Origin of the sequence: Aeromonas sp. FDAARGOS 1410 (assembly GCF_019048745.1) — a bacterium.
Lineage (GTDB): Bacteria > Pseudomonadota > Gammaproteobacteria > Enterobacterales > Aeromonadaceae > Aeromonas > Aeromonas jandaei.
This window is the reverse complement of the sequence record NZ_CP077401.1, coordinates 407,501-465,171: the sequence shown is the minus strand read 5'-3', so window position 1 is coordinate 465,171 and position 57,671 is coordinate 407,501. Positions and strand designations below refer to the sequence as shown.

48 protein-coding genes (1 of these 48 cut by a window edge) are annotated in these 57,671 nt (G+C 59.1%); 20 read left to right on the top strand and 28 right to left on the bottom strand.

The genetic code is table 11. From position 1 onward, the window contains the following. Together prlC and I6L40_RS02150 are read left to right on the top strand one after the other, a co-directional pair. Positions 1-1,863, top strand: the 3' portion of a protein-coding gene (gene prlC, locus I6L40_RS02155; RefSeq protein WP_071914747.1) for an oligopeptidase A. 180 nt of this gene lie to the left of the window's left edge; the window shows 1,863 of its 2,043 coding nt (coding positions 181-2,043); its start codon lies beyond the left edge, outside the window; its stop codon occupies positions 1,861-1,863. Between the two features lie 205 nt (positions 1,864-2,068). Beyond that, entirely contained in the window at positions 2,069-4,618 is a 2,550-nt protein-coding gene (locus I6L40_RS02150) for a bifunctional diguanylate cyclase/phosphodiesterase (protein ID WP_041210578.1), read from the top strand. A gap of 3 nt (positions 4,619-4,621) precedes the next feature. Here I6L40_RS02150 and I6L40_RS02145 read toward each other — a convergent pair whose 3' ends face one another. Beyond that, a complete protein-coding gene (locus tag I6L40_RS02145; RefSeq protein ID WP_216994923.1) occupies positions 4,622-5,362 on the bottom strand; it encodes an ABC transporter substrate-binding protein in 741 nt (246 codons plus the stop codon). A gap of 76 nt (positions 5,363-5,438) precedes the next feature. On the opposite strand from I6L40_RS02145, the gene I6L40_RS02140 reads away from it, so the two are divergent. Next, positions 5,439-6,185: a class I SAM-dependent methyltransferase gene (locus tag I6L40_RS02140; protein ID WP_071914743.1), complete on the top strand. Its 747-nt coding sequence runs from the start codon at positions 5,439-5,441 to the stop codon at positions 6,183-6,185. A gap of 70 nt (positions 6,186-6,255) precedes the next feature. On the opposite strand, the gene I6L40_RS02135 is transcribed toward I6L40_RS02140, so the two are convergent. The 3 genes from I6L40_RS02135 to rhlB are packed head-to-tail and all read right to left on the bottom strand — an operon-like array spanning position 6,256 to position 9,342. Continuing rightward, positions 6,256-6,525, bottom strand: coding sequence for a Rho-binding antiterminator (locus I6L40_RS02135; RefSeq protein ID WP_071914741.1), 270 nt, complete (start codon positions 6,523-6,525; stop codon positions 6,256-6,258). A 27-nt stretch (positions 6,526-6,552) separates the two neighbouring features. Next, a complete protein-coding gene (gene gppA / locus I6L40_RS02130) occupies positions 6,553-8,043 on the bottom strand; it encodes a guanosine-5'-triphosphate,3'-diphosphate diphosphatase (RefSeq protein WP_071914739.1) in 1,491 nt (496 codons plus the stop codon). Between the two features lie 12 nt (positions 8,044-8,055). Next, the gene (gene rhlB / locus I6L40_RS02125; RefSeq protein WP_120415937.1) at positions 8,056-9,342 is read right to left on the bottom strand and encodes an ATP-dependent RNA helicase RhlB; all 1,287 of its coding nucleotides are present in this window, start codon (positions 9,340-9,342) and stop codon (positions 8,056-8,058) included. A gap of 113 nt (positions 9,343-9,455) precedes the next feature. Here rhlB and trxA point away from each other — a divergent pair, with 113 nt between their 5' ends. From trxA to I6L40_RS02095, 6 genes are all read left to right on the top strand, one after another. After that, positions 9,456-9,782 carry a thioredoxin TrxA gene (gene trxA / locus I6L40_RS02120; RefSeq protein ID WP_005339416.1) on the top strand — a complete coding sequence of 109 codons (327 nt, stop codon included), beginning with the start codon at positions 9,456-9,458 and terminating at the stop codon, positions 9,780-9,782. 200 nt (positions 9,783-9,982) lie between these two features. Then, positions 9,983-11,248 carry a transcription termination factor Rho gene (rho, locus tag I6L40_RS02115; protein ID WP_005339417.1) on the top strand — a complete coding sequence of 422 codons (1,266 nt, stop codon included), beginning with the start codon at positions 9,983-9,985 and terminating at the stop codon, positions 11,246-11,248. Between the two features lie 108 nt (positions 11,249-11,356). Continuing rightward, complete coding sequence (locus I6L40_RS02110) at positions 11,357-12,355, top strand: hypothetical protein (protein ID WP_216994922.1); 999 nt, start codon at positions 11,357-11,359, stop codon at positions 12,353-12,355. 33 nt (positions 12,356-12,388) lie between these two features. Then, entirely contained in the window at positions 12,389-13,858 is a 1,470-nt protein-coding gene (ubiD, locus tag I6L40_RS02105) for a 4-hydroxy-3-polyprenylbenzoate decarboxylase (RefSeq protein WP_042032750.1), read from the top strand. Positions 13,859-14,004: 146 nt separating this feature from the next. Further along, positions 14,005-14,703 carry an NAD(P)H-flavin reductase gene (fre, locus tag I6L40_RS02100; protein WP_041210586.1) on the top strand — a complete coding sequence of 233 codons (699 nt, stop codon included), beginning with the start codon at positions 14,005-14,007 and terminating at the stop codon, positions 14,701-14,703. A 214-nt stretch (positions 14,704-14,917) separates the two neighbouring features. After that, positions 14,918-15,931 carry a sensor domain-containing diguanylate cyclase gene (locus tag I6L40_RS02095; protein ID WP_216994921.1) on the top strand — a complete coding sequence of 338 codons (1,014 nt, stop codon included), beginning with the start codon at positions 14,918-14,920 and terminating at the stop codon, positions 15,929-15,931. A 51-nt stretch (positions 15,932-15,982) separates the two neighbouring features. Here the strand turns inward: I6L40_RS02095 and I6L40_RS02090 are convergent, their stop codons facing one another. Further along, positions 15,983-16,240 (bottom strand): accessory factor UbiK family protein, encoded by a 258-nt coding sequence (locus I6L40_RS02090; protein WP_033112871.1) that lies wholly within the window; start codon positions 16,238-16,240, stop codon positions 15,983-15,985. A gap of 297 nt (positions 16,241-16,537) precedes the next feature. Between I6L40_RS02090 and I6L40_RS02085 the strand changes: the two genes are divergently transcribed. Next, positions 16,538-18,976, top strand: coding sequence for a VolA/Pla-1 family phospholipase (locus I6L40_RS02085; protein ID WP_216994920.1), 2,439 nt, complete (start codon positions 16,538-16,540; stop codon positions 18,974-18,976). A gap of 65 nt (positions 18,977-19,041) precedes the next feature. Here I6L40_RS02085 and glpG read toward each other — a convergent pair whose 3' ends face one another. From glpG to I6L40_RS02050, 7 genes are all read right to left on the bottom strand, one after another. Beyond that, a complete protein-coding gene (gene glpG, locus I6L40_RS02080) occupies positions 19,042-19,875 on the bottom strand; it encodes a rhomboid family intramembrane serine protease GlpG (protein WP_071914732.1) in 834 nt (277 codons plus the stop codon). Beyond that, positions 19,872-20,195, bottom strand: coding sequence for a thiosulfate sulfurtransferase GlpE (gene glpE / locus I6L40_RS02075; RefSeq protein ID WP_043850512.1), 324 nt, complete (start codon positions 20,193-20,195; stop codon positions 19,872-19,874). The genes glpG and glpE overlap by 4 nt, the downstream gene beginning before the upstream one ends. 122 nt (positions 20,196-20,317) lie before the next feature. Then, positions 20,318-21,019, bottom strand: a complete 702-nt coding sequence (locus I6L40_RS02070) for an ABC transporter ATP-binding protein (RefSeq protein ID WP_071914731.1) — start codon at positions 21,017-21,019, stop codon at positions 20,318-20,320. A 10-nt stretch (positions 21,020-21,029) separates the two neighbouring features. After that, the gene (gene livG / locus I6L40_RS02065; protein WP_041210591.1) at positions 21,030-21,803 is read right to left on the bottom strand and encodes a high-affinity branched-chain amino acid ABC transporter ATP-binding protein LivG; all 774 of its coding nucleotides are present in this window, start codon (positions 21,801-21,803) and stop codon (positions 21,030-21,032) included. Further along, entirely contained in the window at positions 21,800-23,068 is a 1,269-nt protein-coding gene (locus I6L40_RS02060) for a high-affinity branched-chain amino acid ABC transporter permease LivM (RefSeq protein ID WP_033112866.1), read from the bottom strand. Before I6L40_RS02060 ends, livG begins: the two co-directional genes overlap by 4 nt. Then, positions 23,068-23,994 (bottom strand): high-affinity branched-chain amino acid ABC transporter permease LivH, encoded by a 927-nt coding sequence (gene livH, locus I6L40_RS02055; RefSeq protein ID WP_033112865.1) that lies wholly within the window; start codon positions 23,992-23,994, stop codon positions 23,068-23,070. Before livH ends, I6L40_RS02060 begins: the two co-directional genes overlap by 1 nt. Before the next feature lie 66 nt (positions 23,995-24,060). Next, on the bottom strand, positions 24,061-25,182 hold the full coding sequence (locus tag I6L40_RS02050) for a branched-chain amino acid ABC transporter substrate-binding protein (protein ID WP_071914729.1): 1,122 nt from the start codon (positions 25,180-25,182) through the stop codon (positions 24,061-24,063). 434 nt (positions 25,183-25,616) lie between these two features. On the opposite strand from I6L40_RS02050, the gene I6L40_RS02045 reads away from it, so the two are divergent. Continuing rightward, positions 25,617-26,621 carry a substrate-binding domain-containing protein gene (locus I6L40_RS02045; RefSeq protein WP_033112863.1) on the top strand — a complete coding sequence of 335 codons (1,005 nt, stop codon included), beginning with the start codon at positions 25,617-25,619 and terminating at the stop codon, positions 26,619-26,621. 62 nt (positions 26,622-26,683) lie between these two features. Here the strand turns inward: I6L40_RS02045 and I6L40_RS02040 are convergent, their stop codons facing one another. Further along, positions 26,684-28,009 (bottom strand): 6-phospho-alpha-glucosidase, encoded by a 1,326-nt coding sequence (locus tag I6L40_RS02040; protein WP_216994919.1) that lies wholly within the window; start codon positions 28,007-28,009, stop codon positions 26,684-26,686. Then, a complete protein-coding gene (locus I6L40_RS02035) occupies positions 28,006-29,595 on the bottom strand; it encodes an alpha-glucoside-specific PTS transporter subunit IIBC (protein ID WP_071914725.1) in 1,590 nt (529 codons plus the stop codon). Before I6L40_RS02035 ends, I6L40_RS02040 begins: the two co-directional genes overlap by 4 nt. A 282-nt stretch (positions 29,596-29,877) precedes the next feature. Here I6L40_RS02035 and I6L40_RS02030 point away from each other — a divergent pair, with 282 nt between their 5' ends. Continuing rightward, on the top strand, positions 29,878-30,582 hold the full coding sequence (locus I6L40_RS02030; RefSeq protein ID WP_005357335.1) for a GntR family transcriptional regulator: 705 nt from the start codon (positions 29,878-29,880) through the stop codon (positions 30,580-30,582). Between the two features lie 168 nt (positions 30,583-30,750). Here the strand turns inward: I6L40_RS02030 and I6L40_RS02025 are convergent, their stop codons facing one another. Beyond that, positions 30,751-31,155 carry a g-type lysozyme inhibitor gene (locus I6L40_RS02025; RefSeq protein WP_216994918.1) on the bottom strand — a complete coding sequence of 135 codons (405 nt, stop codon included), beginning with the start codon at positions 31,153-31,155 and terminating at the stop codon, positions 30,751-30,753. Positions 31,156-31,476: 321 nt separating this feature from the next. Here I6L40_RS02025 and I6L40_RS02020 point away from each other — a divergent pair, with 321 nt between their 5' ends. Continuing rightward, entirely contained in the window at positions 31,477-33,516 is a 2,040-nt protein-coding gene (locus I6L40_RS02020; RefSeq protein WP_216994917.1) for a bacteriohemerythrin, read from the top strand. A gap of 89 nt (positions 33,517-33,605) precedes the next feature. Here I6L40_RS02020 and I6L40_RS02015 read toward each other — a convergent pair whose 3' ends face one another. The 4 genes from I6L40_RS02015 to glyQ all read right to left on the bottom strand — a co-directional run bounded on the left by I6L40_RS02015 (position 33,606) and on the right by glyQ (position 39,139). Next, on the bottom strand, positions 33,606-34,370 hold the full coding sequence (locus I6L40_RS02015) for an EAL domain-containing protein (RefSeq protein ID WP_216994916.1): 765 nt from the start codon (positions 34,368-34,370) through the stop codon (positions 33,606-33,608). Positions 34,371-34,909: 539 nt separating this feature from the next. After that, complete coding sequence (locus I6L40_RS02010; protein WP_216994915.1) at positions 34,910-36,019, bottom strand: GTP pyrophosphokinase family protein; 1,110 nt, start codon at positions 36,017-36,019, stop codon at positions 34,910-34,912. Between the two features lie 105 nt (positions 36,020-36,124). Then, positions 36,125-38,206, bottom strand: a complete 2,082-nt coding sequence (gene glyS, locus I6L40_RS02005) for a glycine--tRNA ligase subunit beta (RefSeq protein WP_216994914.1) — start codon at positions 38,204-38,206, stop codon at positions 36,125-36,127. Between the two features lie 9 nt (positions 38,207-38,215). After that, positions 38,216-39,139, bottom strand: a complete 924-nt coding sequence (gene glyQ, locus I6L40_RS02000; protein WP_005339464.1) for a glycine--tRNA ligase subunit alpha — start codon at positions 39,137-39,139, stop codon at positions 38,216-38,218. A gap of 222 nt (positions 39,140-39,361) precedes the next feature. Here glyQ and I6L40_RS01995 point away from each other — a divergent pair, with 222 nt between their 5' ends. Beyond that, entirely contained in the window at positions 39,362-39,949 is a 588-nt protein-coding gene (locus I6L40_RS01995; RefSeq protein WP_071914716.1) for a DNA-3-methyladenine glycosylase I, read from the top strand. An 81-nt stretch (positions 39,950-40,030) separates the two neighbouring features. On the opposite strand, the gene I6L40_RS01990 is transcribed toward I6L40_RS01995, so the two are convergent. Further along, positions 40,031-42,067, bottom strand: a complete 2,037-nt coding sequence (locus I6L40_RS01990) for a bacteriohemerythrin (RefSeq protein WP_216994913.1) — start codon at positions 42,065-42,067, stop codon at positions 40,031-40,033. A 252-nt stretch (positions 42,068-42,319) separates the two neighbouring features. Between I6L40_RS01990 and I6L40_RS01985 the strand changes: the two genes are divergently transcribed. Then, positions 42,320-42,976 (top strand): OmpA family lipoprotein, encoded by a 657-nt coding sequence (locus tag I6L40_RS01985; protein ID WP_216994912.1) that lies wholly within the window; start codon positions 42,320-42,322, stop codon positions 42,974-42,976. A gap of 130 nt (positions 42,977-43,106) precedes the next feature. Here I6L40_RS01985 and I6L40_RS01980 read toward each other — a convergent pair whose 3' ends face one another. Together I6L40_RS01980 and tusA are read right to left on the bottom strand one after the other, a co-directional pair. Beyond that, the gene (locus I6L40_RS01980; protein ID WP_033112855.1) at positions 43,107-43,454 is read right to left on the bottom strand and encodes a RidA family protein; all 348 of its coding nucleotides are present in this window, start codon (positions 43,452-43,454) and stop codon (positions 43,107-43,109) included. A gap of 22 nt (positions 43,455-43,476) precedes the next feature. Further along, positions 43,477-43,722: a sulfurtransferase TusA gene (gene tusA, locus I6L40_RS01975; protein ID WP_005342448.1), complete on the bottom strand. Its 246-nt coding sequence runs from the start codon at positions 43,720-43,722 to the stop codon at positions 43,477-43,479. A gap of 169 nt (positions 43,723-43,891) precedes the next feature. Between tusA and I6L40_RS01970 the strand changes: the two genes are divergently transcribed. After that, on the top strand, positions 43,892-44,083 hold the full coding sequence (locus tag I6L40_RS01970; protein ID WP_005339471.1) for a hypothetical protein: 192 nt from the start codon (positions 43,892-43,894) through the stop codon (positions 44,081-44,083). 73 nt (positions 44,084-44,156) lie between these two features. Here the strand turns inward: I6L40_RS01970 and I6L40_RS01965 are convergent, their stop codons facing one another. The 6 genes from I6L40_RS01965 to I6L40_RS01940 form a co-directional block, all read right to left on the bottom strand. Then, complete coding sequence (locus I6L40_RS01965; RefSeq protein ID WP_216994911.1) at positions 44,157-45,395, bottom strand: ABC transporter substrate-binding protein; 1,239 nt, start codon at positions 45,393-45,395, stop codon at positions 44,157-44,159. A gap of 7 nt (positions 45,396-45,402) precedes the next feature. Next, the gene (locus tag I6L40_RS01960; RefSeq protein WP_041210601.1) at positions 45,403-46,845 is read right to left on the bottom strand and encodes an ATP-binding protein; all 1,443 of its coding nucleotides are present in this window, start codon (positions 46,843-46,845) and stop codon (positions 45,403-45,405) included. Beyond that, entirely contained in the window at positions 46,842-47,564 is a 723-nt protein-coding gene (locus I6L40_RS01955) for a response regulator (protein WP_033112852.1), read from the bottom strand. Before I6L40_RS01955 ends, I6L40_RS01960 begins: the two co-directional genes overlap by 4 nt. A 265-nt stretch (positions 47,565-47,829) precedes the next feature. Continuing rightward, complete coding sequence (fadA, locus tag I6L40_RS01950; protein ID WP_201915687.1) at positions 47,830-49,014, bottom strand: acetyl-CoA C-acyltransferase FadA; 1,185 nt, start codon at positions 49,012-49,014, stop codon at positions 47,830-47,832. Further along, a complete protein-coding gene (gene fadB, locus I6L40_RS01945) occupies positions 49,015-51,162 on the bottom strand; it encodes a fatty acid oxidation complex subunit alpha FadB (protein WP_216994910.1) in 2,148 nt (715 codons plus the stop codon). A 204-nt stretch (positions 51,163-51,366) separates the two neighbouring features. Continuing rightward, on the bottom strand, positions 51,367-53,304 hold the full coding sequence (locus I6L40_RS01940; RefSeq protein WP_216994909.1) for an acetoacetate--CoA ligase: 1,938 nt from the start codon (positions 53,302-53,304) through the stop codon (positions 51,367-51,369). Positions 53,305-53,495: 191 nt separating this feature from the next. On the opposite strand from I6L40_RS01940, the gene pepQ reads away from it, so the two are divergent. From pepQ to hemG, 4 genes are read left to right on the top strand one after another with little or no spacing between them, the layout of a single operon-like run. Beyond that, positions 53,496-54,818, top strand: coding sequence for a Xaa-Pro dipeptidase (pepQ, locus tag I6L40_RS01935; RefSeq protein WP_216994908.1), 1,323 nt, complete (start codon positions 53,496-53,498; stop codon positions 54,816-54,818). Further along, a complete protein-coding gene (locus I6L40_RS01930; protein ID WP_071914702.1) occupies positions 54,818-55,435 on the top strand; it encodes an IMPACT family protein in 618 nt (205 codons plus the stop codon). The genes pepQ and I6L40_RS01930 overlap by 1 nt, the downstream gene beginning before the upstream one ends. A 38-nt stretch (positions 55,436-55,473) precedes the next feature. Beyond that, positions 55,474-56,931 (top strand): TrkH family potassium uptake protein, encoded by a 1,458-nt coding sequence (locus tag I6L40_RS01925; RefSeq protein ID WP_071914700.1) that lies wholly within the window; start codon positions 55,474-55,476, stop codon positions 56,929-56,931. A 7-nt stretch (positions 56,932-56,938) separates the two neighbouring features. Beyond that, positions 56,939-57,463 (top strand): menaquinone-dependent protoporphyrinogen IX dehydrogenase, encoded by a 525-nt coding sequence (hemG, locus tag I6L40_RS01920; RefSeq protein WP_071914698.1) that lies wholly within the window; start codon positions 56,939-56,941, stop codon positions 57,461-57,463. Positions 57,464-57,671: the final 208 nt, after the last annotated feature.

Genomic DNA, 57,671 nt, shown 5'->3' with positions numbered 1-57,671 from the left:
GACCGTCTGGCGCGGATCTGGTCACCGGTCAGCCACCTCAACTCCGTGCTCAACAGCGAACCACTGCGCGCGGCCCACGATGCCTGTCTGCCGCTGCTCTCCGAATTCCAGACCTATGTCGGTCAACATGAAGGGCTCTATCAAGCCTATCTGGCGCTCTCCGAGAGCGATGATTTCCCGCGGCTTGGCGGCGCCCAGCGCAAGGAGATCCAGAACACCCTGCGCGATTTCCGTCTCTCCGGTATCGGTCTGCCTGCCGAGGCGCAGCAGCGCTACGGCGAAATTCAGGCTCGCCTCTCCGAGCTGGCTTCCCGCTTCAGCAACAACGTGCTGGATGCGACCCAAGGCTGGCACAAGCTGGTGGCCGATGAAGCCGAGCTGGCCGGTCTGCCGGAGAGCGTGCTGGCGGCGGCTCGCCAGATGGCCGAACTCAAGGGCAAGGAGGGGTGGCTGTTCACGCTGGATATTCCCTCTTACCTGCCGGTGATGATGTATGCCGACAACCGCGAACTGCGGGCCGAGATGTATGAAGCCTTCACCACTCGCGCTTCCGATCAGGGGCCCAATGCTGGCAAGTGGGACAACTCCGCCATCATGACCGAGCTGCTCACCCTGCGCAGCGAGCTCGCCAGGTTGCTGGGCTTTGCCAACTATGCCGAGCTGTCGCTGGCGACCAAGATGGCTGACAAGACCAGTCAGGTGGTGGATTTCCTCACCGATCTGGCGGCCAAATCCCTGCCGCAAGGTAAAGCCGAGCTGGAAGAGATCCGCGCCTTCGCCGCCGAACAACACGGCCAGAGCGAGCTGGCGGCCTGGGATATTGCCTACTACGCCGAGAAGCTCAAGCAGCACAAATTCTCCATCTCCGACGAGCAGCTGCGCCCCTACTTCCCTGCCAACAAGGTGGTGAAAGGGTTGTTCGAAGTGGTCAAGCGGGTGTTCGGCATGAAGGTGCGCGAGCGCCTCGGCATCGACACCTGGCATCCGGATGTGCGCTTCTACGACATCTTCGATAGCGAGGATGAGCTGCGCGGCAGCTTCTATCTCGACCTCTACGCTCGCGAGCACAAGCGGGGCGGAGCCTGGATGGATGTGTGTCTGGGTCGTCGCTACCGTCAGGATGGGTCGCTGCAAAAGCCGGTCGCCTACCTGACCTGCAACTTCAACGGCCCGGTAGATGGCAAGCCTGCGCTCTTCACCCATGACGAAGTGGTCACCCTGTTCCACGAATTTGGTCACGGCATTCACCATATGCTGACTCGGATCGATGTGGCTGGCGTGGCCGGTATCAACGGCGTGGCCTGGGATGCGGTGGAGCTGCCGAGCCAGTTCCTCGAGAACTGGTGCTGGGAGTCGGAGGCGCTGGCCTTTATCTCCGGCCATTACGAGACTGGCGAGCCGCTGCCTGCCGATCTGCTGGAGAAGATGCTGACCGCCCGTAACTTCCAGGCGGCGATGCAGATGCTGCGCCAGCTGGAGTTCGCTCTGTTCGACTTCCGTCTGCATCAGGAGTTTGACTCGGCCAAACCGGATCAGATCCCGGCGCTGCTGGGCGAGGTGCGCAGTCAGGTAGCCGTGATGACGCCGCCAGCATTCAACCGCTTCCAGCACAGCTTCTCCCACATCTTTGCCGGCGGTTATGCGGCGGGCTACTACAGCTACAAGTGGGCGGAAGTGCTCTCTGCCGATGCCTTCTCCCGCTTTGAGGAGGAGGGGATCTTCAACCCGGCGACCGGCCAATCCTTCCTGCAGAACATTCTGGAGAAAGGGGGCTCGAAGGAGCCGATGGAGCTGTTCCGTGCCTTCCGCGGCCGGGAGCCAAAGGTCGATGCGCTGCTGCGCCATAGCGGGATTGCTGCATAACCTTTATCCCCGCCGTAGCGGTGAGCTTCAAGCAGATACGCTTTTGCGGCATAGTGGGATCAAGGCGTGATTTTTGCCATAAAAAGGGACCTTTTGGTCCCTTTTCTCATGCCTTTTTAATATCTTGCTGAATGCATGTTTGCACTGCCCGCGCCTCTTAAGTAGAGTCGTGTTCTACATCTTCAAGGAGAGAAAGCCCCTTGCCATGAGGCGAGCACTCGATTCCGTCTATCAAATCATCTCCAGTCTGGCTCATTCGAGTGGTCAGGGATATTTCGATACCTTTGTGAGTGAAATCGCCGCGGTTGTGATGGCTGATGTCGTCCTGATCACAACATGGGAACCAAACGCTGCCCAATTCAGGGCGCAGGCCGCTTATCCTTCCTGCCTTGAACCCGAATCCCTGCAACTGCCGCTAACCGGCTCGCCCGATGCCATCACCTGGCATGAGGGGGAAGCCTGGTTCAGCGACCGTTTGCTCCAGCTCTTCCCCCATGTGCCCCTTGCGCAGGAGTGGCAGCCGCAGGCTTATGCCGGCATTGTGCTCAAGAACGCCGATGGCGAACCCATCGGTATCTGCAGCCTGCTCTATCGCCAGCCACAGGCCAACATGGGCAAGGTAATGGGGTTGCTCAAGCTGCTGGGGCCGCTGGCTGGCCGCGAGCTGGCCCTCCTGCTGCAGCGCGCGCAGCAGCCGCTGCCCGATTCGCCTCATATGCTGCAGAGCATGCTCTCCCATGCGCCGGTCGGGATCGGCAAGCTGGACCTTGCCGGCCGCATCCTCTGGGCCAACCCGGCCATCGAGAAGATGCTGGGATACCCGCTCGACGAGCTGCTCCATCGCACCATCTCCGACATCAACCATCCCGAAGACTGGATGCGCAGCGCTGAATACTACGAGCAGCTCTATCGTGGCGAGCGCAGCAGCTTCACTCAGGAGAAGCGCTACTTCTGCAAGGGCGGGGAAGTGCTGTGGGGGCGGGTAACGGTGACCCTTATTCGCGATGCTCTGCAGCAGCCGGATTATCTGATGGTGCTGCTGGAGAATATCGATCCCCTCAAGCGCCACGCTGAGCAGCTCAAGCTATCCCACCGGGTCTATGACAACCTCTCCGAGGCGATCCTGGTGTGTGATGACGACAGTCGCATCATCTCGGTCAACCCGGCGTTCGAGCAGATCACCGGCTACAGCAGCGAGGAGGTGTGTGGCCAGCGCCCCAGCATCCTCAAGTCCGGTCTGCACGATCAGACCTTCTATGCCGACATGTACCACGCGCTGGAGCGGGTGGGGGTGTGGCGTGGTGAGGTGTGGAACAAGCGCAAGAACGGCAAGCTCTATCCACAGCAGCTGATGATCAGCACCCTGCGCGAAGGGGGCAAGATCCAGCAATATATCGCCATTTTCAGCGATCTTTCCCAGACCAAGCTCGCCGAACAGAAGATCGCGGCACAGGCCAACTATGACAACCTCACCAGCCTGCCCAACCGCTGGCTGTTTGGCCGCTGTCTCGGTCGTTTCTGCGAGCGGGGCGAACGCTTCGCCCTGATGGTGCTCGACCTCAACAACTTCAAGGCGGTCAACAACAGCATGGATCACCATGCCGGTGACGCCCTGCTGCGGGAGGTGTCGGATCGATTGGTGAGCCGGGTGCGCACCGAGGATCTGGTGGCCCGCATCGGTGGTGACGAGTTCGCCTTTCTGGTGCCGGGCATAGTGACCCGCCGTCAGGCAGAGGTGTTTGCCAAGCAGGTGATCGGCAGCTTTGCCCGCCCCTTCATGCTGGCGAACCAGCACCTCTACGTGACGGCAACCGTGGGGATGACCCTCTGTCCCATCGATGGCAGTGAGAGCGACGAGCTGCTGCGCAACGCCGAGCAGGCGCTGTTTGCTGCCAAACGGCAGGGACGCCTGATCGGCACCTACTGCTCCTCCATGCGAGAAGAGGTGCGCCAGCGTCACCAGATGCAGCAGGATCTGGCGGAGGCGATCAAGCAGGAGCAGCTGACCATGGCCTACCAGCCCATCTGGGACAACCGCAGTGGGCGGGTGGCCAAGCTGGAGGCGCTGGTACGCTGGTATCACCCCCAGTGGGGACAGGTTTCACCGGCCGAGTTCATCCCACTGGCGGAGGAGGCGGGGCTGATCCAGGGGCTGGGTTCATTGGTGCTGTGGCAGTCGTGCCGGGATCTGGCGCGTTTGCAGCGCTCCGGTTTTCCGGATCTACAGATGTCGATCAACCGCTCCACCATGGAGTTCCAGACTATAGATCCGGAAGCGAGCGAGTGGCTCAAGGTTATCCACCATTTTGAGCTCGATCCTGCCGACATCGTCATCGAAATTACCGAATCTCTGCTGATGGAGAGCAGCGATCAGCATAGGGTGCGGATCGATGCCCTGCGCGAGGCGGGCTGCAAGCTGGCCATCGATGACTTCGGTACCGGCTACTCGGCGCTCAACTATCTGCGCACATTCCCGGTTGATCTGGTCAAGATCGACCGATCTTTCGTGCGTCATATCCCCTTCAACGAGCAGGATCGGATGCTGCTGGACGGCATCATCAACATAGTGCACAACCTCGGGATGCAGGTGGTGATCGAAGGGGTGGAGACTCGCGAGCAGCTCAACTTCCTCTGCCAGAAGGGGTGTGCCTTTACTCAGGGTTATCTGCTCAGTCGTCCACTCGCCTACGACGATCTCACCGAATACTTGCAGCTCAACGACAAGAACATGTTTTTGCAGGCTCGTTCCAGCTGACCGTCACTGCGCCGGTTTCAATTTCTCCTGCTTGCCCCGCAGCGTCCGGTAATCCTCCCCGAGATAGCGCAGATAGATGCGATCCAGCACGCCCTCGTCCAGCATCTGCCGCAGCGCCTTGTTGTAGGCGGGCAGCAGCTCTGCTCTCTGTTTGCCAAAGCAGAGATAGAGCGGGGTTGAATCGATAAAGGGGGTGAGGGCGCGGATCTTGACGTCCTGCTCCTTGGAGAGGATGGGGGCCGAGAAGTAATCCAGCACTATCATGTCGACCCGGCTCTTCTCCAGCATCAGCAGCAACTGTTTGTCGGAGTGGGCCTTGATGGGTTCCCAGCCGGTGAAGTTCTTGATTTTGTCCGTGTAGTCATAGCCCCTGACCATCCCCACTTTCAGTCCCTTGGCCATCTCCCACGAGAAAGTCTGCAGCGGGCTGTCGGTGCGTACATAGGCGGCCAGCGGGTAGAAGGCGGTGGCAAGGTCAGAGTGGTAGCAGCCGGGCAGGGGAGCGTTGTCGAGAATACCGTCCGCCAGCTCGGTGTTGACGTACTGTTCGCAGCGTCCCCACGGCAGTTCGAGCAGGGTGAGGCTCATGCCGAGGCGGTGCGCCACCTCCTGATGGATCTCGACCGATATCCCCTCTTTCAGGTTGCCCTGTTCGGCATAGGAGAAGGGGGGCCAGTCCACGCCACAGACCTTGAGATGGGGGCTGCTCTGGGCGGCGAGCAGCAAGGCGATGAGCAGGTTCATGGGGTTTCCTCCCTACAGCGACGCGAAGGGGCTGTGGTACACTCGGTTCACTGAACTTAGAACGCATCCAGAGACCATGCAAATCCTCCTCGAAGACCCCGCCAAGGCCGCGCTGGCAGACGCGCTGGCCAGCCAGCTTGCCCAGATAGATCTTCCCCAGTTTGCCTTGGTATTTACCCCGGAGCGGCTGGAGCTGCGCAAGCTGGATGAGCCCAAGCTGGGGGCTGTCTACGTGGATTTCGTCGAAGGGGCCGTCGCTCATCGCCGCAAGTTTGGCGGCGGTCGCGGTCAGTCCATTGCCAAGGCGGTGGGGCTCAAGTCGGGGGCGACACCGACCGTGGTCGATGCCACGGCCGGGCTGGGGCGCGATGCCTTCGTGCTCGCCTCCCTCGGCTGCCGGGTGACCATGATTGAGCGCAGCCCCGTGGTGGCCGCCCTGCTGCAGGATGGTCTGGCACGCGCCGCAGAAGATCTCGAGATCGGCCCATGGGTACGCGAGCGGATGCAGCTGCTGCATGGCCCTGCGGTGGATACCCTGCTGGGGCTGACCGAACGGCCCGAGGTGATCTACCTCGACCCCATGTTCCCGCACAAGCAGAAGTCGGCGCTGGTGAAAAAAGAGATGCGAGTGTTCCAGTCGCTGGTGGGGCCGGATCTTGACGCCGATGCCCTGCTGCCAGCAGCGATCCAGATGGCAGAGAAGCGGGTGGTGGTGAAGCGCCCCGACTATGCTGGCTGGCTCAACGAACAGAAGCCGAGCATGGCCATCGAAACCAAGAGCAACCGCTTCGATGTCTACGTTATGGCGGCACTGGCGAGTTAAGCGGCGACTGGCATATCGTCCGGGCGACCAAAAAAGAGGGCCAACCTGATCGGGTTGGCCCTCTTGCTATTTATTGGCTGTCTGACTGGGCTGGTGGGGCGAAGCGGATCAGCTTCTCCTCTCCCTGCCAGCTGAATCTCATGGTCGCCAGATCTGCCAGACTGAGCTGCTCGCCGCTGTGCAGCTGGAGATACTCCACCCCATCGCGGGCCTCTATGGTACGGATCCGAGCCGCCCACTGACGTCCGTCCCGACTGGTCAGCTCGACCGGCAACTGCCAGCTCGCGGCAATCTCCAGCCAGTCGTAGAGGTCACAGCTGATGGGTTGGTAATCCGGCATGGTCTGCTCCTTGAGAAGGCAGAGGGATCAGGCTTCCTGCAAACGGGTCGGCCAGCCCATCTTCTGCTGGCGCTCCACTTCAAAGCGCAGTTCGCTGGCGCGCAGGTAGTGCTCTTCGAGCCACCCTTTGGGCAGGGTCAGGGTGAGCGCATCCTCGTTCGCTTCCAGCGTGAAGCCGGGCACGGTTCCCTGGGTACGGCGCATGCAGAGGATCAGCGCGATACGCAGGATGCGGGCCAGCCGGATCGCCTGACGAGCGGTGACCGCCCCCTGCTTCTCCAGCGGTTCCAGCTTGAATTCATCCCGTTGGTTGAACAGCAGGGCCGACAGCAGCTTCTTCTGCGCAGGGGTAAAGCCCGGCATATCGATGTTGTCGATGATGTAGGCGGCGTGTTGCGGCGCCTTCTTGTACTCGATACAGAGACCGATTTCGTGCAGCAGTGCTGCGTAGCGCAGGATCGGGCGACCATAGCGCTTGGAGAGCCGCCAGGCCGGCTGCAACTGGGTGAACGCCTCGATGGCGGTATCACGCACCCGCTCGGCGTGCTCCTTGTCCAGCTGGTAGCGGTTGATCAGGCTGTCGGCGGTGCGGTCACGGGCATCGCAGTCGTGATTGTTGCCGAGCAGGCCGTAGATCAAGCCTTCGCGCAGGGCACCACCCGCCAACGTCATGCTCTCGATATCGAGGGTTTCAAAGATGGCGATCAGGATGGCGAGGCCGGAGGGGAACACGGTCAGCCGTTCGGCCGCCAGCCCTTCCAGTTGCAGCTGGTCGAGCTTGCCGCAGGCGATGGCCTGACCCATCAGCTCCTGCAGTTTCGGCAGGGTGACCCGCTCGCTCTTCCCCTGCGCCAGCATGATCTCCTGCAGCGCCTGTACCGTACCGGAGGCACCGACGCAGGTGCGCCAGCCAAGGGCACGGTAATCATCCGCCACCTTCTCCAGCACCGCCTTCGCAGCGGCAATCGCCTGCTCGAAACGGGCTTCGGAGAGCTCGCCATCACCGAAGTGATTGTTGAGCCAGGTGACGCAGCCCATGTGCAGGCTGTTGAGCAGTTTCGCTTCGCTATGCTCGCCGATCACCAGCTCTGTACTGGCACCGCCAATGTCGATAACCAGTCGGTTGCCTTCACCGGCAGAGGTCCAGGAGACCCCTTCATAGATGGTCTTGGCCTCTTCCTCGCCCGAGATGATCTCGATGCTGTGGTTGAGCACCCGTTCCGCTTCGCTGATGAACTCGTCGACGTTGGTAGCCAGCCGCAAGGTGGCGGTACCCACGACCCGGATGTTGTCAGCCGGGATGTCCTGCAGCTGTTCGGCGAACAGGCGCAGACAGTCCCAGCCCCGCTCCATGGCGACACGGCTGAGACGGAAGTCGGCATCAAGCCCGGCGGCGAGGCGAACCTTGCGTTTGACCTTGGCAACGGTGCGCAGGGCACCGGCGACCTCGCGCACCACCAGCATGTGAAAGCTGTTGGAGCCGAGGTCGATGGCGGCATAGAGAGGCGAGTTGTGCAACGGGCCTATCCTTTAGCTTTTGCGCGGCGGACGACGGCGGTTGTTGCTGTTGCCACCCTGGCGATCCCGCATGTTGCGGTTCACCGGCTGGCGGTTGCGGAACACCCGTTTCGGCGCGGTGACATCATCCAGCAGTGCTTCGCGATCATACTTGCTGACCGGGATCGGGTGGTGGATGTACTCCTCGATGGCTGGCAGGTTGAAGGCATAGTCTTCACAGGCCAGGCTGATGGAGTGACCGCTCTTGCCGGCACGGCCGGTACGACCGATACGGTGAACATAGTCCTCGGCGTCGTCGGGCAAGTCATAGTTGAATACGTGGGTCACGTCGGGGATGTGCAGACCACGGGCGGCCACGTCGGTGGCGACCAGAATGTCCAGCGAACCCTTGGTGAACTCTTCCAGGATCTTCATCCGCTTCTTCTGCGGCACGTCGCCGGTCAGCAGACCAACACGGTGGCCGTCGTTCTCCAGCCAGGCATGAACGTCTTCACAGACATGCTTGGTGTTGGCGAAGACGATGGCTTTCTCCGGCCACTCCTCTTCCATCAGGGAGAGCAGCAGCAACATCTTGTCTTCGTTGGAGGGGTAGAACAGCTCCTCCTTGATCCGCACGCCGGTCATCTGCTCCGGCTCTACCTGCACATGTTCCGGGTGGTTCATGTGTTCGTAGGCCAGCTCCTGCACGCGCAGGGAGAGGGTGGCGGAGAACAGCATGCTCAGACGCTCGGTCGCGGGCGGCATGCGGCGGAACAGGAAGCGGATGTCCTTGATGAAGCCCAGATCGAACATGCGATCCGCTTCGTCCAGTACCACGACCTGAATGTTGCTCAGGTCGATCACCTTGGACTTGAAGTAGTCGATGATGCGGCCAGTGGTGCCGATCAGGATGTCGACGCCCTGCTCCAGTACGGCCAGCTGCTTGTCGTAACCTTCGCCACCGTAGGCGAGGCCGAGTTTCAGGCCGGTAGATGCGGCGATGCTGTCGGCATCGTTATAGATCTGTACTGCCAGCTCCCGGGTGGGTGCCATGATGATGGCTCTGGGTTGATTTACCAGACGGGGTTTGGTCAGTGGGTGGGTAAGAAGATAGTTGAAGGTGGCGGCCAGAAAGGCGATGGTTTTGCCGGTGCCTGTCTGTGCTTGCCCGGCGAGGTCATGGCCCTCTACCAGCAGTGGCAGGGACAGTGCCTGGATGGGCGTACAATAGTGAAATCCCTTTGCTTCCAGACCAGCCAGAACTTCGGGTTCGAGGCCCATTTGGGCGAATTTGTCGGTCGTTAAGTGTGTTTTGCTCATGGCGGTAGGTTATCAGGTTAGGCTTGCAATAATAAACAGGATCATTTCAAATAGGGCAACTATTGCCTTTATTGACGTGTCAATAAAGCCTTATTTACTGACTGGAGTTGGAGATGAGTGACAAGATTGTTCAGCTGAGCGATGCCAGCTTCGAGGCAGATGTAATCAAAGCCGATGGCGCCGTTCTGGTCGACTTCTGGGCCGAGTGGTGTGGTCCGTGCAAGATGATTGCCCCGATCCTGGAAGAAGTTGCCCAAGAGTACGAAGGTCGCGTGACCGTAGCCAAACTGAACATCGACCATAACTCTGATACTCCGCCCAAGTACGGCATTCGTGGTATCCCGACCCTCTTGCTGTTCAAGAATGGCGAAGTGGCAGCGACCAAGGTCGGTGCACTGTCCAAGACTCAGCTGAAAGAGTTCCTGGACGGCAACCTGTAATAATCGAAGAGGAGCGCATTGCAATAATGCGCTCCTTCTGTTTTATCACCTAGACGCTCATCCCGATTGGTGCTAGTTTATCGCTCGTTTGCTAACCTTTTTGCCTGACTCCATTGCTAGCCTGGCAAGTCAAATCCGATCAGCATCAATCCAGCAGACTGTCTCCTCATTTCAATCCTTGCTTACAGACTTTCACCACTATGAATCTGACTGAATTAAAGAACACTCCTGTGTCTGAGCTGGTCAAGCTCGGCGAATCCATGGGGTTGGAAAATCTGGCTCGGGCGCACAAGAAAGACATTATTTTCGCGATCCTCAAGGCGCACGCCAAGGGTGGCGAGGATATCTTTGGCGACGGTGTGCTGGAAATCCTGACCGACGGTTTCGGGTTCCTGCGCAGTGCTGACGGTTCTTACCTGGCGGGCCCGGACGATATCTACGTCTCCCCGAGCCAGATCCGCCGCTTCAACCTGCGTACCGGCGATACCATCTCCGGCAAGATCCGGCCGCCGAAAGAGGGCGAACGCTACTTCGCGCTGCTCAAGGTCAACGAGGTCAACTACGACCGTCCGGAAAACTCCCGCAACAAGATCCTGTTTGAAAACCTCACTCCGCTGCACGCCAACGAGCGTCTGCGCATGGAGCGTGGCAACGGTTCTACCGAAGACATCACTGCTCGCGTACTGGATCTGGCCTCCCCGATCGGTAAAGGTCAGCGTGGCCTCATCGTCGCACCGCCCAAGGCCGGTAAGACCATGCTGCTGCAGAATATCGCCCAGAGCATCGCCTACAACCATCCCGACTGTGAACTGATCGTTCTGCTGATCGACGAGCGTCCGGAAGAAGTGACCGAGATGCAGCGCATGGTTAAAGGTGAAGTGATCGCTTCCACCTTCGACGAGCCGGCTTCCCGTCACGTTCAGGTTGCCGAAATGGTAATCGAGAAGGCCAAGCGTCTGGTTGAGCACAAGAAAGACGTAGTGATCCTGCTGGACTCCATCACCCGTCTGGCTCGCGCCTACAACACCGTTATCCCGTCATCCGGCAAGGTACTGACCGGTGGTGTGGACGCCAACGCCCTGCACCGTCCCAAGCGTTTCTTCGGCGCCGCGCGTAATGTTGAAGAGGGCGGCAGCCTGACCATCATCGCCACCGCGCTGATCGATACCGGCTCCAAGATGGATGAGGTTATCTACGAAGAGTTCAAGGGTACCGGCAACATGGAACTGCACCTCTCGCGCAAGATTGCCGAGAAGCGCGTCTACCCGGCTATCGACATCACCCGTTCTGGTACTCGTAAAGAAGAGCTGCTCACCTCAGGTGACGAGCTGCAGAAGATGTGGATCCTGCGCAAGATTGTCCACCCGATGGGCGAGATTGACGGTATCGAATTCCTCATCGACAAACTGGCGATGACCAAGACCAACGACGAGTTCTTCGACGCCATGCGGCGCCAGCAGAAGTAAGTCAGGTCAGAAAATGACAAAACCGCGGCCAGGGTCGCGGTTTTTGTTTATCTAAATTTCGGCCGACTGGGTACTATGAAGCTTCGATGTCACAAGGATAGAGACGTCATGAAACCCGTTTACTGGTTACTGCCGGGATTGCTGTTCGGTATCCCGGCCTTTGCGCAGAGCGTGCCAGAGCCTCCTTCGGTGGCGGCTGCCGAGCTGGGCACCGATTTGCGCTATCTGTCGAATTGCCTGCAACAGGGGCAGTTTGCCGCTGTCGATTCCCTGCTGGCGACCCAGAGCCGCGAGCAGCGCGAGTATCTGCTGCTGCAACTGTTGCGCAATATCAACGTGACCCGGCCGGCATCACCCGAACTGCACGCTTGGGTGGCAGCCCAGGCAGACAAGGCCCCCCGGTGGCTGGTCGAGCAGCGGGTGGACGGCTTTCTGGTACAGCAACCCGCCTACGATTTTGCCGCTCAGGCCCGGCTGCTGCTGGGTCAGTGGCAGCAACTGGCGTGGCAGGCTGATTATCGCCAGCAACTGGAGCAGGGCACCTTCGGTTTCAAGTCGATCTACTACCGCAGCAACCCCGAGCTGGCTCGTCAGCAACAAGCGCTGCTGCAGGCCCTCGAGCAGCTGCCGGTTTCCCTGTTGCAGCGCGAGAGCCGGACGCTGGCTGCCCAGAACATCTATCTGCCTGACAACCGTCTACTGAGCTACCTGTTGCAGCGTACCGGCGAGCCGGCACTCTACAGCCGCCTCTGGCGCCAACCGGTGGATCAGGATGCTCTGGCTGCGCTGGCCACCATCAACCGCTTTCATCAGGGTAATGAGGCCAGCGAGTTGCTGATTGCCGCGAGCACCAATCCCCATCTGAAAGAGCCGGCCCTGCGCCAGCTGAGCGCGCTTTCCCCCCTGCCGCAACAGGCAAGAAGCTACCTGCTTGGTGAGCTGGCCAACCGGCAGTATGGATCTCTGGTAGCCGATTTGTTGATGGAGGTGGATGAGCCATTGCTGCTGTCGGCGCTGGCCAAACGCCTTGGTCAGCATGATCAGAATCCCATGACTCCGACTCTCTTCCCCGATTCGGGTACACCGGAGAGGCGGCCAGGGTTATAATGCCTCACCTCCTGAATCTGGTTGGGAACCTGCATGAAATACAAGGACTTGCGTGATTTCGTCGCGCAGCTGGAACAGAACGGACAACTCAAGCGGATTACCCGCGAGATAGACCCCTATCTGGAGATGACCGAAATCAGCGATCGCACCCTGCGTGCGGGCGGCCCGGCTCTGCTGTTTGAAAATCCCAAAGGCTACACCATGCCGGTGTTGACCAACCTGTTTGGTACCCCGGATCGGGTCGCCATGGGGATGGGCCAGCCCGATGTGAGCGCCCTGCGTCAGGTCGGGGTATGGCTCTCCTATCTGAAGGAGCCGGAACCGCCCCGTGGCTTCAAGGAGTTGATGGAGAAGCTGCCGATCTTCAAGCAGGTGCTCAACATGCCGACCAAGCGGCTCTCTTCCGCCCCCTGCCAGCAGGTGGTGCAGGAGGGGGATGCGGTCGATCTCGACCAGATCCCGATCCAGCACTGTTGGCCGGGCGATGTGGCGCCGCTGGTCACCTGGGGTCTCACCATCACCCGCGGCCCCTACAAGAAGCGGCAGAACCTCGGCATCTACCGCCAGCAGAAGATCGCCAAGAACAAGCTGATCATGCGCTGGCTGGATCATCGCGGCGGAGCCATCGATTTTCGCGAGTGGCAGGAGGCCCATCCGGGCGAACGCTTCCCGGTGGTTGTGGCGCTTGGTGCCGATCCCGCGACCATTCTCGGTGCCGTGACGCCGGTGCCGGATACCCTCTCCGAATACGCCTTTGCCGGTCTGCTGCGCGGCAGCCGTACCGAGGTAGTAAAAGCCATCAGCTGCGATCTGGAGGTGCCCGCCAGCGCCGAGATCGTGCTGGAAGGCTATCTGGAGCCGGGCGAGATGGCGCCGGAAGGCCCTTATGGCGACCACACCGGCTACTACAACGAGGTGGACGAATTCCCGGTCTTTACCATCACCCACATGACGATGCGCAAGGATGCCATCTATCACAGCACTTACACCGGCCGTCCGCCCGATGAGCCAGCGGTGCTGGGTCTGGCGCTGAACGAGGTGTTCGTGCCGCTGCTGCAGAAGCAGTTCCCCGAGATCGTCGACTTCTATCTGCCGCCGGAGGGGTGCTCCTACCGGATGGCGGTGGTTACCATCAAGAAGCGTTACCCGGGCCACGCCAAGCGGGTGATGCTGGGGGTCTGGTCTTTCCTGCGCCAGTTCATGTATACCAAGTTCGTGGTGGTGTGTGATGACGACGTCAACGCCCGCGACTGGAAGGATGTGATCTGGGCCATTACCACCCGGATGGACCCGGCCCGTGATACCACCCTGATCGAACACACCCCGATCGACTATCTGGACTTCGCCTCGCCCATCTCGGGCCTTGGCTCCAAGATGGGGCTGGATGCCACCAACAAGTGGCCGGGGGAGACCAACCGCGAGTGGGGTCAGCCCATCGTGCAGGATGAGACGGTGAAGCAGAAGATCGATGCCATCTGGGATGAGTTGAATATCCTCGGTTGAGGCGAAAATGGCCCGTTTGCTGCAAAAATGGATGAGATCCGCAGCGATTTGGGTATCCTCGACGAATGGGGCCAGCAGTGCTGGTCATCACCTGACAGTGAAACAATGAGCGAAGCGGGTCGAGCGAACCCGCCACAAGGACAAGAATGCAACGTATCAAATGCCGCGTAGAGGAACTGCGCGAATATGTCGACACCATCTGGCATGTGGCCCTGACGCCGCAGCAAGAGGTCAGCTTCAAGCCGGGCCAGTATCTGCTGGTGGTGATGAGCGATTCGGACAAGCGTCCCTTCTCCATCGCCAACTCGCCGACCCGCCCGGGCGTGCTGGAGCTGCAAATCGGCGCGACTCCCGAAAACGCCTATGCCGGTCAGGTGCTGGCCCGCATGCGCGAACAGGGGGAGATCGAGGTCGAGCTGCCCGCCGGCAAGGCGTTCCTGCGCAACGAATCCCCCCGCCCGCTGATCCTTATGGCCGGCGGCACCGGTTTCTCCTATGCCAAATCGATTCTGGAGTACCTGATCGACAGCGGCAGCAAGCGTCCGGTCTTCTTCTACTGGGGGGTGCGTCAGGCGCACTGGCTCTACGAGCTGGAGCAGATGCAGCAGTGGGAGCGCGACTACGCGCCGCTCACCTTCATCCCGGTGGTGCAGGAGCCGGAGAGCGACTGGAGTGGCCGTACCGGTCTGGTGCACAAGGCGATCATGGATGACTTCGTCAGCCTCCATGAGTACGACATTTATGTCGCCGGTCGCTTCGAGATGGCGGGGGCGGCCCGTGAGGAGTTCAAGATCCTCGGTGCCGAGCCGGAACGCATCTTCGGCGATGCCTACGAGTTCATCTGACAAGCCGTTTGTGCTGCCAAAACCCCCGGTCAAGCCGGGGGTTTTGCTATGGTGGCGCGACCAGATCGGGATATTGTGGAGTTCGTCATTCAAGTCCAGTTTTTTTCGCAATTTCAGGTATGAATGGCTACTAATTCCCTGCAGCTGGTGGCATCTTTGTGCGTGATTGTCGGCGGCAGGATAAGGATATCCCGGGATGGGGCGAGGAGGCGCTGTGTTGAGCGAAGAGGGAAGATCATCGACAGAAGATGCAAGGGGAGAGCTGGGTTCTGCGGAGCCGGCGGCGACCCTGATCTCCTCCTCCCGTATTGGTGAACTGACCCGGCTGCAGGCAGAAATTGCCGCCCTGAAGCATGAAAATAGCCTGCTGCAGGAGAAGCTCAATGCCGCTCTCGATGGTACCGGCATCTGCCTCTGGCAGGGGATTATTCCGACCGGCGAACTGCGGGTGTTCAACCTGCAGAACTTTCAGGCCGGTGACATGGCCCCCTGTTTCGACCAATGGAGCGCCAAGCTCCACCCCGACGATCGCGCCCACGCCATGGGCAGCTATTTCGATCATCTCGAGGGGAAAACCCCCTTCTACGAAGTCGAATACCGCACCATCAACCTGCAAGGGGAGGTCACCTGGCTCTGGGATCGGGGGCGGGTGGTCGATCGGGACGCCGATGGCAAGCCGCTGCGGATCATGGGTTCCCATATCGATATCACCCAGCGCAAAGCTTATGAGCAGAGGCTGGCCGAGCGTGCCAACAGCGATGCCCTGACCGGTCTGCTCAACCGGCAGGGGTTTGGCAAGGCCTTTGCTCAGCAGCAACATGACGGAGCAGGAGCGCTGCTCTTTATCGATCTGGACGATTTCAAGGGGATCAATGACCAGCTAGGTCATGCCTGTGGCGATCAGGTTTTGCAGCAGATGGCGGAGTGGCTGCGTCTTATCATGCCGGGCTCGGCCCTGTGTGGTCGCTACGGTGGCGACGAATTTGTGGTGCACCTCAGCCGGGGGGTTTCGAGCCATACCCTGGCCGAGCTGGCCGATGCCCTGATTGGCCGGATGCAAAGCTATGTGCCCAGACCCGGTTGTTCGCAACGGGTCGGGCTCAGTATCGGCATCGCTTTGTGGGAGGGGGCATCGCTGTCGTTTCGGCAGGCGCTGGAGGTGGCCGATCAGGCCATGTACGAGGCGAAGGCGCGTGGCAAACGGGCCTGGCACTTGCTGCGGGTGTGATGACAACCCGAACCCCGTAAAGCAGAAACCCCAGCCATGCTGGGGTTTCCGTTATTCGCCTTTGGCGCCGAGCTGCTCTTCGAGTTGAGCCAGCTTGCTTTCGAGGGCGGCCAGTTTTTCCCGGGTACGCAGCAGAACCTTGGTCTGCACGTCGAACTCTTCACGGCTTACCAGATCCAGCTTGTTGAGCTGTGCCTGCAACACCTGACGGATCTTCTTCTCGGCCTCTTCGCCCATGCTGCGGATGCCGGGCGGCAGGGAGTTGTGTACCTGTTTGGCGATCTCTTCCAGTTTCTTCGGGTCGATCATGATGTCCTCCTTAAGCGTTGGTGGACATTCTACCGACAATTCCCTCATTTTGCCGAGATCGCGGCAGCTTTTTACATCGCGCTGCCCGCTATTGCTGGTCGGGTCTGGTGATGTGCCAACTGCTGCTACCCTTGCGCCCCCTTGTTGACCTGAAACCATGATGCAGAGCACAAACCTGATTGGAATATGACCGGTGTGAGTCTGTGTGTTGTTGTTATTATGTTAACTTTGTGCGGTCGAAGTGATGATTGCTTCGTTGGTTTGTGATGGATAACAACCTGATAAAGAGAACAAAAAATGAAGAAGAAGCTAATTTATGCAGCCGTCATCAGTGCCTTGCTGGCCGGATGTGGTGGTGAGAATGACAAGATGGGGGATACCACCAGTACCCTCGACTACGCCCTGAGTGGGATGAGTGGTGCGCGCCCCAGCGTACTGGCGCCCCGTGCCAGCGATGGCACCCTGAAGTTTTCGACCGAGACTCAGGATCTCTCCAACCCGGTATCCGCTCTCTCCACGCTGGATGGCTGGTCTACTACCCAACCCATTCAGCTGAACCCGGCCACTGTGAGTGGCGTGTCGGTTCCTGCTCCTGCTGACGCAGACTTTGCCACCTCTGTCGCCCCCATCTATCTGCTGGAGCTGACACTGGATCCGACGACTCTGCAGCCAAATGGCGTGAAGAATAACCAGCCGCTGGTCTATGGTACGGATTTTGTTGTTCGTGCTGCCGGTGGTACTCTGAATCTGGTACCGCTCAAGCCGCTGAATCCCTCCTCCTATTACATGATTGTCGCCACCGATTCGCTCAAAGACAGTCGCGGAACACCGCTCAAGGCTGGCAGTGACTACAGCACCTACAAGACAAACAGTGGCACCACGACTCAGGAGCAGAGCATCAGCAATCTGGTTGCGCTGCAAGAGGGGCTGTTCAAATCTGCCACCGGCATTACCAGTGATCGGGTGATCTTCTCCGACTGGTTTGCCACCCAGTCCGGCGCAGATGTGCTGCTGGCGGTGAAAGGGGCTGCAGCCAAGGTGGCACAGAACGGTCTGGACGCCGCCAAGGTATGGAAACAGGATGCCAAGGGCAATACCAGCCTGCCTGGCGCTTATACAATTAATGGCCTCAATGGTGGGGTGCCCTTCCTGACCCAGCTGGCCGGTGAGCCGTTCCTGCCGCAGGATCAGAAAGATGCACTGACTGCCGCCTTTGGTTCTGGCACGCCGCTTAACGGGGTTGCCCAGCTGACCAAGGTGTACACCGGCACCGTCAAGCTCCCTTATTTCCTCTCTACACCGTCAGTAGCCGGGTCATGGGACAAGGCCAAGACCCAGTCCTGGCATGGTGCCATCCCCAGCCTCTATGCCATAGCCAACGCCCTGAAGGCCGGTGATAGCGAAGTAATCGGCGGACTGGTTGGTGCCGGTGTTGACCCGACTCTGCTGGCAACACTGATCGCTGACCCGACCCGCCAGAGCGAGCTGCTGACCGAGGCGAGCAAACTGATTGGGGTGACTCTCACCTCTGGTGGCAAGCCGCTGGATGCCGAGCGCAATATCGGCCGCTTCAATCCCCTGCCGGCATTGACCGAAGTACAATCCGTGCCGATGCGAATTTTTGCCCCGACGACAAACCTCAGCACTGTCACCGATGTGGTCATCTATCAGCATGGGGTTACCTCCATCAAAGAGAATGCCTATGCGCTGGCGCTGAGTCAGATTGGTGCAGGCTTAAACCCGTCAGTGAACAAGGTTGTTGCGGTGGTGGTGATCGATCATCCGCTGCATGGTGAACGTGGCTTCGCTCTTAGCGGCAGTATGGCGACGGTGACCACCTCGGCAAACCCGACTCCCTACCTGAATCTGGGTTATCTGACGGTAGCGCGGGACAACCTGAAACAGAGCGTGGCCGACCTGCTGGGCCTGCGTCTGGCGGTGGGTTTGGCCAACAGCGGCAACGTGATCGGCAGTGCTGGCAATATCAAGGTGCACTTCCTCGGTCACTCTCTCGGTGCCATTACCGGTGCCAATCTGCTGGCGGTCGCCAACCAGACAACCGGAAATACCCAGGCTGATGCCCTGTTCAAGTTCGATACCGGTGGTCTGGCGATGCCGGGTGGCGGTATTGCTCCATTGCTGCTCGACTCCCCCAGCTTCGGGCCGACCATCAAGATGAGCGTGCTGACAGCAGGCAGCCCCGAGTTGAAAGCGGGCTTTGCGGCCTATGAACTCAACTGCAAGACAGTCAAGGCAACCTGCTTCGTCAACGAGTTCCTGCCCAGTCTGAATGCGACCACTCAGGCGGCCGCAGCCACGACGCTGCAGAGCTACAGCTTTGCTGCCCAGACAGTGCTCGACTCTGCCGACCCGATCAACCTCGGTCGCGGCATCAAGAGCAACTTCCCGCTGTTTGCTACCGAAATCGTGGGCGATGGTGCACTCAATCTGCCGGATCAGGTGATCCCGAACCGCATTGCCTCTGCACCGCTTGGTGGCACCGAGCCGCTGTTCAAGGTGTTGGATTTGCAGGCGTTGCAAGGCGGGCCGGGTGTGATCCCTGCCAGCCACCATGCAGCCCGCTTTGTGGCCGGTGGTCACAGCTCGCTGTTGGCGCCTGATGGCAATGACAGCAACGCGCTGGTGACCAGCGAGATGCAGACCGAGTTTGCCAGCTTCTTTATGAGCGGTGGCGCGGCAGTGCAGGTGACTGACAATACCCTGCTCAAGCAGTAACTGCGCAGACCATAAAAAACGCCGCCCTTCGGGGCGGCGTTCTCGTTTCTGCAGCAGCTGAAAAATCAACCCGGCTGGTGGTTGCGATCCAGCCAGCCTTGCAGCAGGCCGACCAGCAGACCGGTCAGGTGGGCGATATTGGCGGTGCTGGTGCCGAGCATGTCGAAGAAGCCGAGCACCATCCAGAACAACATAAAGCCCATCAGCGCCGGTGGCAGAGTCAGGCCACAGGCCGGTTGCAGCTTGCTGCGCAGCCAGCAGTAGCCGAGCAGGGCATAGACCACGCCGGAGAGGCCGCCAAACAGCGGGCCGCTGGCGAAGAACTCGGCGATATTGGGCAGGGCGGCGCCCACCAGCAGCAGGATCAGCAGCTTGCCGCTGCCAAGACGCTGCTCGATCTGACCACCGAGATACCACCACCACAGCAAGTTGAACACCAGATGGAGCACCGAAAAGTGGATGAAGGCCGGGGTAAAGTAGCGCCATGCCTGCCAGTCGGTGAACTGTGCCAGGGTCGGGTGGAATGCCAGTTCGTCGTAGATGGGCAGGCCGATGGCATCGATGCCGTAGACGGCGAGACAGGCGATGATGACCACCAGCGTCAGTGGCCCCGCCTGATGGAGGAAATCAGTGACGGGATCCGTCATCCCCTTGCTGTAGTCGATGCGGGCATCGGCCCGGCCGGATTGCCAGGAGGCCTCCATATAGCGAGGGTGGTTCGGCTCGGCGAGGAAGCGTTTCACCTCCAGCTGGGCCTGAGCAAGGCGCGGCTCGTCAGCCAGCCAGATGGTGACCCCCAGCTCGGACTGGGTCAGCTCGCAGGAGATGCCCAGCGTCGCCAGATAGTCCACCAGCGCCTGCGCCATGCGGGCGTTGTCGAGCACCAGCAGCTGGATCATGCTTCGCCTGCCTCGATGGGAAACTCGCGGCGCCACGCCTCGAAGCCGCCATCCAGACTGTAGACCTCGTCGTACCCCTGTTGCAGCAGGTACTGGGCGGCGCCCTGACTGCTGTTGCCGTGGTAGCACATCACGATGACCGGGGTGTCGAACTCCACCTCGTTCATGAAGCGCACCAGAGTGCCGTTGGTGAGGTGGAAGGCGCCGACCGCGTGGGCTGCCGCGAAGGATTGCGGGTCGCGAATGTCCACCAGGCGGGCTTCGCCTGCACTCAGTTTCTGGTGGGCATCATGGGCATTGATATGGGCAAACTGGTCCATCTGGATGTCCTGCGAATAGGTTGATTGCCGGTCAGTGTACCGCAAGCTTGGGCGCAAACTAACCCCACAAAAGATAAGGGAGCCTGTGGCTCCCTTGTCGATATGGCATGCGGGTCAGTGGGTTAACCGCCGAGATAAGCCTGTCGCACCGCCGGGTTGGCCAGCAGTGCTGCTCCCGTGTCCTGCAGCACCACACGGCCGTTCTCCAGCACATAGCCGCGATCGGCCAGCTTGAGCGCCTGATTGGCGTTCTGTTCCACCAGAAAGATGGTCATTCCCTTCTGGCGCAGCTGCTCTATGGTGTCGAAGATCTGCTGGATGACGATGGGGGCCAGCCCCAGCGAGGGCTCATCCAGCAGCAGCAGGCGCGGCTTGCTCATCAGGGCGCGGCCGATGGCCAGCATCTGCTGCTCGCCGCCGGACATGGTGCCGGCGCGTTGCTCCAGTCGCTCATGCAGGCGCGGGAACAGGGTAAACACCTGATCCAGCAGGCCATGCTGCTCGGTCTTGTCGACGAAGAAGGCGCCCATCAGCAAGTTCTCTTCCACCGTCAGGCGGGCAAAGATGCGGCGCCCCTCCGGCACCACGGCAATATCCTTGCGCATGATGCGGGCGGTGGAGAGGTCGCTGATCTGCTCCCCCTCGAACCAGATGGAGCCGCTGCTGGGCTTGGGCTCGCCGCAGAGGGTCATCAGCAGGGTGGTCTTGCCGGCGCCATTGGCACCGATCAGGGTGACGATTTCCCCCTCTTTCACCTCGACGCTGACGTCGTGCAGTGCCTGAATTTTGCCGTAGTGGGTCGATACGTTGCGAAGTTCTAACATCTTGTGTTCCTTACGACTCGCCCAGATAGGCCTTGATCACTGCCGGATTGTTGCGGATTTCGTCCGGCTTGCCGTGGGCCAGCGGGGTGCCCTGACTGACCACGAAGATGCGGTTGGAAATACCCATCACCAGCTTCATATCGTGTTCGATCAGCAGCACCGAGACCCCGAATTCATCCCGCAGGCTCATGATGAGCTCATCCAGCTCGTCGGTCTCCTTCGGGTTGAGGCCGGCAGCCGGTTCATCCAGCATCAGCAGCTCGGGGCGGGTCGCCATGCAGCGGGCGATCTCGAGCCGGCGCTGCTGACCGTAGGCCAGATTACCGGCGGCGCGGTTGGAGAGATCCTTGAGCCCCACCTTATCCAGCCAGAAGGCGGCCTGCTCCAGCCCCTCCTCTTCAGCACGGCGGAACGAGGGGGTCTTGAACAGCCCGGCCAGAAAGCCGGTGTTGAGGTGCCTGTGCTGGGCCACCAGCAGGTTCTCCACCGCCGTCATCTCCTTGAACAGCCGGACGTGCTGGAAGGTACGCACTATCCCCTTGCGGGCGATGAGGTGACCGGGCAGCCCCTGGATCTCCTCACCCTTGTAGCGGATGGTGCCGCCGCTCGGGCGGTAGAAGCCGGTCAGGCAGTTGAAGATGGTGGTCTTGCCTGCGCCGTTGGGGCCGATGATGGAGATCACCTCGCCCTTGTCGATATCCAGCTTGACCCCGTTGACTGCCAGCAACCCTCCGAAGCGCATCGACAGATCAGAGACTTCCATTAACTTCTGATGAGTACTCATTTCTTCAACTCCAGATGCGGACGGGTCATCGGCAGCAATCCCTGTGGCCGCCAGATCATCATGAACACCATCAAGAGGCCGAACATCAGCATGCGGTACTCGTTGAACTCGCGGGCCAGCTCGGGCAACACAGTCATCACGATGGCCGCCAGCACCACCCCGATTTGCGAGCCCATGCCGCCCAGCACCACGATGGCGAGCACGATGGCCGACTCGATAAAGACGAAGGATTCCGGGCTGATAAAGCCCTGCCGGGAGGCAAAGAAACTCCCCGCAAAACCGGCAAAGGTGGCACCTATGGTGAAGGCGGTCAGCTTGATGATGGTGGGGTTGAGCCCCAGCGATTTGCAGGCGATCTCGTCTTCCCGCAGCGCTTCCCAGGCGCGGCCCAGCGGCATGCGCAGCAGGCGGTTGATGACGAACAGGGTGGCGATCACCAGCACCAGCGCCATCAGGTAGAGGAAGATCACCTTGTGGTTGGCGTTGTAGGCGATGCCGAAGAACTCGTGGAAGGTCTCGAAGCCGCCATCCTTGACGGTGCGGTTGAATTCCAGACCGCCCAGGGTCGGTTTGGGAATGCCGGAGATACCGTTGGGGCCGCCGGTCAGGCTGGTCATGTTGTTGAGCAGAATCCGGATGATCTCGCCAAAGCCGAGGGTGACGATGGCCAGATAGTCCCCCCGCAGCCGCAGCACCGGGAAGCCGAGCAGGAAGCCGAACAGGGCCGCCAGCCCACCGGCGATGGGCAGACACTCCCAGAAGCTCAGTCCGAAGTAGTTGTTGAGCAGGGCGTAGCTGTAGGCGCCGACCGCATAGAAGCCGACATAGCCGAGATCGAGCAGACCGGCGAGGCCGACTACCACGTTCAGACCCAGCCCCAGCATGATGTAAATCAGGGTGAGGGTGGCCAGATCGATGGCACCGCGAGAGGCCATAAAGGGCCAGCTCACCGCAAACAGCAGTACCAGAATGGCGGTGGTGTTGTAGAGGCGCGGAGCTTCTTCCTGACTCGGCAGCACCAGCTTGCCGAAGCCGACCGAGAAGCCGCTGATGGATGCCTGGAACAGCTTGGCAATCTGGCCGCGCAGCAGCTGGAACCAGAACACCAGAGTTGCGCCGCCCAGCAGCCAGGCCAGCGACACATCGAGGCGACTAACCACCAGCAGACGGGAGCCATCGGTCTCCAGCTTGAAGCCGAGCAGCCAGAAGGAGAGCACCAGCAGCACCAGGCTGGCGATGCAGGCATGGATGAATTGGCGTTTCATCATACTTTCTCCACTTCCGGGCGGCCCAGAATGCCAGTAGGCATAAAGAGCAGCACAAAGATGAGCAGGGCGAACGCCATCACATCCTTGTATTCGGTGCTGAGATAGCCGGCGGTGAGCGCTTCCACTACGCCGAGCAGCAGACCGCCCAGCACAGCGCCGGGAATGCTGCCGATACCGCCCAATACCGCGGCGGTGAAGGCTTTCAGCCCGGCCATAAAGCCGAGATAGGGGTTGATGACGCCGTAGTACATGCCGAGCAGCACTCCGGCGACGGCGGCCAGCGCGGCCCCCAGCACGAAGGTGATGGAGATGACCACGTGGGTGTCGATCCCTAACAGGTTGGCCATCTTGATATCTTCCGAACAGGCGCGGCAGGCGCGCCCCATGCGGGAGCGGCCGATGAACTGGGTCAGCGCCAGCATGGTGACGAAAGTGATGACGAAGATGATGAGCTGCATATAGGAGAGGCTGGCCTGAAAGCCGTCAGCCTCGCCCAGAGTCCAGCCGCCGGAGATGAGGCTGGGCATGGCGATATCCCGCGAGCCCTGCGCCATTCGCATCATGTTCTGCAGGAAGATCGACATACCGATGGCGGAGATGAGGGGGATCAGCCGGTTGCCACCGCGCAGCGGCCGGTAGGCGACCCGCTCTATGGTCCAGCCATAGGTGCCGGTGATGACGATGCTGACCAGAAAGGCGCCGCCCAGCAGCAAAACGGTGCTGTCGATGCCCATCATCATGAGCCCCGCCATCACCATGAAAGCGACATAGGAGCCGATCATGTAAACCTCGCCGTGGGCGAAGTTGATCATGCCGATGATGCCATAGACCATGGTGTAGCCGATGGCGATCAACGCATAGGTGCTGCCTATGGTTAACCCGTTCAGCAACTGCTGAACGAGATAAAGGAGGTGTTCGGACATACTGCGTTCCCTGTACTTGCCCGCAAAGAGAGGAGGGGGCGAGTCGGCTCGCCCCCGATCGGCAGATTATTTGAGTTGGGTAGAGGTACCGTCAGCGTGCCACTGGAACACACCGAATTCGAAGCCTTTCAGGTCGCCGTTCGGTGCCCAGTTGAGCTGGCCCATCACGGTATCGACCGGCGCAGCCTTGATGGCGGCAGCAACGGCAGCCGGATCATCTTCACCCGCCTTGGCGATACCGGCAGCCAGGGTTTGCACCGCGGCATAGGTAGTCCAGACGAACGGGCCGGAGGAGTCCTGACCCTTGGCCTTGAACGCCGCAACCAGCGGGGCGTTGGCCGGCACCAGATCATACTTGTTCGGCAGGGTTACCAGCAGACCTTCGGAAGCCGGGCCACCGATGGCGGAGATGTCCTTGTTGCCCACCCCTTCCGGGCCCATGAATTTTGCCTTCAGACCCTTCTCGCCAGCCTGACGCAGGATCAGACCCAGCTCCGGGTGATAGCCGCCGTAGTAGACGAAATCGACGTTCTCTTTCTGCAGCTTGGCGATCAGGGCGGAGAAGTCCTTGTCACCGGCGGTGATCCCTTCAAAGGCCACTACTTTCACGCCAGCCTTGTCCAGCGCCGCTTTCACGCTGGAGGCGATGCCTTCGCCATACTGCTTCTTGTCGTGGATAACGGCGACGCGCTTGGGTTTGACCTGCTCGATGATGTATTTGGCGGCAGTCGGGCCCTGATCGCTATCCAGACCTATGGTGCGCAGGGTCAGCTGGTAGCCACGCTCGGTGATCTTGGGGTTGGTGGAGGCGGGGGTGATCATCAGGATCCCCTCGTCTTCATAGATGTCGGAGGCGGGCAGGGTGTTGTCGGAGCAGAGGTGGCCGACCACGAATTTGACGCCGTCGTTCACTACCTTGTTGGCTACTGCCACCGCTTGTTTGGGATCGCAGGCATCGTCATAGACGATCGCTTCGATCTGCTTGCCCTTGATGCCGCCTGCCTTGTTGATCTGCTCGACCGCCATCTTGCCGCCGGTGAACTGCATGTCACCGTACTGGGCGACCGGACCGGTGACCGGACCGGCGATGCCGATCTTGATGGTATCGGCGGCATGGGCCATGGAAACTGATCCAAACAGAGCCAAAGAAACCGCTGCCTTTACTGCCATTCTTCCAAAATTATTCATTGATTCATCCTTTAATCAGTGGATTGTTTCATTCCCGTGTGCCTTTCCGGATCCAGGTCCTGCATGTCCGGCAGTAGATAAGGTTCTATCATTCCTCGCGGGGCAATAACAAGATGTTAAAGATACTAACCAGAGGGGGTTGTGAGCGGGTATTTTGAAAGAAATGACCTGTTTTAAAACACCATTTAGAGTTTAATTTTGAAAGTTGATATTAACATCTCGATAACCAGAGGCGGTGTGGATAAACGCCAGAGGATTAATCTGACGATATTTTACCCTGATGCTGCTCCCATTTTGACCACAATCCGTTTGCGCAAACAAAAATGAGCGCCTAAATTAGCCAGCATTGACAATTCCGTGGCAGAGCTCGTTAAAACCAAGCCTTTATTCGGGAAATCTGCTAATGTTCCGCCTTTGAAAGTCAGGAGACAGAGATGGCAACAATCAAGGATGTCGCCTCCCGTGCAGGCGTATCCATCTCCACCGTCTCACATGTGCTCAACCACACTCGCCGGGTCAGCGAAGACGCGACCCAGAAAGTGATTGAGGCGGTGGCAGAACTCAACTACGCGCCCAACTCGGTAGCGCGCAGTCTTAAAATAAATTCGACCAAAACCATCGGCATGCTGGTCACCACCAGCGTGAACCCCTTCTTTGCGGAAGTGGTGCAAGGGGTGGAAGCCTACTGCTTCGAGCAGGGCTACAGCCTGATCCTCTGCAACACCGAAAACCAGCCGCCCCGTCAGCAGCACTATCTGCGCATGCTGATGGAGAAGCGGGTGGATGGCCTGCTGGTGCTTGGTACCGACATCGACGCTCAGCTGCGCGACATGCTGCGCATCCACAAGAACGTGCCGCAGGTGGTGCTGGATTGGGGAACCGAGTGCGATTTCGCCAACGTTATCAATGACAACGCCCGTACCGGTGCGCGCATGGCCATGCGCTATCTGATGGAGCAGGGCCACCGCGACATCGTCTGCATCACGGGTCAGCTCTCCAAGCCGACCACCCAGCAGCGACTGGACGGGGTGCGCGATGCGCTGGGCGAACATGGTCTGACCCTGAAAGAGGAGCAGATCTTTGAAGGGGATTACGAGAGCCAGAGCGGTTTCGATGCCATGCAGCGCATCCTGACCCTGCAGCCTCGCCCGACTGCGGTGTTTGCCTTCGACGATCCCATGGCGATCGGCGCCATCTGCGCTGCCTGGGAAGCCGGGATCAAGGTGCCGGACGATATCTCCATCATCGGCTACGACGACGTGGAGATGGCGCGCTTCTCCAGCCCGCCGCTGACAACCATCCGCCATCCGAAGGCCGAACTGGGCCAGCTGGCGGTGAAACATCTGGTCAGCCGGATCCGCAACAAGGAGCTGGAAGTGGAGTCGATGACGGTACAGCCAGAGCTGATCGTCCGTCGCTCGGTCAAGCCGCTGCGCTGATCCTGCCCTGTTTGCAACGAGAAACCCCCTCCATCGCGAGGGGGTTTCTGTTTATGGGCGGTTTACTTCAGTTCCGGCCAGTAGGCTTTGTTGGCCTCTATCAAGTCATCGAGAATGGACTTGGCTACCGATGCACTGGGCACTGTCTTGGATAGGGTGATCGCTTGCCACAGCTTCTGGTAAGAGTGCTCGACCCAGGCTTCGACCACCAGTTTCTCGACCGCGACCTGCTGGCCCATCATGCCCTGCTGGAACAGCGGGATGCTGCCCACTTGCAACGGCTCTGGCCCGCTGCTGCCGACTAGGCAGGGGATCTCGACCATGGCTTCCGGGTCAAAGTTGGGGATGGCGCCGCGATTCGGAACGATCAGCAGCATCCGCTCCTGGGTGTTGAAGGCAATGGCGGTTGCCAGGTCAACGATATAGGAGGCGTGCTCATCTATCTCCAGCTCGCCCGCTGCTGAATTACCTGCCTTGACTATGTCGCTACAGGCGGTGAAGACCTGCTTCTCGCGGTGCTCCATCACCTCGTTGGCACGGGTGTGTTCCGGGTTGGAGTGTGCCACCACATAGTCCGGGTAGAGGTAGTACTTCAGATAGGTGTTGGGCAGGGTATCCGGGTCGAGCGCCCATACATCCCTGGCCTTGGCGAAGGTATCGTTCCAGCTTGCTTCGGCATGGCTGGCGCTATTGGGCACATAGCCGTGGCGGGCGACGTGCTCCTTGATCTTCGGCATCAGGTCGTTGCCTTCCAGATCCTCGATGCGGGTCCACCAGCCAAAGTGGTTGAGGCCGTAGTAGCGTACCCGCATCTCTTTGCGGGATTTGAGACCGGCAATCTGGGCCATGCGCCCCTCGATCCCGATCGGCATGTCGCAGATGTTGAGGATTTTGGCGTTGGGACGCAGGCGACGGGTCGCTTCAGCCACAATGGCGGCCGGGTTGGAGTAGTTGAGCATCCAGGCATTGGGTGAGTACTGCTCCATATAGTCGACCAGCTCCAGCACCCCGCCGATGGAGCGCATGCCATAGGCGATACCGCCCGGGCCGCAGGTCTCCTGACCGACCACGCCATGACGCAGCGGGATCTTCTCGTCCAGCTCGCGCATCGGATATTTGCCAACCCGGATATGGGCCATGACGAAATCTACATCGCTAAACGCTGCTTTGGGGTCGGTGCCATAGCTGAAGGCGATCTCGGGAGCCTTCTCTTTCAGCAGGATTTTGCAGGCTTCGGCGATGATCTCCTGGCGGGCACCATCGTTGTCGTAGAATTTGATCTCCTTGAGTGGGAAGCGATGCTGATTTTCCAGCAACATCAGAACGATACCAGGAGTAAAAGTGCTGCCACCACCGGCAATGACTACAGAGAATTTTTTCATGATCATGACTCCATTACTAAAGACGATTGTTGATGACTGTTGTTCATAATCGATTCCATATTTTCACGTACCTGAGGTACATGCAGACCGATAATTACCTGGATACTATCGCCATGGCGGACGACCCCATGGGCACCCAATTTAATAAACTCCTCATCTGCTGCGGACAGCTTGCTGTTAGCCAAAGATATTCTTAAGCGGGTAGCGCAATTATTCAGGCTGCGTATATTTTTGACTCCACCAAGCGCTTCGATAATTTGCGCTGCGCTATCACTACCACGCTGTTTTTTGGCTGCCTGATAATCTGATTTTGAATAAAGCTTTATTTCACTGTCTTCCCGCCCCGGTGTTTTTAGATTGAGGCGGATAATCAGTGCGCGAAATACCAGGAACCAGATTCCGGTAAAGACCAACCCGATTGCGATCTGAGTGAACATCATTCCCGCATGGTTGTGGAACATGGGTATCCAGTTCTGCGGCAGGAACTGGTCGAGCAGCCCCCCGCCCATGTTGCCGACCACACCAAACAGATACATTACCGTCGACATGGTTGCTGCCAGCAGGGCGTGGATGGCAAACAGCAGCGGTGAGATGAAGAGGAAGGTGAACTCCAGCGGCTCGGTGATACCGACCAGAATGGCGGTCAGGGTGGCCGGGATCAGCAGGCCTGCTACCTTGGCCTTGTTCTCTTTGGCTGCTGTGGCGTAGATGGCCAGAGCAATCCCCATGGCACCGAAAATCTTCGAGTTGCCATGCAGGGCAAAACCACCCTGAGGGAACTGCTCAATCAACGGGCGAGTGCTCTGGCTGAACTCCAGCATGTGCTGTGCCCAGTAGAGTTGAATGCCACCCTCCACTGCTGCAGGGCCGAAGATGAAGGGGCCGTAGATAAAGTGATGCAGGCCGGTCGGGATCAAAATTCGCTCGAGGAAGGTGTACACCCACACCCCGACCGGACCCGAAACCAGCATGAAGTTCTGCAGGGAGGCGATGCCCATCTGTACTTTTGGCCAACCGAGCAGTGTCAGCCAGGCACAGGGGATCATCACGAAGAAGGCGACAATGGTGACAAAGGAGCTGCCCTGAAAGATGCCGAGAAAGACCGGCAGTTGGCGATCAAACAGACGGTTGTGCAGTGCCGTCACGATGCCGGAGATGGCGATGGCCCCTATGATGCTGGTATCCAGGGTCTTGATTCCCGCGACCATGGCGAGGCCACTTTCGCCCCCTACATCTTGACTGAAGTCGACCCCAAAATAATTTCCCCAGGTCATCCCCATGGCGTTGATAAAATAGTTCCAAGTCATGAAACTGACCAATACAGCCAGACAGGCTCTGGCTTGTGCCTTATTTGCCAGGCCGATTGGCAAGCCAATTGCAAATATTAGCGGCATATTTCTGAATACTGTCCAGCCACCCTCTTCAATAATATGGATTATCTGGAAAAACAGTCCTTGTGGATTTGCCAGTGATTCACCGACAAACATCGGGTTTTTCAGCATAATTGCAATGCCTACTACCATACCTGCAAAAGGAAAAAGCAGTACAGGAGTGAACATTGCTCCGCCAAAGCGTTGAATTTGACTGAGCATATATTATCCCTTGGTTGAAATAGCTAATCGAATCCTTGCCGGTGTTGCCAGATGCAAATTAGCAACGATAAAAAGATACCTCATGAAATATCTTGGAATTATGTGATCTGACGCATGCAGTTATTTAGACAAAGATGTCTAACTTTTGAGATATTGTTGTACCTCTTTATTTGGTAGTGTTTTTACAGCTTTTTTTGAACGATAAGTGGTTGTTTTAACTTGCTTATATAAATTCATAAAAGGGAAGGTGGTGGGTGTCAGTGCAACAGGGGATGTCTAGCAGTGATCTATAAATCGGTGGCTGATCGACTCAGGATCAGGGTAAACGGTGCCGAGTGCCGGGTGGGAGATGTGTTGCCAGGCGAAAAAGCGCTGGCAGAACAGTATGGAGTCTCCCGCATGACCATCCGCAAAGCGGTAGACATGTTGATCGAGTGGGGATTGGTCGAGCGGCGCCACGGCAGCGGCACCTATGTGACGAAAAAGGATGTCCAGCATGAGACCAAAGGGCTGAGCGGATTTACCGAACTGATGCGCGAGCAGGGGCGCACTTTGACCAGCCAGGTGTTGGAATTTCGCACCATGCCTGCGCCACCAGCCATCGCCAGTCAGCTGCGGGTGAAGGTGAATGAACCCGTCTATTACTCCAGCCGGATCCGCTCGGTGGATGGCCGGGCTCTGCTGCTGGAAGAGAGCTACATGCCGGTCAGGCTGTTTCGCAATCTGTCGGTCGCCCATCTGGAAGGGTCAAAATTCGACTATATCGAACGGGAGTGCGGCATCGCGATTGCGGGTAACTATGAGTGCTTCAGTGCCGTGCTGGCCGATCGGGTGACTGCCGAGCTGCTCCATATTGAGCAGGGAGCCCCTATCCTGCGGCTCACCTCACTCTCATACAGCGAGAGCGGAGAGTTCCTCAACTACTCCATCATGTTCCGCAATGGTAACGACTACCATGTCGACTACCACCTGCATCGTTTTCGTTAATCTGCTCGCCAGCCTGCGGGCTGGGTATTGCAGGGATGCCTGGTACCTTATGAAGCAGGAGATGACCGGGCTAGAACGTTAGTCATGGCGCTGATAATCAAAGGGCTGACAGCGATGTCAGCCCTTTTTCATTGCGTGGTTACTCGGTCATAGCTGAGCCGGAAAGAATTACTGGATAGAGACCGACAGGGTATGGGGCACCTGCTCGCCACGGCGGGCGGAGGCGCGCATCTGATAGACCTGGATCAGATATTTGCCGGAGGCAGGCAGCTTGCCCTGCCACTGCTCGCCGACTGCGCCCGAGCTGAGCGCTTCGGCCTGACCGGGCACCGCGCTGGGGGCAAAGACATTGAAGTTGGCATTGCTGCTGCCGGAGATGCCGACCGTCATGGTCTGGCCCGCTTTCGCGACCAGCGTGTAGTTGATGGTGTCATAGCCTGCGAAGGTGCCCTTGATCTGGGCACTGTGGGCCCCCTTGGCGAACTGCACCGGCACGGTCGTCACCTTGTCGGCCGCCTGAGCACCGGTTGCCATGGCCAGAGTCAGCAAGACGGCCATTATGGATCTCTTCATCTCTCAACCTCCCTATTTATTAACTTTTTAATCAACAAAGCCTGCGGTTTTACGCCGGTAGCTTACCAGATGCTGCGTCATGACCCGGTAACATCACCAAGTGTGGTCGTTTATGGTCAACGGGTCGCGATCTTTATGCGGCCAGTTATCCCATGGAGGCAAACGGATATGTGATCAGGGCCGTGCTCCTGATACAGGCCGATCCGCAAAGAGGGCATTTGGCCGCTAAGATGAGGTGAAGAGGAAAAATGGGAAATTAACCCTCTAAACTCAATACTGACACCGAATATGGACATGGACTCAACCTGACGAGGACGTTGTATGCTGTATCGCTGGCTTGCCCTCTACTCCCTGCGAACCTTCACCCTGTGGTGCGTTGCCCTGATAGTGTTCACCCTGTTTGCGACCAGCGCGCTGGATCAGCGCTTGAGCCGACAGATGGCCGCCATGGATGAAGAGACCGCCCACCTCAATAGCACCCAGAACCTGTTGCAGGAGCTGCGCTACCACACCACCCAGATCCAGCAGTTTCTGACCGATGCCTCCCTGACCGGCGATGTCGGCTCAATGTCCGAGGCACGCAGCCACTCTGAAGCAGCGCAGGCTCTGTTGCCTTCACTGGCGGAGGACAAGCTTGATCTGCAGCAACTGCTACAACAGCAGATGGCGGTGGGCCAACAGATGGTCACCGCCTATCAGCAGCAGGGGGCCGAGGCGGGCAACCGGGTGATGAAAGCCGATGGTAGTGGTTTTGATGCTGTTTCCGCCTCCATCGCCGACCAGGTCGGCGGGGCGTTGCAGCGCCATGGGCAGGAGCTGGCCGACAATCGCGAATCTAACCTCGCGCTGCAAGAGAGTTTCGAGACCCAGATGGTGGCACTGCGTCTGCTCACCTGCCTGCTGGTGCTCGCCATTCTGGGCGTTCTGCTGCTCAAGGTGCTGGTGCCGCTCAAGCAGCTGGATCGCAACCTCGAGAACCTGGCTCACGGCAGCAAGAACCTCACCTTTCGCCTGCCGGTGATCGGGCGGGATGAATTTGCCAAGCTGGCGCTCACGTTCAACCACTTTATTGGTGATGTGGACCACATCATTGCCACCGTGCAGGGTGTGGCGGAGCAGAACAACCACAGGATCGGTGGCCTGAAAGAGCAGACTGATCTCACCCGACAGGGGATGGTTCAGGTGCAGACCAATACCGACATGCTGGCCACCGCCATCAACGAGATGGCCAGCACGGTGCAGGAGATCGCCCGCAACACCGAAGAGGCGCGGCTGGAGACCGAGCAGACCCAGCGCGAGGCGCTTACCGGGCAGGGTCGGGTCGAAGAGGCGATGGAGATGATCCACAAGGTCGCCAGCGGTATGGAGCAGGCGGCTGGCACCATCAACCGGCTGGAGCAGGAGAGCAACCAGATCGGCGAGATCGTCAACGCCATCCGCGCCATCTCCGAGCAGACCAACCTGCTGGCCCTCAACGCCGCCATCGAAGCGGCCCGCGCTGGCGAGCAGGGACGCGGCTTTGCGGTGGTGGCCGACGAGGTGCGCACCCTGGCGAGCCGTACCCAGAACGCCACCGTCGAGATCCAGCAGAAGATTGAGCAGCTGCAGCGGCGCACCAGCGAAGCGGTCAGCACCATGCACGAGACCACCCGTCAGAGCGAACAGGCGGTGGTGCAGGCGGGCGAAGCAGGGCAGACCCTGCACGCCATCGTCTCGGCGGTCGAGCGCATCACCGGGCTCAACACCCAGATTGCCACCGCTGCCGAGCAGCAGTCACAGGTGGCCGAAGAGACCAACCGCAGCGTGGTACAGGTGGCCGACATCGCCCACCAGACGCTGGCGCTCACCCTGCAAAGTTCCCGCAGCACCAAGGAGGTGGGCTTTGGCAGCGAAGAGATCCGTCTGCTCGGCAGCCAGTTCCAGGTCAGCCACCGCACCGAGCACGCCAATAACGAGGATATCGTCCACTGGAGCGAGGCCTTCAGCGTGCAGGTGGCCGAGATAGATCGCCAGCATATCGGCCTGTTCGATGCCATGAACCAGCTCTACCGCGCCATTCAGGATGGCAGCGGCAGCGATCAGGTGAAACAGCGGCTCGACCGGCTGGTGGGGCTGGCCAAGCAGCACCTGCTGGACGAAGAGAAGCTGATGGAGCGGGCCGGTTACAGCCAGCTCACTCCCCACAAGGGGGTGCACGTCAAGTTGTTGCAGGATCTGGAGCGCCACCTCGGCAGCTTTGCCCGCGGCGAGCCTGATGCTGACCTCAATATCGTTATGTTCCTCAAGAGCTGGCTGATCGACCATATCTTCCGGGTCGACAAGCAGTACGTCACCGAGCTAAATGCTGCCGGGATCCACTGATCTCGCCGCTTGCCCAACGCAACCAAACGAATCGAGGCGCCCATGGCGCCTCGATTCGTTGATAGCAAAGCAGGAATAGCGGTAACCGCTTACAGGCTGGCGAAATCCACTTTGGGCAGGGTTTCGAAGCCGGGACGGGCAAACAGATAGCCCTGCATAAGGCTGACGCCCATCTCCCGCAGGCAGGCCATCTCTTCGCGGGTCTCGACCCCCTCCGCCAGCGGGGTGATCTGCAACTCGGCAAGCAGGGCCAGACTGTGGTGCACTATGGCTTGCCGGGTCGGGTCATGGTCGATGCCGCGCAGCAGGTGCATGTCGAGCTTGACGATGTCGGGGCGAAAATCGGCCAGCAGACTGAGGCCCGAGTAACCGGCGCCAAAGTCATCGATCGCCGTCTTGAAGCCGAGCGCCTGATAGTGATCGACGATGCCGCGAATATGGCGGTTATCCAGCACCTGCTCCACCTCGGTGAACTCGAACATGATCTGCTCGATGGGAAAAAGATGCTCGCGAGCCGCCTGCAGGGTGGTGCGGATGCAGCGCTCCGGGCGGTAGACCGCATTGGGCAGAAAGTTGATGCTCAGCATGCCCCGCATATCGAGGCGGGCGGCCAGCGCGATGGCCTTGATCCGGCACAGCTGGTCGAAGCGGTAGCGATTGCCGTCGTTGACCCGGGCAATCACGCTCTGCGCCGGCTCGTTGTTGAGCCCCCGCACCAGCGCCTCGTAGCCGAAAATAGTGCGCTTGCTGCAATCGACGATGGGCTGAAAGGCCATGGTGAAGTCGAAGTCGAGATCTGCTTTCTCCTGACACAGCTGGCAGATGGCGGGGGACGGGGCGGCAGGTATATCCATGACTCTCCTCTCGGGGCGTGGCGGCGCTGGGGACTGTCTCAAATGATAACAGCTCGGCTCTGTAAGCAGGGTAATTTCCCGGTAATACGCAGCCACTCCCCTTGAGGCACCAAACGTTACCCCGTTTTCTGCAAGATATGCGGCAAGGGCGGGCGCGGATGGCCTCGCTTGTTTGCCAGAGATCGGGCGATGCCCCGTTGGCACCCGTTATCGCCGCTGGTGGCCGCCAACTCCGCCAAGGCAGTCGGTATAAACAGAATTTATGGGTTTTTGGATAATGACCCAATTTTTACTTATGCATGTTTGCAGTGTGTCCCGATGCCGCTGATTGGCCCGTTCACCGCCCGCAAAGGGCAATGGCCGATCTTGATCAACCGGCATAGAGCGCCAGCCAATGCCCTGTAGGTTCGATTAGCGCAGCGTAATCGGACGATCGAATGGCCTTGGTTGCGGATGTTGCCGTGCAACAGAGGCGGCCAGCCGGAGGGGGAATTTGGCTGGCCGTGATAGATGGAGAGACGATATTTGTGAATTCTAAGTTACGTTACATTATTATTAGCTGCATAATTTCCTTTATACGCAGCCCACACCTCATTCAAGCGAACAGAAATATCCTTCCCATCTCTTGCTATAAAGTTACGCAAAACTTTTTCAGTCAACTCTTGATTGCCAACATTAAGTAAATGAATGTATGTTATATATAGCAGTGATATTCCATGTCGAATAGCTGTTCTGTTTTTAGATGAAGGTGATTCTTCATTCAGCCATAGTGTTAAAAATGGAATTATGTCTTGATGATATTCACTGTATAAGTTTGATAATTCACCTATAGTATTTATATTCATGTTTTTTAAACGTTCTAGATGAACGGATAACAACTCTGAATCGGAATCTATAATAGGGCAATTAAATACAGTGCTCATGCTTTCTTCTAGCGCTGTTACTTCTGCGGTGGTCATTATGAAAGCTTTGAGTGAATCTATATTTAGAGTTACTTCAGTTGGTGCGCTAGTTAGTTTGTTAGGCAGGCTGTCAATATATGTGGAGATAGTTTTTTTTATAGAAACGAACTCGTCATCCACCAGCTCAAGTAGACTTGATAGTCTTGAAAATTTTCTTCTGACTACGTCAGGTATTTCAATTTCTGACTTATAACCAAGGTCATGTTCAATTTCAGCCCATGCATGTTGAAGTATTGACCTGATTTGTATTTCAAACCTAATTCCATTGAATTGACGATATTCAGGTAAAGTCGTTCTCATAGACTTATGTTTGGCTATAATATGTAAGCTCATATATCCAAACCTGTCAGGTTCTAGGGATTTTCTTTTGTCTATTGAGTTTTGGTTGTCAACATCAAATTCAGCTTTTATAAGGTCTGAAACTCTATCTAACTCGTCCGAAAAGTATGTTGTTATTCGGATTCCAACAATGTCTGTAATGTCGGTTAGTGAGTTATAATTCTTCTCAGGCCTATTTATCTTGCCACGAAGACTATCTATGCTTTTTGTTCTGCTAGAGATAGAGTGGATATGAAGAGATTGGTTATTTAATAACGTTGATATTAGACTGCTGGTGATTTTTTCAAGAGATAAATAAACGCCTTGTTGTTCTTCATATGAGTTAATTATTTCTTGATGCTCACTCATTTAATATATCCCTAAATAAAATTCATTCTTAAAACTAATCTAAGGCCATTTTCTTAAAAAACGGCGCCCTGTGGCGCCGCTTTCTTATCAAAAACCCAACCAAGATCACTGCAGCAGGGAGATATCCGCGACTTGCAGGAACAGGTTGCGCAGGTTGTTCAGCAGCGCCAGACGGTTGGCCTTGAGGGCCTCGTCGTCGGCCATCACCATCACTTCGTTGAAGAAGGTATCGACCGGCTCGCGCAGGGCGGCCAGACGGGTGAGGGCAGCCTGATAGTCGCCGGCTGCGAACAGCGGGGCCAGTTCGGCTTGCAGTTCGGCAACCTGGGTGGCCAGCGCCTTCTCGGCGGCATCGACCAGCAGTTCCGGTTTGACGGCAGTCGGCAGTTCGCCTTCGACCTTGGCCAGAATGTTGCTCACGCGCTTGTTGGCGGCAGCCAGTGCCAGTGCGGCATCCAGGGTGCGGAAGTGGCTGACGGCCTTGACGCGACGATCGAAGTCGAGCGGACGGGTCGGGCGGCGGGCCAGTACGGCCAGCACCACGTCGGCACCGATGCCTTCGTCCTGATAGGCGGCGCGGAAGCGGCCCAGCATAAAGTCGACCACGTCGGTGACGACGGTTTTGTTGGTCAGCTTGTCGCCGTAGACGCGTACCGCTTCTTCAACCAGTTCAACCAGATCCAGATCCAGCTGCTTCTCGGTCATGATGCGCAGGGCACCGATGGCGGCGCGACGCAGGGCGAACGGGTCCTTGTCACCCTTCGGCAGCATGCCGATGCCGAAGATACCGGCCAGGGTGTCGAACTTGTCGGCCAGCGCGACGGCGCAGGCAACCAGACCGGACGGCAGGGCATCGCCGGCAAAGCGCGGCATGTACTGCTCGTTGAGGGCCAAGGCCACTGCTTCGTCTTCGCCATCGTGACGGGCGTAGTGCATCCCCATGACACCCTGGGTGTCGGTGAACTCGCCGACCATGTTGGTCATCAGGTCACACTTGGAGAGCAGACCGGCACGGCGGGCCTGAGTCACGACGGCACTATCGCCACCACTGATGCGCTCGGCGATAAAGCCGGCGACGGTCTCGATGCGCTCGACCTTGGCCTTGACGGTGCCCAGCTGTTGCTGGAACAGCACGGTTTCAAGGCGCGGCAGGCGAGAGGCCAGAGTCTGCTTGAGGTCGGTCTTGAAGAAGAACTCGGCGTCTGAGAGACGGGGGCGAACCACCTTCTCGTTGCCGCTGATGATCTGGCTCGGATCTTTGGACTCGATGTTGGTGACGAAGATGAACTTCGGCAGCAGCTTGCCGTTCTTGTCGTAGACCGGGAAGTACTTCTGGTCACCCTTCATGGTGTGAACCAGCGCCTCGGCCGGAACGGCCAGGAACTTCTCTTCGAAGTTGGCGGTCAGCACCACCGGCCACTCGACCAGTGCGGTCACTTCTTCCAGCAGGGCGTCGTCCAGATCGGCAACGCCACCGAAGGCGGCAGCGGCCGCTTCGACGTCAGCCTTGATCTTGGCCTTGCGCGCCATGAAGTCGGCAATCACCATGCCGCGCTCCTGCAGGATCTGCGGGTACTGGCTGGCGTTGTCGATGGTGAACTCGCTCTCGCCCATAAAGCGGTGACCGCGAAGGGTGCGGGCAGAGTCGATACCCAGAATGTGAGCAGGAACCAGCTCGCCATCCAGCAGCAGGGTCACGGTGAAGACCGGACGCACGAACTGGATGGTCTTGTCGCCCCAGCGCATCATTTTCGGGATCGGCAGTTTGGCCAGTGCGGAGGCGACCAGTTCGCCCAGCAATTCTTTGGCCGGACGGCCTTCGACCTTGGCGGTGTGAACCAGCCACTCACCCTTGTCGGTGACCAGACGCTCGGCCTGCTCAACGCTGATGCCGTTGCCACGGGCCCAGCCTTCGGCAGCCTTGGTCGGCTTGCCTTCGGCATCGAATGCCTGAGCCACGGCCGGGCCGCGCTTCTCGACGCTCTTGCTCGGCTGTTCGCCAGCCAGCTCGCTTACCTTCAGCGCCAGACGGCGCGGTGAAGCAAACCACTCAACGTCGCCAAAGGCCAGATCGGCCTTGGTCAGTTCGGCTTTGAAGTTGTCGGCAAAGGCTTCGGCCAGGGAGCGCAGGGCTTTGGGCGGCAGCTCAGCAGTACCGATCTCTACCAGAAATGTATGTTGTGCCATGTCCGTTCCTTAACCTTGCTTGTTCTCACTGCGCTGACACATAGGGAAGCCCAGCGCTTCGCGGGAGGCGTAGTATGCCTCTGCCACGGCCTTGGTCAGGGTGCGAATGCGCAGGATGTAGCGCTGACGCTCGGTGACCGAGATGGCCTTGCGGGCATCCAGCAGGTTGAAGGAGTGAGCGGCTTTGAGAATGCGCTCGTAGGCAGGCAGCGGCAGCGGTTTTTCCAGTGCCAGCAGATTCTGGGCTTCCTTCTCGTACTGCTCGAAGCAGTGGAACAGGAACTCCACATCGGCGTGTTCGAAGTTGTAGGTGGATTGCTCCACTTCGTTCTGGTGGAACACGTCGCCATAGGTGGTCTTGCCCAGCGGGCCGTCAGACCAGACCAGATCGTAGACGCTGTCGACGCCCTGAATGTACATGGCCAGACGCTCGAGACCGTAGGTGATCTCGCCGGTGACCGGCTTGCACTCGAGGCCGCCAACTTGCTGGAAGTAGGTGAACTGGGTCACTTCCATGCCGTTCAGCCACACTTCCCAACCCAGACCCCAGGCACCCAGAGTCGGGTTTTCCCAGTTGTCTTCCACGAAGCGGATGTCGTGGATTTCAGGATCCATACCCAGCTCTTTCAGGGAGCCCAGATAGAGTTCCTGAATGTTGTCGGGGGAAGGCTTGATGATCACCTGGAACTGGTAGTAGTGCTGCAGGCGGTTCGGGTTTTCACCGTAGCGGCCGTCAGTCGGACGGCGGGACGGTTGCACGTAAGCGCAGGCGATGGGCTCCGGGCCCAGGGCACGCAGACAGGTCATGGGGTGGGAAGTACCGGCACCCACTTCCATATCCAGCGGCTGAATGATGGTACAGCCCTGGCGGGACCAATAGTCCTGCAGCTGCAGGATCAGGCCCTGAAAGGTTTTGACATCGAATTTTTGCATAATTTTTTTCGCGCGAAATGAAAATCAGAGCAAGATTTGCTGAATGTGAACCGAGGGAGTATACCGTCTGGCATGGTCGGATAATAGGCGAAATTGCAGCGGATTCGCGGGATGGTGCTGCGCTCTGGCTGGTCGGGCGGGCTGTCCGGTATATGATGTGAGCAGTGCCGCCTGCTGAGTGGGCAGGGTCGGGCAAACCGCTGAAATAACAGGGGAGAGGAAATGGAACTGCGCTGCGCCTGGGTGACCAAAGACCCGGAATATATTGAATACCATGACAAACAGTGGGGCAGGCCGGTCTATGACGCCCGCGAGCTGTTTGCCAAGCTCTGCCTCGACGGCCAGCAGGCGGGACTGTCGTGGATCACTATTCTCAAGCGCACCGAGAGCTATTACCGCGCCTATGCCGACTTTGATCCGCAGCGTATCGTGCAGTTCGACGAGCAGGATGTGGAGCGGCTGATGCAGGACAGCGGCATTATCCGCAACCGGCTCAAGGTACAGTCGATCATCAAAAACGCCCGCGCCCTGCTGGCGCTGGAGGCCGAGGGCATCGACTTCGTCGATTATCTGTGGGGCTTCGTGGGCGGCGCCCCCATCGTCAACCAGCGCCAGGGCAATGGCGATATTCCGGCGACCTCGCCGGAGTCGGATGCCATGTCGAAAGCGCTCAAGAAACGCGGCTTTACCTTCGTCGGCAGCACTATCTGCTACGCCTTTATGCAGGCGGTGGGGATGGTCAACGATCATCTGGTCAGCTGTCCTTGCCACGCCGAATGCCAGCAGGCCACCCGTCAGCCCCGCACATAGTTCTGTCAAACCGGCCCCGAAAACAACAATGCCAGTCATGGCTGACTGGCATTGTCCGGTTGCTGGCAAGGTGAAGGAGGGTTACTTCACCCCCGCCTTGATCATGCAGTCGCTGTACTGCTTGTCCACCCGGAAGATGTGGTTGAGCAGCCAGTTCTTGAGGAAGATGATCATCTCCATATTGCGCTCCTGCTCGTCGCCCCCTTCGCGGCGGATCAGGGCGCCCAGCTCGGCCAGCAGCTTGGCATGCTCCTGCTTGTGGCGTTGCAGGTCGGGGTAGCAGGCCTGCTCCATGCTCTTCTCTTCATCGGCAAAGTGCTGGGTCGCCAGCTTGAGCAGCTCGTCCAGCCGCTGTTTGCGCTGCTGGGGCGAGCTGTTGTCACGGACGGCGTGGTAGAAGCGGTTCATCGCCTCGAACAACCCCTGATGCTGGCGGTCCACGCTCGGTACGTTGACCATAAAGGATTCGTTCCAGTGCAGCAGATCTTGCTCGTTGCCGTTGAGCGCTTTTGAGTTGACCTCGAACTGATCGCTGACCAGACGGATCTCCTCATTGGCCTGATTGAGATCCCGGGTGTGGGTGCGGCTCTCGCGCGAAAGGTCCAGACACTCGCGGGCGATGTTGGCGACCAGCATGACGTTGCGGTTGGTCTCTTCGGTCACCTTGGCCTGCTGCTCCGCGGCGGTGGCGATCTGGCCGTTCATGTCGGCTACCCGGGTGATCGCCTCGACGATGGCTCCCAGAGTTTCGCCGGTGCCGGCCGCCTGATTGACCGCCTGCTCGCTGACATTGCGGGTAGTGTGCATGGTGTTGACCGCATGGCGGGTGTTGTTCTGCAACGCTTCGATCCGCTGCTGGATATCGACGGTGGCCGCCTGGGTACGGATGGCCAGCTGGCGCACCTCGTCGGCCACCACCGCAAAGCCACGCCCCTGTTCGCCAGCCCGGGCCGCCTCGATGGCAGCGTTGAGGGCCAGCAGGTTGGTCTGTTCCGAGATGGTGCGGATCACCTGCAAGATGTTGCCGATCTGGGTGCTCTCCTGATCCAGCTGGGTCACTTCACCGGCGGATTGCTCGATGTGGTCAGCGACCTGACGGATCAGGGCGATGGTCTGGCTCACCTGCTGCTGGCCATCGTGGGCCTGCTGCTGGGTGAGCAGGGTATCCTGACTGGCCTGCTCGGTGTTGTGCTCGATGTTGTGGACGGTGGCGGTCATCTCGTTGATGGCGGCCGCCAGCATGTCGGTGTTTTGCTGGGCTTGTTGCATGCTGTTGAAGGTGCTGCCGGAGTGGTTCATCAGCAGAGCCATCTTGTCATGGGTCTTGTGGGAAACCTGCTGCACCGAGCCGATCAGGCTGTCGATATTGTCGAGGAAGCGGTTGAACACCTTGGCCAGATAGGCGAATTCGTCCTGCCCCTGAATGCGCAGCCGGAAGGTGAGATTGTGGCTGCGATTGGCCAGCTCGACCAGCTGTGCCATCAGCTGCTGCAGGGGCTGCACGGTTTTGAGGTGGATCAGCAGCAGCATCAGCATGATAACGGCCAGGCTGACGACCAGCAGGATCATATCCTGGCTCTGCAGGGTCTGGTTCTGATTTTCAATGGCCCGCTCCTGCTGCTGCAGTTGTTGCCGCTGCTGTTCGAGCGCCTGTTCGACAGCGCTGGATATGCTATCGGTCAGCGCATCGAAGCCCTGATCCGGCTCTTTCATCAGGCGGTTGCCCGCCTCACGTCCCTCTTTGAGATAGGCATCGACCATTCGCTTGCCCACATCCAGCTGACGGGTCAGCAGGGGGGTGAGGGCACTCTGCAACCGGGGCAGGGTGTCGAGTAGCTGACGAGCCGCCTGAGCATGCTGCTCTGCCTCGCCGATGGAGTCCTGCTCCCCCGATACGGCGGCATCGGTGAGGAATTGTTGTACCTGGGTAGTGTGGTAACGCAGCTCCTGCAGCGCTATCTGGGCGTTGGTGATCTTGATGACTTCGCCCGGTAGCAGTCCGAGCTGGCTGGTCAATGTGCTGCGCCAGATGTTGCTCAGTACCATGGTCAGCAAGATGATGAGGCTTGCCCCCAGCAGCAGGCGCCGGATCGATATATTGCGAAGCAGTGAAGACATGGAACCCTCGGATGCCCTATTGACAGTACCTTCAATAGTAGTCAATGGAGCCACCCAACGGCCTGCCTTTCATCACATATCCTGTCTCGTCATCAGGTTTTCCCCTCTGGTTCAGGGAAGAGCAAGTTCAATGACCGATACTGCCCTTTTCTGCCCGGTGTGACTCTCTTTCTGCTGACGTCACACCTTGGCACACCTCTGGGGTAGAATGCCGCCCTTCAGTTTATCGAGTTGTTTCTTTGAGGTTTTTTCATGCATTTCAAGACTCTGGTTCCCGCTGTTGCACTCGCCGTTGCCCTGAGTGGCTGTACCACCAACCCCTACACTGGCGAATCCCAGACCTCCAAGGGCGCCTGGGGCGCGCTGGCCGGTGCCGCTGCCGGTGCCGCAGTAGGCGCGCTCTCCTCCAGCAAGGGTGACCGCAAGAAGGGTATCCTGACTGGCGTGGCCGCCGGTGCCGCGCTGGGCGGCGGTATCGGTTACTACATGGATGTGCAGGAGGCCAAGCTGCGCGAGAAGCTGCAGGGCACTGGCGTCAGCGTTACCCGTAATGGCAACGATCTGATCCTCAACATGCCGAACAACGTCACCTTCGACAGCTCCAGCTCCCAGCTGAAAGCGGCCGGTGCCAACACCCTGTCCGGCGTGGCCATGGTGGTTGCCGAGTTCGACAAGACTCGCCTGAACGTAGTCGGTCACACCGACAGCACCGGTTCCCGCGATCTGAACATGAAGCTCTCCCGCGAGCGTGCCGATGCCGTTGCCGCCCAGCTGATTGGTCACGGTGTTGCAGGCAGCCGTATCGCGACCACTGGTGTAGGCCCGGATCAGCCGATTGCCAGCAACAGCACCGCAGCCGGCAAAGCCCAGAACCGCCGCGTCACCATTACCCTGACCCCGACTGCCTAAGTCGCTCGGGTTTCGGTAACGAAAAGGCCCCGCCAGTGATGGCGGGGCCTTTCTATTGGAGCCGTTGCGAGCAATGGCTCCCTGTTCCCCTTGTGGGAGAAGAGCCGGGTATGAGGGGAAGAACCGCCTCTTAGACAGCCGCAGTCAGCTGCACTTCCACCTTGTACCCTTCGTGGGCCAGACGGGCTTGTACACAGGCGCGTACCGGTGCGGTGCCTGCCGGGATCCAGGCATCCCACTGCTCGTTGAAAGCGGCGATATCGCCAATGTCTTTCAGATAGATGTTGGCCATCAGGATCTTGTCGACGCCGGAGCCGTTGGCTTCCAGCAGGCGTTGCAGGCTGGTCAGCACTTCGCGGGTCTGCTGGTGGATGTCGGCCTCTTCGCTGACGGGGACTTCCACCACATAGAGGGTGCCGTTGTGAATGACGACGTCAGACCAACGCTGGGTGGTGCCGATTCGGGTAATGGTTGTCATGGCGTGCTCCGGAAACGGGGAATTATTGACCCTTGCGGATCAGATAACGGTAGGGGGCCTGCTCTGTCTCGCTGGCGACCAGAGTGTGATCCATAAAGCGGCAGAAACTGGGGATGTCGCGGGTGGTTGAGGGATCGTCGGCACTGACCAGCAGGGTCTCCCCATCAGCCATCAGCCGCACTTTTTTACGCACCATCATCACAGGCTCCGGGCAACGAAGCCCGATTGCGTCCAACTCGTGAGTTGCATCGCAGAATAAATCACTCATCTATCATCAACCTTCAACCTATTCGGCTGTCAATGATACTCAGGGCTAAAAAATAAGCAAACCATTGGCCTGTCTAACAGCATATGTAACCAAAATGTTATTGCGGACTATCCAGCGCCTGCCGGGCGAGTAATATAAAAATTGAACCATATTCAACAAGGAGGTGAATATGCAGGTCTCCTACGGCAGATTGCAGGCCTATGCAGGCATGGGGTTCTTGTCCTTCGCCATGATAGTGATGGGCAGCCCGATCGGGAATACCGGTACCTGGTTCGGTTCCATGGTGATGGTCGGGCTGGGGCTCTGGATCGAGCTCAGCGATTACTATGACGAGGATGAGGACGAAAACGATCAATCCTGACTTGATGACGATTCAACAACAAAGGCGGAGCAATCCGCCTTTGTCATTTCTGTCGATTGGCCAGTAGCCCGGATCAGCGGGTCGAGCGCATCGCCCGCTCCAGATGCAGCGCTGTCTGCTGCGGGTTGGCTTTGGGATCGTTGAAGAAGTTGCTCAGCACATCCAGAATCGCCTGACGCATATTGGTGGGCGTGGCCATCCCCTCTGCCATGCTGGGCAGCAGATTGTCCTGTTGTTCGGCATGGAGGAAATCCTGATAGGAGCGGATGGCGCAGCGATCAAACTTGCTCATGTTGGGTTTGGTCAGCGCCGGGATCGACCCCTTCACCCGGTTGAACTCCTCCTGAAACTTCGGCGTCATCAGCAGCTGGGCCAGCTCCCCCTGCGCCTGCAGCTGGGCCGGATCCCGCTGTTTGAACATGGCGATGGAGTCGAGGTTGTAGCTGAATAGCCCGGTGCTGCCGGGGCTTGGCAGGCATTCGATATCTTCGCCCGGCCGGTAGTTGCCGGCGAGCAGCTCCCCCTTCACCCAGTCACCCATCACCTGCATGGCTGCCCCGCCGCTTTCCAGCAGATTGGTGGCCTGATGCCATTTCAGTCCGGCGTACTTTTGCGGGACGTAGGCGCGCAGCTGCTGGAAGCGGGTCAGGACCCGTACCATGTCAGGGCCGGTCAGGGTGGCGCTGTCCTGTTCCACAAAGGCTTTGCGATAGAACTGCTTGCCCCCTTCACCGAGCGCCACCGTTTCAAACAGGACGGCCAGCTGCCAGGGCTCGTTACCGATGGCGAGCGGAGTGATGCCCCGTTTTTTAAGCTTGTCGGCGACCGTCACGAACTGGGCCCAGTCGGTGGGAGGGGTGAGTTTTTGTTGCTCGAACACCTTGCGGTTGAGCCATAACCAGTTGACCCGGTGGATACCGGTAGGCACCGCCATCAGGGCGCCGTTCTGGCTGAGGGTGGCCCGCACCATAGGCGGCATCTGGCTGTACCAGCCGAGGTGCTCCGCCATGGGGGTGAGGTCGCGCAAAAAACCGAGCCCGGCCCACTCCTTGAGCTCAAACCCCTTGAGATGGGCCGCCTCCGGCGGGTTGGCTGCCAGCGCCCGGCTTTTCAGCACCGTCATGGCGCTCTTGCCACCACCGCCCTGTACCGCGAAGTCATTCCACTGGTTGCCCTTGGCGATCCACTCCGATTTGAGCACTTCGACCGCCTGCGCTTCGCCGCCGGAGGTCCACCAGTGCAGCACCTCCACCTGGGAGGCACAGACAGAACCGGAGAGCAGGGCGAGCAGGGGGAGAGGGAACCACTTCATGAGAAGACTACCTTGGCAGTGAGAGGGTGGCCTGCAGACCACCTTGCGGACGATTTTCCAGCACCAGATCGCCGCCGTGGGCGTGGGCGATGTTGCGGGCGATGCCGAGCCCGAGGCCGGTGCCGGCCTGATCCGTGCTGAGTCGGTAATAGGGCTCGAAGATGCGCTCGAACTGGTCATCCGGCAGGCCGGGGCCCTCATCCATGATGAAGAGGATCAGCATCTCCTCGTCATCCATGATGATGATGCGTACCCGCTGGCCATATTTGATGCCGTTGTCCACCAGATTGCCGATGCAGCGCTTGAGAGCCAGCAGCTTGCCGCGGTAGGGCCACTTGCAGTGCCCCTCGATGGTGAGACGTTCGTCGTGGAGGTTGAGCGACTCGGCCATCTGCTCCAGCAGGGCGTTGATGTCGATCTCTTCGATGTTCTCGTGGATGTCGGTCTCTTTGACCGTCTGCAGCGCCCCTTTCACCATCAGCTCGAGTTCGTCGAGGTCCTTGTTGAACTTGGCGATCTGAACCTCGTCGTCGAGCAACTCGACTCGCAGCCGCAGCCGGGTGATGGGGGTCTTGAGGTCGTGGGAAATCGAGCTGAACAGCCGCTCCCGATCATCGATATAGCGGCGGATTCGGTGCTGCATGATGTTGAAGGCGCGGGTCGCTGCCACGATCTCGGAGGCGCCCTCCTCCTTGAGCGAAGGCTGGTCGATATCCTTGCCGAGGTTGACCGCCGCTTTGGCCAGCCGGCGCAGTGGCCGGGTCTGCCAGCGCACCAGCATAAAGGTGAAGAAGCAGAGGAACACCGTCATCAGGGCGATGAAGCGCACCTGGTTGCTCGGCATGACGGTGTCATCCAAGGTCATGTAGGGGGCGGGCAGCAGGGCCGCCAGATAGAGCCACTCCCCCTTTTCGATCTCGATCTGGGTCACCAGCACCGGCGGATTGATGGGCTCGAGCGACAGGGTGTAGCGCGCCCAGGAGGAGGGAAGATCCGCCAGCAGGGTGTCGTTGTTGAATACGTGGAGATCTTCGGGTCGCGAGAAGTCCACCTTTATCGCCATGGCATCGGAGAGCTTGCGGGTCAGCACTCCCTGCACCTCCTCCAGCACCTGCGTCTTGCGTTCGCTGTCGGGGATGGCGTTGATGTGGATCTCCTCTTCGTTCAGCGAGACGAAGAAGCGGCTGCCGCCCATGTTGCGCAGCTGGTCGAGGGCGATGTGGCGATATTGCAGCGGCAGGGATTTGAAGAAGTTGACGGTGGAGGCGGCAGACATGGCGAGGTTGCGGGTGGTGCTGAGCATCCCTTCCAGCTCCCGCTTCTGGATCTGCTGCATCCAGATGCCGGTCAGTATGGTCTGGGAGAGCAGGATGGCCAGCAACAGCAGCAGGATCATCCGCGACAGCAGAGAGCGGGGCACCAGCGCCCCCCAGGACCACTTGTTGCTCATGGCAGTTCGTGTACCTCGGCGATCAGCATGTAGCCGCTACCGCGGATGGTCTTGATGATGCGCGGGCTCTTGCCATTGTCGCCCAGCTTCTGGCGCAGGCGGCTGATCTGTACGTCGATGCCACGTTCCATCGGCAGGCTTTCGCGGCCGCGGGTGGCATCGGAGATGGTATCCCGATCCAGCACCACGCCGGGCTGTTGCAGGAACATGCCGAGCAGCATGGCATCGCTGCCGGAAAGATCCAGCAGGCTGCCATCTTCGTGGGTCAGCTGGTGGCTCAGGGTATCCAGGGTCCACTCGGCGAAGCGCAGGCGACGGCTTGGCTCTTTCTCTTTTTCCGGCTGGCGAAATTCGGCGCGGCGCAGCAAGGCCTTGATGCGGGCCTGCAGTTCACGCGGGCTGAAGGGCTTGGCGATGTAGTCATCGGCGCCGAGTTCGAGGCCGATCACCCGATCCGCCTCGTCGGAAGCCGCAGTCAGCATGATGATGGGCACCTGGGAGGTGCGACGGATCTGCTGGCAGAGGGTAAAGCCATCCTCGCCGGGCATCATGATGTCCAGAATGATCAGGTCCGGGCTGTGCTGGGCGAGTTGCTCGCGCATCTCGTTACCCTCTGCCGCCGTCAATACCTGAAAGCCCGCCCGGGTCAGGTATTCATTGAGCAGCTCGCGGATCTCTTGGTCGTCATCGACGATCAGCAGTTGTTTGCTCATTGACATATGTATGTGCATCCACCCATTTTTTTGTGCAGATTGAACCTGTCGGGGGAGCAAAAAGCAAGCAAGCCCCCTATCTAATGTGAGGTTTGGAGCAATAACCACCCATTGCCGGGTTTAAAACGAAAAAAGGCCGACCCAAACGGGACGGCCAATACCCAGCATCCGACTACAGGCCAGTACCCCGTGTGGCGATGGCCTCAGATTTGAAAAGGGGCCGGTCATGCCGGCCCCGAAAACGTTGATATTCGATCGAGTTGCTTGTGGATTACACTCGCTCGAATACGGTGGCGATGCCCTGACCCAGACCGATACACATGGTGGCAACCCCCAGCGTGGCATCCTTCTCCTCCATCAGATTGATGAGGGTGGTGGAGATGCGCGCACCGGAGCAGCCGAGCGGGTGACCCAGCGCAATGGCGCCGCCGTTCAGGTTCACCTTCTCGTCCACCTGATCCTGCAGACCCAAATCTTTCACGCAGGGCAGGGACTGGGCGGCAAACGCCTCGTTCAGCTCGAACAGGTCGATGTCACCGATGGTCAGACCGGCCCGTTTGAGCGCCTTCTGGGTCGCCGGAACCGGGCCGTAACCCATGATGGCAGCGTCACAGCCAGCGATGGCCATGGCACGTACCTTGGCGCGCGGCGTGAGGCCGAGGGCCTTGGCGCGATCCGCGCTCATCACCAGCATGGCGGCGGCGCCATCGGACAGGGCCGAGGAGCTGCCAGCGGTGACGGTGCCGTTGACCGGGTCAAACACCGGGCGCAGCTGGCTCAGGGTTTCGACCGTGGTCTCCGGGCGGATCACCTCGTCGTAGTCGTAGAAGAAGCGGGCGCCGCTGGCGTCATGGCCTTCCAGCCCGACGATCTCCTTGGCAAAACGTCCTTCCACGGTGGCCGCGTGGGCACGGCGGTGGGAGCGGGCGGCAAACTCGTCCTGCTGCTGACGGCTGATGCCGTGCAGCTTGCCGAGCATCTCGGCAGTCAATCCCATCATGCCGGAGGCTTTCGCCACCGATTTGGCCATGCCGGGGTGGAAGTCGACGCCGTGGCTCATCGGTACGTGACCCATGTGCTCGACGCCGCCGATGATGAAGATATCCCCATCACCTACCTGAATGGCGCGAGAGGCGTCATGCAGCGCCTGCATACTGGAGCCGCACAGACGGTTGACGGTGACCGCCCCCACCTGCTTCGGAATGCCGGCCAGCAAGGCGGCGTTGCGGGCGATGTTGAAGCCCTGCTCCAGGGTCTGCTGCACGCAGCCCCAGTAGATATCCTCGATCTCGTTCGGGTCGAGGTTGGGGTTGCGCAGCAGGATGGATTTCATCAGGTGCGCGGACAGATCTTCTGCACGCACGTTGCGGAAGGCGCCGCCCTTGGACCGGCCCATCGGGGTCCGGATACAGTCGACAATGACTACGTCTTTCATGAATGGATCTCCTTTCCGCAATCAGTAGAAGGTTTTGCCCTGGGCGGCCATCTCGCGCAGCTTGTCGCTGACGCGGTAGAGCGGGCCCAAATCGGCATACTGGTCGGCCATGGCCACGTAGCGATCCAGACCGATAGTGTCCAGATAGCGGAACACGCCGCCGCGGAAGGGAGGGAAGCCCAGACCGTAGACCAGTGCGATGTCGGCTTCGGCTGGCGTGGCGACAATGCCCTCTTCCAGACAGAGCACCACCTCGTTGATCATCGGGATCATCATGCGAGCGATGATGGCGTCCTTGTCGAAATCCTGTTTCGGCTTGGCGATGGGGGCCAGCAGCTCGTAACTGGCGGCGTCAGCCACCTTCTTCGGCTTGCCCTTCTTGTCCTGCTCGTAGGCGTAGAAGCCCTTGCCGTTCTTCTGACCGAAGCGGTTCACTTCGTACATCACGTCGATGGCGGTGCGGCCTTCCTTGCTCATGCGTGCCGGGAAGCCCTGCGCCATCACGTCACCGGCATGGTGACCGGTGTCGATGCCGACCACGTCCAGCAGGTAGGCGGGGCCCATGGGCCAGCCGAACTCCTTCTCCATTACCTTGTCGACGGCGGCGAAGTCGGCGCCATCGGCGACCAGCTTGTTGAAGCCGAAGAAGTAGGGGAACAGCACCCGGTTGACGAAGAAGCCCGGGCAGTCGTTGACCACTACCGGGGACTTGCCCATGGCGGCGGCATAGGCCACCACGCGGTTGATGGTTTCATCGGAGGTCTGCTCGCCGCGGATGATCTCCACCAGTGGCATGCGGTGCACCGGGTTGAAGAAGTGCATGCCGCAGAAGTTCTGCGGGCGCTTCAGCCCCTTGGCCAGCAGGGAGATTGGGATGGTGGAGGTGTTGCTGGCGAGCACGGCGTCTTCGCCGATCACGCCTTCCACTTCACCCAGCACGGCGGCCTTCACTTTCGGGTTCTCGACCACGGCTTCGACCACTACGTCCACGCCTTTGACGTTGTCATAGCTGAGGGTCGGGGTAATGGCAGAGAGCACCTGGCCCATCTTGATGCCGTCGATGCGGCCCTTTTCGAGTTGACCGTTGAGCAGCTTGGTGGCTTCACCCATGCCAAGTGCCAGTGCCTTCTCGTTGATATCCTTCATCACCGCCGGAATGCCCTTGCTGGCAGACTGGTAGGCGATGCCGCCCCCCATGATGCCGGCACCCAGTACGGCGGCATGGCCGGTGGCCTTGCTCGCCTGCTTGGCAGCCTTTTTGGCCAGTGCCTTGATGTGCTGATCGTTCAGGAAGATACCGACCAGCGCCTTGGCCACGTCGGTCTTGGCCAGCTTGATAAAGCCCTGTGCCTCAACGACCAGCGCTTCGTCACGGCCCATGCCGGCGGCGGCCTCGACGGTTTTCACCGCGGTCATCGGCGCCGGATAGTGTTTGCCCGCCACGGCGGCAACCATGCCAGCGGCGGTGGTGAAGCTCATCATGGCTTCCAGTTTGGAGAGGCGCAGCGGCGCTTTCTTGGCGGCGCGACGGCTCTGCCAGTCCAGTTTGCCCGCGATGGCGTCCTTGATCATCTGCAGCGCAGCGCTCTGCAGCGCGTCAGGGGCGACCACGGCATCGATGGCACCCACCTTGAGGGCGTCATCGGCACGATAATCCTTGCCGGTGGTGATCCACTCGAGCGCGTTGTCGGCGCCGATCACCCGCGGCAGACGGACGGTGCCGCCAAAGCCCGGCATGATGCCGAGTTTGGTCTCGGGCAGGCCGATTTTGGCGGTGGTGTCGGCCAGACGGAAGTCGGTGGAGAGGATGGTCTCGCAGCCGCCGCCGAGGGCGTGGCCCTTGATGGCGGAGAGGGTCGGCACCGGCAGATCTTCGATGGCGTTGAAGATATCGTTGGCCTTTTTCAGCCAGCCGAGCAGATCTTCCTGCGGCAGATCGAACAGTTCCAGGAATTCGGTAATGTCGGCACCGACGATAAAGGCGTCTTTGCCGGAGGTGAGGATCAGACCTTTTAGTTCACGTTCTTGTTGTAATGCGGCGATCGCTTCGCTCAGGGAGAGCAGGGTAGCGCGATCCAGCTTGTTGACTGAACCCGGGGCATCAAACCTCAGCTCGGCAATGCCGTTTTCGAGGTAGCTGACCGACAGGGTTTCGCCTTGGTAGATCATGAGAGTGTCTCCTTGTTCCCACTCAGTGGGGAGTGGTGCTCCTTAATCCCCAGCAGGGGGCGAGGCTCACTATTGATCCAAAAGGAGACATTTTCAACACCTATTTAAAACATTTGTTTAACAGTTCTCGAGTAAAAGCTCCTCATCACAAAACGGGCAAAAGAGAGGCGCCTTGCGGCTCCCCGGATGGATGTGAGTTTGTTATCAACTGGCCAGTTCCGGCCGGTTGCGATACTGGTTCAGCACCTCGGGATCGGCGAGGGCATGAGTATTGTTGACGGGTCTGTTGTGTACCACCTCCCGCACCGCCAGTTCGACGATCTTGCCGGACTTGGTGCGTGGGATGGCATCCACCTGCAGGATGCGGGCGGGCACGTGGCGGGCGGTGCAGTGCTGCTTTATTTGCTGGCGGATCCGCTCGCGCAGCGGCTCATCCAGCTTGCAACCCGCCTTGAGCTTGACGAACAGCACCACCCGCTCGTCCTGCTGCCATTGCTGGCCGATGACGATGCTCTCTTCCACTTCGTCGAGCCGTTCGACGTAGCGATAGATCTCGCTGGTGCCGATACGCACGCCCCCCGGGTTGAGGGTGGCGTCGGAGCGGCCGTAGAACAGAATGCCGCCGGTCGGGGTCAGCTCAATCCAGTCGCCGTGACACCAGATGTTGTCGAACCGCTCGAAGTAGGCGGCGTGGTACTTGTCGCCGTTCTCGTCACCCCAGAAGTAGATGGGCTGGGCCGGGAACGGCTTGGTGCAGACCAGCTCGCCTTTCTCCCCCTGCACCGGCTGACCCGCTTCGTTGAATACCTGCACCGCGAGACCGAGGCCACGCCCCTGACTTTCGCCACGATAGACCGGGCTGAGCGGGTTGCCGATGACGAAGCAGGAGCAGATATCGGTGCCACCTGAGATGGAGCTGAGCTGCACATCCTGCTTTATCTGCTGGTAGACGTAGTCAAACCCCTCCGGCGACAGCACAGAGCCGGTGCTGCAGATCAGCCGCAAGTGCGGCAAGTCGTGGCTGTTGATGGGGGCATAACCCTGTTTGTGCAGAGCATCGAGATACTTGGCCGAGGTGCCGAACAGGGCGACCTGCTCGTCGCGGGCGAGATCCCACAGCACATTGCCATCCGGATAAAACGGTGAGCCGTCGTAGAGCACCAGAGTGGCGCCGGAGGCGAGGGCGCTTACCAGCCAGTTCCACATCATCCAGCCACAGGTGGTGAAGTAGAAGATGCGCTCCCCGGGCTTGATGTCGCAGTGCAGCTGGTGCTCTTTCAGATGTTGCAGCAGGGTGCCGCCGATGCCGTGCACGATACACTTGGGTTTGCCGGTGGTGCCGGAGGAGTAGAGGATGTAGAGCGGGTCATTGAAAGCCATCGGCTCGAACTGGAGGCCGGCGTCCGGTTGACTTGCCAGCAGTTGCTGCCAGTCGTGACCAAGCTGCAGCGGGTTGCCGAGCAGGGAGATCATCACCGTCTGCTCTATGCTGTCGATCTGGCTGACGACCCCTGCCACTTTGTCCTGAATATCAATGGCCTTGCCGTTGTAGCGATAGCCATCCACCGCAAACAGCACTCGCGGCCGGGTCTGGCCGAAGCGCTCTACCACGCTGGCCTCGCCAAAGTCGGGGCTGGTGGAGGTCCAGATCGCCCCCAGACTGGTGGTTGCCAGCATGGCTACCACGGTTTCCGGGATATTGGGCAGATAGGCGGCAACCACATCGCCACGACCAATCCCCTGATTGCGCAGCCATTGAGCCAGCCGGGCAACCTGTTCCCCCAGCTCACGCCAGCTCAGGGTGCGGCTTGGGCTCCCTTCGATGCGGGAGATGATGGCCGGGCTCTCGTCCTGGCGGCGCAGCAGGTTTTCGGCGAAGTTGAGGCGGCTGTCGGGGAACCAGCGGGTGCGCTGCATATCCTGACGATTCTCCGCCACTATGTTGCCGAGTTCGCCCTTGACGCCGCAGTGCTGCCACACCAGCGGCCAGAAGCGGGTGGTCTTTTCCACCGACCATTGCCACAGCTGCGGATAGTCCTGCAGTTGCAGGCCGTGGAAGCGGTTCACCTCTGCCATAAAGCGGTAGAGGTTGGATTGCTGCATCCTGAGCGGATCCGGTTGCCACAGGCAGAGGTTGTCCATGAGTAATCCCTGACTTCATGTATCTACCGGCAGTGTATTGAATTGTTTTTGATTTGTTAACGGCTGGTTCTCTGTTGATAACAAACACGTTTGTAACGTATGCGTTACCTCACGAAGCGGCTGCTTGACGGGTCGAGCCGCCAAGCGCTTGATGTTATGCTGCAATCACATTCACCTCGGAGCAGGACGCCATGAGCAGCTACAGCCAACTTTTTGCCCAGCATCTCGATACTTTGCAGCAACGCACCCGCGATATCCTGCAGCAACAGGGACTTGGCGGGCTGGCCATCCACTCCGGCCAGACCCACCGTATATTCCTCGATGATCAGGATTACCCGTTCAAGGTAAACCCGCACTTCAAGGCCTGGTTGCCGGTGCTGGACAATCCCCACTGCTGGCTGCTGGTGGACGGGGTGAACAAACCAATCCTGCTGTTCTATCGTCCGGTCGATTTCTGGCACAAGGTGGCGGATCTGCCCAATGCCTTCTGGGTCGAGTTCTTCGATATCCGCTTCCTGACCCGACCGGAACAAGTCGCCGATCATCTGCCGGGCAACAAGCAGGAGTGGGCCTATCTGGGCGGTCATCTGGAAGTGGCCGAGCTGCTGGGGCTGACCCAGCCCAATCCGGAGGCGGTGCTCAACTACCTGCACTATCACCGTGCCTACAAGACTCCCTACGAGCTGGAGTGTCTGCGCGAGGCGAACCGCATCGGTGTCCGTGGTCATATCGCGGCCAAGGACTCTTTTATGGCAGGAGCGAGCGAGTTCGAAATCAATCTGGCCTATATGAAGGCGGTCGGGCAGGGGGCCAACGAGGCGCCTTACGGCAATATCGTCGCCATCAACCGCAATGCGGCCATTCTTCACTACACCCATCTCTCGGCCGTGCGGGTGCCTGATGCCGAGCGTTACTCCTTCCTGATCGATGCGGGCGTCGATTTCCACGGTTATGCCTCCGATATCACCCGTACCTGGGCGTGGCGGCGTGGCGAGTTTGCCGATCTCATCGCGGCGCTGGATGCGCAGCAGCAGGAGATCATCGGCGAGATCAAACCGGGTCGTCGCTACAGTGAGCTGCATCTGCAGATGCACCACAAGCTGGCGCGCCTGCTGCAATCGACCGAGTTGGTGGATATGTCGGTAGACGAGATGATCCACACCGGGGTGACCAACGTCTTCTTCCCCCATGGTCTCGGCCATTTCCTCGGCCTGCAGGTGCACGATGCGGGTGGTTTCATGCAGGATGAGCGCGGCACCCATCTGGCCGCTCCCGAGCAGTTCCCCTATTTGCGCTGCACCCGGGTGATGGAGGTAGGCCAAGTGTTCACTATCGAGCCCGGTCTCTACTTCATCGACAGCCTGCTGGAGCCGCTGCGTCAGGGCGAACAGGGCAAGCGAGTCAACTGGAACAAGGTGGAGGCACTGCGTCCGTTCGGCGGTATCCGCATTGAGGACAACATCGTGCTGCACGCCAACGGGGTGGAGAACATGACCAGACAAGCAGGGCTCTGATGGCGGCAGCGTACTCCATTCCGGCCGCTCCATTGGAGCTCAGCGAAGAGATCAAGAAGAGTCGTTTCATTACCCTGATTGCCCACACCCCGACCGTCGAGGCGGCCAAGGGGTGGGTCAACGAAATCAAGCGTCAACATCCGACAGCTCGCCATCACTGCTGGGCCTTTGTGGCGGGCGCACCGCAAGATAGTCAGGTCTATGGCTTCAGTGATGATGGCGAACCCTCCGGTACTGCGGGCAAGCCGATCCTGGCCCAGTTGATGGGGTCGGGGCTCGGTGAAATCTGCGCCGTGGTGGTGCGCTACTACGGCGGCATCCAGCTTGGCACCGGTGGACTGGTCAAAGCCTATGGCGGCGGCGTGGGGGCAGCCCTCAAGCAGCTGGTGACCGAACTCAAGGTGCCGCGTACTCCTTCCTCCATTCATTGCGACTATGGCGACATGGGCGTGGTCGAGTCACTGATAAGCAGTCACAACGGCGAACTGCTGGCTGCCGATTACGGCCAGCAGGTCACCCTGCAGGTGGCGTGGGAGTCTGCGGTCTGGGAGCGGGTTGACCGCGAATTGACCGACAGAACCCATGGGCGGGTATCCCTTCAGCCTTTAGATGGCTAGAATCCATCGCTCTTTATCGTTTTGAAGTAGGAGCCGGAATGCACACCCTGAGCATTATTCGCATCGTTGGCCTGCTGGTTGCGCTATTCAGCTCGACCATGCTGCTGCCAGCGCTGGTTGCGTTTGGTTATCGGGATGGTGGCGGCGCCGAGTTCATCAAATCTTTCCTCATGGCCCTGTTGCTCGGGGTCGCGCTCTGGTTTCCCAACCGTTATCACAAGAAGGAGCTCAGAGCGAAAGAGGGTTTCCTCATTGTGGTGCTGTTCTGGGTAGTGTTGGGTAGCGTGGGGGCTGTGCCCTTTATTCTGAGCGATACCCCGCATATGTCGGTTTCCGAGGCATTCTTTGAATCTTTCTCCGGCCTGACCACCACCGGCGCCACCGTGCTGACCGGGCTGGACAATCTGCCCAAGGCGTTTCTGTTCTACCGCCAGCTGCTGCAGTGGCTGGGGGGGATGGGGATCATAGTGTTGGCGGTCGCTGTGCTGCCGCTGCTGGGGATCGGGGGCATGCAGCTCTATCGGGCGGAGATCCCGGGCCCGGTCAAGGATACCAAGGTGACGCCACGCATCGCCGAAACGGCCAAGGCGCTCTGGTTCATCTACCTGCTGCTGACCGCGCTCTGTGCACTGGCCTACTGGCTGGCCGGGATGACGCTGTTTGATGCGGTGTGTCATTCGTTTTCGACCCTGTCGGTCGGTGGTTTCTCTACCCACGATGCCAGCATCGGTTTTTTCAACAGTCCGGTCATCAACCTGATTACCGTGGTGTTCCTGCTGCTGGCCAGCGTGAACTTTGCGCTCCACTTTACAGTCTTTTCCCATCGACCGGTTCGGCTCGGGCGCTACCTCTATGACGCAGAGCTCAAGGTCTTTCTGGCCATCCAGGTGACCCTGGTGATGATCTGCTTTATCGCCTTGCTGACCCACGGGCACTACGCCACTTGGCAAGAAGCACTCAACCACGGTCTGTTCCAAGCGGTCTCTCTGGGCACCACCACCGGCTATAGCACCACTACGTATGCAGACTGGCCCTCTTTCCTGCCCATGCTGCTGATGTTTTCTGCTTTTATCGGCTGCTGTGCAGGCAGTACCGGTGGCGGCATCAAGGTGATGCGCTTCATGATCCTCTTTATGCAGGGGATGCGTGAACTGAAACGGTTGGTTCACCCCAGAGCTATCTATACCCTGAAGCTGGGGAAGCGGGCTGTGCCCGAGCGCATCGTTGAGGCGGTGTGGGGCTACTTCGCTACCTATATCATCCTCTTCTTTATATTCATGTTGCTGTTGCTGATGACGGGGTTGAACGAAGTGACCGCATTCACCGCCGTGGCGGCTGCTTTTACCAACGTAGGCCCAGGTCTGGGAGAGGTCTCTGCCAACTTCGGGAATATTTCACCCGCTGCACAATGGGTGCTGGTGTTGGCCATGTTGTTTGGCCGATTGGAAATTTTTACGCTTCTGGTACTGTTTACCCCTGCATTCTGGCGTAGTTGAGGTTGTTATGGACAAGATTCTGGTGCTTTATTCCTCTCGGGACGGTCAAACCCGCAAAATCATCGATGTCATGCTGAAGGAGATGCCGGGATGTGAAGTGGTGATGCACGATCTGCATACCCTGCCCAAGTGCAATCTCAGCAAGTACAAGAAGGTGTTGATCGGTGCCTCTATCCGCTATGGCAACTTCCACCCCAGCCTGCTCAGCTTTATTCATGCCCACCATGAGCAGCTGGAGGTCGCCAATGCCGCCTTCTTCTGCGTCAACCTGACTGCTCGCAAGCCCGAGAAGCAGACACCGCAGACCAATGCCTATATGAAGAAGTTTCTGCGCCTCTCTCCCTGGAAGCCGAAAACCCTGGGGGTGTTTGCCGGTGCGCTGCAGTACTCTCGCTATAACTGGTGGCAGACCCGCATTATCCAGCTGATTATGAAGATTACCGGTGGTAGTACCGATACCAGTAAAGACCTCGAATTTACTGATTGGGAAAAGGTGCGCAGCTTTGCACGCGAATTCTGGTCAAAAAGATAGCAATTCGATGTGAATATAGGGTTTATTGCCCCATAGAGCCCCGCCGATGCGGGGCTTTTGTTTAATAAAACAACGGTTGAAGCGGAAATCAGTAAAAAATGCCATTTTTTGCAATTTCCATCTTGTCATCCCAGCGCGGCTCCCTATAATGCGCCCCTACCAGCACGGCGGAACACGCCGGACTGATGAGCCAGCTTCCCTAGCGAAG

Excerpts from the sequence above, each read along its gene's own strand:
- I6L40_RS02150 (WP_041210578.1), top strand. The coding sequence starts at position 2,069 with ATGAGGCGAGCACTCGATTCCGTCTATCAAATCATCTCCAGTCTGGCT.
- I6L40_RS02145 (WP_216994923.1), bottom strand. The coding sequence starts at position 5,362 with ATGAACCTGCTCATCGCCTTGCTGCTCGCCGCCCAGAGCAGCCCCCAT.
- I6L40_RS02140 (WP_071914743.1), top strand. The coding sequence starts at position 5,439 with ATGCAAATCCTCCTCGAAGACCCCGCCAAGGCCGCGCTGGCAGACGCG.
- I6L40_RS02135 (WP_071914741.1), bottom strand. The coding sequence starts at position 6,525 with ATGCCGGATTACCAACCCATCAGCTGTGACCTCTACGACTGGCTGGAG.
- rhlB (WP_120415937.1), bottom strand. The coding sequence starts at position 9,342 with ATGAGCAAAACACACTTAACGACCGACAAATTCGCCCAAATGGGCCTC.
- trxA (WP_005339416.1), top strand. The coding sequence starts at position 9,456 with ATGAGTGACAAGATTGTTCAGCTGAGCGATGCCAGCTTCGAGGCAGAT.
- rho (WP_005339417.1), top strand. The coding sequence starts at position 9,983 with ATGAATCTGACTGAATTAAAGAACACTCCTGTGTCTGAGCTGGTCAAG.
- I6L40_RS02110 (WP_216994922.1), top strand. The coding sequence starts at position 11,357 with ATGAAACCCGTTTACTGGTTACTGCCGGGATTGCTGTTCGGTATCCCG.
- ubiD (WP_042032750.1), top strand. The coding sequence starts at position 12,389 with ATGAAATACAAGGACTTGCGTGATTTCGTCGCGCAGCTGGAACAGAAC.
- fre (WP_041210586.1), top strand. The coding sequence starts at position 14,005 with ATGCAACGTATCAAATGCCGCGTAGAGGAACTGCGCGAATATGTCGAC.
- I6L40_RS02090 (WP_033112871.1), bottom strand. The coding sequence starts at position 16,240 with ATGATCGACCCGAAGAAACTGGAAGAGATCGCCAAACAGGTACACAAC.
- I6L40_RS02085 (WP_216994920.1), top strand. The coding sequence starts at position 16,538 with ATGAAGAAGAAGCTAATTTATGCAGCCGTCATCAGTGCCTTGCTGGCC.
- glpG (WP_071914732.1), bottom strand. The coding sequence starts at position 19,875 with ATGATCCAGCTGCTGGTGCTCGACAACGCCCGCATGGCGCAGGCGCTG.
- glpE (WP_043850512.1), bottom strand. The coding sequence starts at position 20,195 with ATGGACCAGTTTGCCCATATCAATGCCCATGATGCCCACCAGAAACTG.
- I6L40_RS02070 (WP_071914731.1), bottom strand. The coding sequence starts at position 21,019 with ATGTTAGAACTTCGCAACGTATCGACCCACTACGGCAAAATTCAGGCA.
- livG (WP_041210591.1), bottom strand. The coding sequence starts at position 21,803 with ATGAGTACTCATCAGAAGTTAATGGAAGTCTCTGATCTGTCGATGCGC.
- I6L40_RS02060 (WP_033112866.1), bottom strand. The coding sequence starts at position 23,068 with ATGAAACGCCAATTCATCCATGCCTGCATCGCCAGCCTGGTGCTGCTG.
- livH (WP_033112865.1), bottom strand. The coding sequence starts at position 23,994 with ATGTCCGAACACCTCCTTTATCTCGTTCAGCAGTTGCTGAACGGGTTA.
- I6L40_RS02050 (WP_071914729.1), bottom strand. The coding sequence starts at position 25,182 with ATGAATAATTTTGGAAGAATGGCAGTAAAGGCAGCGGTTTCTTTGGCT.
- I6L40_RS02045 (WP_033112863.1), top strand. The coding sequence starts at position 25,617 with ATGGCAACAATCAAGGATGTCGCCTCCCGTGCAGGCGTATCCATCTCC.
- I6L40_RS02040 (WP_216994919.1), bottom strand. The coding sequence starts at position 28,009 with ATGATCATGAAAAAATTCTCTGTAGTCATTGCCGGTGGTGGCAGCACT.
- I6L40_RS02035 (WP_071914725.1), bottom strand. The coding sequence starts at position 29,595 with ATGCTCAGTCAAATTCAACGCTTTGGCGGAGCAATGTTCACTCCTGTA.
- I6L40_RS02025 (WP_216994918.1), bottom strand. The coding sequence starts at position 31,155 with ATGAAGAGATCCATAATGGCCGTCTTGCTGACTCTGGCCATGGCAACC.
- I6L40_RS02020 (WP_216994917.1), top strand. The coding sequence starts at position 31,477 with ATGCTGTATCGCTGGCTTGCCCTCTACTCCCTGCGAACCTTCACCCTG.
- I6L40_RS02015 (WP_216994916.1), bottom strand. The coding sequence starts at position 34,370 with ATGGATATACCTGCCGCCCCGTCCCCCGCCATCTGCCAGCTGTGTCAG.
- I6L40_RS02010 (WP_216994915.1), bottom strand. The coding sequence starts at position 36,019 with ATGAGTGAGCATCAAGAAATAATTAACTCATATGAAGAACAACAAGGC.
- glyS (WP_216994914.1), bottom strand. The coding sequence starts at position 38,206 with ATGGCACAACATACATTTCTGGTAGAGATCGGTACTGCTGAGCTGCCG.
- glyQ (WP_005339464.1), bottom strand. The coding sequence starts at position 39,139 with ATGCAAAAATTCGATGTCAAAACCTTTCAGGGCCTGATCCTGCAGCTG.
- I6L40_RS01995 (WP_071914716.1), top strand. The coding sequence starts at position 39,362 with ATGGAACTGCGCTGCGCCTGGGTGACCAAAGACCCGGAATATATTGAA.
- I6L40_RS01990 (WP_216994913.1), bottom strand. The coding sequence starts at position 42,067 with ATGTCTTCACTGCTTCGCAATATATCGATCCGGCGCCTGCTGCTGGGG.
- I6L40_RS01985 (WP_216994912.1), top strand. The coding sequence starts at position 42,320 with ATGCATTTCAAGACTCTGGTTCCCGCTGTTGCACTCGCCGTTGCCCTG.
- I6L40_RS01980 (WP_033112855.1), bottom strand. The coding sequence starts at position 43,454 with ATGACAACCATTACCCGAATCGGCACCACCCAGCGTTGGTCTGACGTC.
- tusA (WP_005342448.1), bottom strand. The coding sequence starts at position 43,722 with ATGAGTGATTTATTCTGCGATGCAACTCACGAGTTGGACGCAATCGGG.
- I6L40_RS01970 (WP_005339471.1), top strand. The coding sequence starts at position 43,892 with ATGCAGGTCTCCTACGGCAGATTGCAGGCCTATGCAGGCATGGGGTTC.
- I6L40_RS01965 (WP_216994911.1), bottom strand. The coding sequence starts at position 45,395 with ATGAAGTGGTTCCCTCTCCCCCTGCTCGCCCTGCTCTCCGGTTCTGTC.
- I6L40_RS01960 (WP_041210601.1), bottom strand. The coding sequence starts at position 46,845 with ATGAGCAACAAGTGGTCCTGGGGGGCGCTGGTGCCCCGCTCTCTGCTG.
- I6L40_RS01955 (WP_033112852.1), bottom strand. The coding sequence starts at position 47,564 with ATGTCAATGAGCAAACAACTGCTGATCGTCGATGACGACCAAGAGATC.
- fadB (WP_216994910.1), bottom strand. The coding sequence starts at position 51,162 with ATGATCTACCAAGGCGAAACCCTGTCGGTCAGCTACCTCGAAAACGGC.
- I6L40_RS01940 (WP_216994909.1), bottom strand. The coding sequence starts at position 53,304 with ATGGACAACCTCTGCCTGTGGCAACCGGATCCGCTCAGGATGCAGCAA.
- pepQ (WP_216994908.1), top strand. The coding sequence starts at position 53,496 with ATGAGCAGCTACAGCCAACTTTTTGCCCAGCATCTCGATACTTTGCAG.
- I6L40_RS01930 (WP_071914702.1), top strand. The coding sequence starts at position 54,818 with ATGGCGGCAGCGTACTCCATTCCGGCCGCTCCATTGGAGCTCAGCGAA.
- I6L40_RS01925 (WP_071914700.1), top strand. The coding sequence starts at position 55,474 with ATGCACACCCTGAGCATTATTCGCATCGTTGGCCTGCTGGTTGCGCTA.
- hemG (WP_071914698.1), top strand. The coding sequence starts at position 56,939 with ATGGACAAGATTCTGGTGCTTTATTCCTCTCGGGACGGTCAAACCCGC.